General features: G+C 60.8%; 36 protein-coding genes. 23 read left to right on the top strand and 13 right to left on the bottom strand.

What is annotated here, in order from left to right; translation table 11 throughout:
• From flhD to L1071_RS15720, 18 genes are all read left to right on the top strand, one after another.
• Window positions 1–475 (top strand): flagellar transcriptional regulator FlhD (gene flhD, locus L1071_RS15810; protein WP_425531242.1); only part of this gene is annotated, 475 nt, incomplete at its 5' end.
• An 11-nt stretch (window positions 476–486) separates the two neighbouring features.
• Window positions 487–1,098, top strand: a complete 612-nt coding sequence (gene flhC, locus L1071_RS15805) for a flagellar transcriptional regulator FlhC (RefSeq protein WP_246976940.1) — start codon at window positions 487–489, stop codon at window positions 1,096–1,098.
• A gap of 156 nt (window positions 1,099–1,254) precedes the next feature.
• The gene (gene motA / locus L1071_RS15800; RefSeq protein WP_246976938.1) at window positions 1,255–2,136 is read left to right on the top strand and encodes a flagellar motor stator protein MotA; all 882 of its coding nucleotides are present in this window, start codon (window positions 1,255–1,257) and stop codon (window positions 2,134–2,136) included.
• A gap of 2 nt (window positions 2,137–2,138) precedes the next feature.
• A complete protein-coding gene (gene motB, locus L1071_RS15795) occupies window positions 2,139–3,134 on the top strand; it encodes a flagellar motor protein MotB (RefSeq protein WP_246976936.1) in 996 nt (331 codons plus the stop codon).
• Window positions 3,135–3,158: 24 nt separating this feature from the next.
• Window positions 3,159–5,327 (top strand): chemotaxis protein CheA, encoded by a 2,169-nt coding sequence (cheA, locus tag L1071_RS15790; protein ID WP_246976934.1) that lies wholly within the window; start codon window positions 3,159–3,161, stop codon window positions 5,325–5,327.
• A complete protein-coding gene (cheW, locus tag L1071_RS15785; RefSeq protein WP_133696443.1) occupies window positions 5,324–5,818 on the top strand; it encodes a chemotaxis protein CheW in 495 nt (164 codons plus the stop codon). The genes cheA and cheW overlap by 4 nt, the downstream gene beginning before the upstream one ends.
• Window positions 5,819–5,886: 68 nt before the next feature.
• A complete protein-coding gene (locus L1071_RS16240) occupies window positions 5,887–8,103 on the top strand; it encodes a methyl-accepting chemotaxis protein (protein ID WP_281504661.1) in 2,217 nt (738 codons plus the stop codon).
• Window positions 8,100–8,972, top strand: coding sequence for a CheR family methyltransferase (locus L1071_RS15770; protein WP_378109643.1), 873 nt, complete (start codon window positions 8,100–8,102; stop codon window positions 8,970–8,972). Before L1071_RS16240 ends, L1071_RS15770 begins: the two co-directional genes overlap by 4 nt.
• A 177-nt stretch (window positions 8,973–9,149) precedes the next feature.
• Window positions 9,150–10,214, top strand: coding sequence for a protein-glutamate methylesterase/protein-glutamine glutaminase (locus L1071_RS15765; protein ID WP_281504660.1), 1,065 nt, complete (start codon window positions 9,150–9,152; stop codon window positions 10,212–10,214).
• An 88-nt stretch (window positions 10,215–10,302) separates the two neighbouring features.
• Window positions 10,303–12,009 carry a methyl-accepting chemotaxis protein gene (locus L1071_RS15760; RefSeq protein ID WP_246976932.1) on the top strand — a complete coding sequence of 569 codons (1,707 nt, stop codon included), beginning with the start codon at window positions 10,303–10,305 and terminating at the stop codon, window positions 12,007–12,009.
• 136 nt (window positions 12,010–12,145) lie between these two features.
• Window positions 12,146–12,535: a chemotaxis response regulator CheY gene (gene cheY, locus L1071_RS15755; protein WP_246976929.1), complete on the top strand. Its 390-nt coding sequence runs from the start codon at window positions 12,146–12,148 to the stop codon at window positions 12,533–12,535.
• Between the two features lie 22 nt (window positions 12,536–12,557).
• On the top strand, window positions 12,558–13,247 hold the full coding sequence (cheZ, locus tag L1071_RS15750) for a protein phosphatase CheZ (protein ID WP_246976926.1): 690 nt from the start codon (window positions 12,558–12,560) through the stop codon (window positions 13,245–13,247).
• A 198-nt stretch (window positions 13,248–13,445) separates the two neighbouring features.
• The gene (gene flhB, locus L1071_RS15745) at window positions 13,446–14,615 is read left to right on the top strand and encodes a flagellar biosynthesis protein FlhB (protein WP_246976923.1); all 1,170 of its coding nucleotides are present in this window, start codon (window positions 13,446–13,448) and stop codon (window positions 14,613–14,615) included.
• Window positions 14,612–16,696 (top strand): flagellar biosynthesis protein FlhA, encoded by a 2,085-nt coding sequence (flhA, locus tag L1071_RS15740; protein ID WP_246976920.1) that lies wholly within the window; start codon window positions 14,612–14,614, stop codon window positions 16,694–16,696. Before flhB ends, flhA begins: the two co-directional genes overlap by 4 nt.
• Window positions 16,693–18,894 (top strand): flagellar biosynthesis GTPase FlhF, encoded by a 2,202-nt coding sequence (gene flhF / locus L1071_RS15735; protein ID WP_246976917.1) that lies wholly within the window; start codon window positions 16,693–16,695, stop codon window positions 18,892–18,894. Before flhA ends, flhF begins: the two co-directional genes overlap by 4 nt.
• Before the next feature lie 10 nt (window positions 18,895–18,904).
• Window positions 18,905–19,342, top strand: coding sequence for a hypothetical protein (locus tag L1071_RS15730; protein ID WP_246976914.1), 438 nt, complete (start codon window positions 18,905–18,907; stop codon window positions 19,340–19,342).
• 53 nt (window positions 19,343–19,395) lie between these two features.
• A complete protein-coding gene (locus L1071_RS15725) occupies window positions 19,396–19,770 on the top strand; it encodes a flagellar protein FlhE (RefSeq protein WP_246976911.1) in 375 nt (124 codons plus the stop codon).
• Between the two features lie 137 nt (window positions 19,771–19,907).
• On the top strand, window positions 19,908–20,606 hold the full coding sequence (locus tag L1071_RS15720) for an RNA polymerase sigma factor FliA (RefSeq protein WP_246976908.1): 699 nt from the start codon (window positions 19,908–19,910) through the stop codon (window positions 20,604–20,606).
• A gap of 3 nt (window positions 20,607–20,609) precedes the next feature.
• Here the strand turns inward: L1071_RS15720 and L1071_RS15715 are convergent, their stop codons facing one another.
• The 4 genes from L1071_RS15715 to L1071_RS15700 all read right to left on the bottom strand — a co-directional run bounded on the left by L1071_RS15715 (window position 20,610) and on the right by L1071_RS15700 (window position 25,353).
• The gene (locus L1071_RS15715) at window positions 20,610–21,602 is read right to left on the bottom strand and encodes a sensor domain-containing diguanylate cyclase (RefSeq protein WP_246976905.1); all 993 of its coding nucleotides are present in this window, start codon (window positions 21,600–21,602) and stop codon (window positions 20,610–20,612) included.
• Window positions 21,603–21,723: 121 nt separating this feature from the next.
• On the bottom strand, window positions 21,724–22,356 hold the full coding sequence (locus tag L1071_RS15710; RefSeq protein WP_246976902.1) for a PqiC family protein: 633 nt from the start codon (window positions 22,354–22,356) through the stop codon (window positions 21,724–21,726).
• Between the two features lie 14 nt (window positions 22,357–22,370).
• Complete coding sequence (gene pqiB / locus L1071_RS15705) at window positions 22,371–24,014, bottom strand: intermembrane transport protein PqiB (protein ID WP_246976899.1); 1,644 nt, start codon at window positions 24,012–24,014, stop codon at window positions 22,371–22,373.
• On the bottom strand, window positions 24,007–25,353 hold the full coding sequence (locus tag L1071_RS15700; protein WP_246976942.1) for a paraquat-inducible protein A: 1,347 nt from the start codon (window positions 25,351–25,353) through the stop codon (window positions 24,007–24,009). The genes pqiB and L1071_RS15700 overlap by 8 nt, the downstream gene beginning before the upstream one ends.
• 271 nt (window positions 25,354–25,624) lie before the next feature.
• Here L1071_RS15700 and L1071_RS15695 point away from each other — a divergent pair, with 271 nt between their 5' ends.
• Window positions 25,625–26,599 carry a calcium/sodium antiporter gene (locus tag L1071_RS15695; protein ID WP_246976896.1) on the top strand — a complete coding sequence of 325 codons (975 nt, stop codon included), beginning with the start codon at window positions 25,625–25,627 and terminating at the stop codon, window positions 26,597–26,599.
• Between the two features lie 11 nt (window positions 26,600–26,610).
• On the opposite strand, the gene L1071_RS15690 is transcribed toward L1071_RS15695, so the two are convergent.
• The 4 genes from L1071_RS15690 to L1071_RS15675 are packed head-to-tail and all read right to left on the bottom strand — an operon-like array spanning window position 26,611 to window position 29,933.
• The gene (locus L1071_RS15690; RefSeq protein WP_246976893.1) at window positions 26,611–27,552 is read right to left on the bottom strand and encodes an ArsA family ATPase; all 942 of its coding nucleotides are present in this window, start codon (window positions 27,550–27,552) and stop codon (window positions 26,611–26,613) included.
• Between the two features lie 44 nt (window positions 27,553–27,596).
• The gene (locus tag L1071_RS15685) at window positions 27,597–27,893 is read right to left on the bottom strand and encodes a cory-CC-star protein (RefSeq protein WP_246976890.1); all 297 of its coding nucleotides are present in this window, start codon (window positions 27,891–27,893) and stop codon (window positions 27,597–27,599) included.
• Window positions 27,880–29,634 (bottom strand): carbon starvation CstA family protein, encoded by a 1,755-nt coding sequence (locus L1071_RS15680; protein ID WP_246976887.1) that lies wholly within the window; start codon window positions 29,632–29,634, stop codon window positions 27,880–27,882. The genes L1071_RS15685 and L1071_RS15680 overlap by 14 nt, the downstream gene beginning before the upstream one ends.
• Window positions 29,631–29,933, bottom strand: a complete 303-nt coding sequence (locus L1071_RS15675; protein ID WP_246976882.1) for a hypothetical protein — start codon at window positions 29,931–29,933, stop codon at window positions 29,631–29,633. The genes L1071_RS15680 and L1071_RS15675 overlap by 4 nt, the downstream gene beginning before the upstream one ends.
• Before the next feature lie 41 nt (window positions 29,934–29,974).
• Between L1071_RS15675 and L1071_RS15670 the strand changes: the two genes are divergently transcribed.
• The 4 genes from L1071_RS15670 to cydC are packed head-to-tail and all read left to right on the top strand — an operon-like array spanning window position 29,975 to window position 35,823.
• A complete protein-coding gene (locus L1071_RS15670) occupies window positions 29,975–31,396 on the top strand; it encodes a cytochrome ubiquinol oxidase subunit I (protein WP_246976879.1) in 1,422 nt (473 codons plus the stop codon).
• A gap of 3 nt (window positions 31,397–31,399) precedes the next feature.
• Window positions 31,400–32,401 carry a cytochrome d ubiquinol oxidase subunit II gene (gene cydB, locus L1071_RS15665; RefSeq protein ID WP_246976877.1) on the top strand — a complete coding sequence of 334 codons (1,002 nt, stop codon included), beginning with the start codon at window positions 31,400–31,402 and terminating at the stop codon, window positions 32,399–32,401.
• A 3-nt stretch (window positions 32,402–32,404) separates the two neighbouring features.
• Window positions 32,405–34,117, top strand: a complete 1,713-nt coding sequence (cydD, locus tag L1071_RS15660) for a thiol reductant ABC exporter subunit CydD (protein ID WP_246976875.1) — start codon at window positions 32,405–32,407, stop codon at window positions 34,115–34,117.
• Window positions 34,118–34,131: 14 nt separating this feature from the next.
• Entirely contained in the window at window positions 34,132–35,823 is a 1,692-nt protein-coding gene (cydC, locus tag L1071_RS15655; protein WP_246976872.1) for a thiol reductant ABC exporter subunit CydC, read from the top strand.
• Between the two features lie 22 nt (window positions 35,824–35,845).
• Here cydC and glpK read toward each other — a convergent pair whose 3' ends face one another.
• From glpK to L1071_RS15630, 5 genes are all read right to left on the bottom strand, one after another.
• Window positions 35,846–37,354, bottom strand: coding sequence for a glycerol kinase GlpK (gene glpK, locus L1071_RS15650; protein ID WP_246976869.1), 1,509 nt, complete (start codon window positions 37,352–37,354; stop codon window positions 35,846–35,848).
• 51 nt (window positions 37,355–37,405) lie between these two features.
• A complete protein-coding gene (locus L1071_RS15645; protein ID WP_246976866.1) occupies window positions 37,406–38,134 on the bottom strand; it encodes an MIP/aquaporin family protein in 729 nt (242 codons plus the stop codon).
• A 187-nt stretch (window positions 38,135–38,321) separates the two neighbouring features.
• Window positions 38,322–39,836 (bottom strand): glycerol-3-phosphate dehydrogenase, encoded by a 1,515-nt coding sequence (glpD, locus tag L1071_RS15640; protein ID WP_246976863.1) that lies wholly within the window; start codon window positions 39,834–39,836, stop codon window positions 38,322–38,324.
• Window positions 39,837–40,107: 271 nt separating this feature from the next.
• The gene (locus L1071_RS15635; RefSeq protein ID WP_246976860.1) at window positions 40,108–41,850 is read right to left on the bottom strand and encodes a SulP family inorganic anion transporter; all 1,743 of its coding nucleotides are present in this window, start codon (window positions 41,848–41,850) and stop codon (window positions 40,108–40,110) included.
• 139 nt (window positions 41,851–41,989) lie between these two features.
• A complete protein-coding gene (locus L1071_RS15630; protein WP_246976857.1) occupies window positions 41,990–42,364 on the bottom strand; it encodes a flagellar protein FlaG in 375 nt (124 codons plus the stop codon).
• Window positions 42,365–42,457 lie beyond the last annotated feature (93 nt).

The following is a 42,457-nucleotide window of genomic DNA, read 5'->3' as shown; positions in this document are numbered from 1 at the left end:
GGAGATGTTGAATCTTTTCATAGAAACGTCTCAAAATGATGCGACGGTAAGAATCGAGTCAGCCGAAAAAGCAAAAAAACTGGCTCACCGAAGAGAGGTCGCAGAAGCCTCCTTCACCACAATAACGTCGTACGCAGGGATTTATATGGAAACCGATAGCCTTCTGGATGATATCCAAGATATCAACCTGTCCTACCTGCTGCTTACGCAGCGCATGATCAGCGAAGATCGCACCACTGCGCTCTTTCGTCTCAAGATGGGCGACGAAATGGCGGATCTCATCGCTTCCTTGTCGATCAAGCAACTGACACAACTCGCGCGAACGAATCAACTACTCTGCCGGCTCTGCTATGACGAGCCGGAGCAACTGCGCAAGCTGACTCACAATCAGCGAGAGCAGGGGTTGGGGCAGACGCATGCTGCCCTGTTGATGGCGAGCGCACGTAACGAGTGCTCGTCCGTCTCTTCGAACTGAGGAGTATCGTCGTGAGCGAGAAAAGTCTAGTGGGCGAAATGCTGCAGGTGCAGCTCGCCATCGAATTGATCGATCTGGGTGCACGCCTACAGGTACTCGAGACCGAGACGGATTTGAGTCGTGGGCGCTTGATCAAGCTTTATAAGGAAGTGCGCGGCATGTCGCCTCCCAAGGGCATGCTGCCGTTTTCGACCGACTGGTTCATTACCTGGATGCCGAACATCCACTCCTCGTTGTTTTACAACATTTATCAGAGTCTGCTCGAAGACTGCGGTTGCGAGCGAATGTCGGCCTTTGTCAAGGCTTTCAAGCTTTATCTAGAGCAAGTCAGCCTTGAAGAAGGGGAGCCGGTGCTGGGGTTGACGCGTGCCTGGACGCTGATTCGCTTCTTCGAAAGCGGCATGATGCAACTCTCCGCCTGCACCAGCTGTGGTGGCCAGTTCGTCGCCCACGCGTATAGTCCCGATCACGACTTCGTGTGCGGTATCTGTCAGCCGCCTTCGCGTGCCGGCAAGACACGCAAGAAACGTCAGCCTGAGGAACGGGGGGCGACGTCGCCTCGTCAGCCTGTGTCGGCTTCTGAGGCGGATAGCATGACGGCGCGACGTCTCGTCGCTAGATAGGCGTTTGCATCTCTAGGGTCGTCGCAGCGCAGGGGTAACGACCGATACCGGGAAGCGACACGACGCATTTCTGCGTTTTTTCATTCAAGGCGTGTCGCTTCCTGCCGATAGAGATATCAACGGGCCAGTCATGCATGCCGCTAGGAGCGTTCTGCTGTGTTGATTCTAATCGGCTATTTGGTTGTTATCGCATCGATCGGGGGCGGATATACCCTCGTCGGGGGGCACTTCGGTGCGCTATTCCAGCCATCCGAAATTCTCATGATCGTCGGTGCTGCCGTAGGCGCCTTCATCGCTGCCAACAATGGCAAGGCGATCATGGCTACCTTGCGTACGTTTTCGAAGCTCAAGCGTACCAATAAGTACAACAAGGCGATGTACATGGAGTTGATGGCCATGCAGTACCGCCTGCTGACCAAGGCGCGGCGGGACGGCATGCTGGCTATTGAGCGCGATATCGACGCCCCCGAGGATAGTGCGATCTTCTCCGACTATCCCAAGATCTCCAGTGACCCCTTGATCATGGCGTTCATCACCGACTACTTGCGTTTGATGGTCAGTGGCAACATGGATCCATTCGAGATCGATGCACTCATGGAGCACGAGATCGATACCTTTCAGCATGAAGCGGACATTCCCGCCCATTCCTTGCACAGTGTCGGTGATGGCCTGCCTGCGTTCGGTATCGTGGCGGCCGTCATGGGCGTCGTTCATGCCCTGGGGGCAGCCGATCAGGGGGCGGCGGCCATGGGGCAGATGATTGCCCAGGCGTTGGTGGGAACTTTCCTGGGGATTCTGCTCGCCTATGGGTTCGTGTTACCCGTCGCTCAGCGACTGCAACTCCAGATCACCGAAGCCATCAAGATGCTGCAATGCATCCGCGTGACATTGATGGCAAGCCTGAACGGCCTGGCACCGCAACTGGCGGTAGAATTCGGGCGTAAGGCCTTGTTCACCGCCGAGCGCCCCTCGTTCACTGAGCTTGAAGAACATGTTCGGTCCGAAGGAAACGGCACACGTGGCACTGGGACGAGCTAAGCATGAGCAGCGAACGCCGTCCCATCATCGTCAAACGCAAGAAAGTCGTCAGTAAGGGGCATCATGGGGGCAATTGGAAGATTGCCTATGCCGATTTCATGACTGCCTTGATGGCGCTTTTCCTGGTGCTCTGGATCTTGTCGATGGTGCCTGAAAACGAACTGGATAATATCGCCGAGTATTTTCGTACGCCCTTGGCGGTGGCGATGACCGGCGGCGACAAGTCGACGGCAAGTACCAGCGCGATCCCCGGTGGCGGAGCAGACCCCACCTTCTCAGAAGGTGAAGAGCGGCGCATTGACAAACGCCAGCACTCCCGTCCCAGCGACGAGATGCGACGTCTGAGAGTGCTTCGCGACCGTCTGGAACGCCAAGTTCGCGAAGATCCGAACCTACGTAAGATGAGCTCGCAGCTGCGTACCGACTTCATTCCCGAAGGTCTGCGCATTCAGCTCGTCGATACCGACAAGCGCCCCATGTTCGAGCTGGGCAGTGCTCGGCTCGCGCCGTATATGCGCGATCTCTTGCAGGCTTTGGCGCCGGAGCTCAATGCAGTTCCCAATGCGATTAGTCTCACCGGGCATACGGATGACCTGCGCTACGCCGGTGGGGAAGCCGGATATAGTAACTGGGAGCTTTCCGCCGACCGCGCCAACGCGTCGCGCCGCACCCTGGTCGCCGCGGGGCTCGATTCCGGCAAGCTGCTGCGCGTCGCGGGGATGGGATCACGCGTCAACCTGGAAGGAACGAAGCCCAGTGATGCGATCAATCGGCGTATCAGTATCGTCGTATTGTCGGAGCACGCCGCCGAGCAGATCCGCGATCAGGGTGAGGCCGGCGCGGCATCCCCCGAAACGATACTCAACAGTACGGATGACACGCCGCGAGAAGGATTATCGCCGACGCAGGGTGCCAACTCATTAATGCGTAACGCACTCCCCAAAGTGTATGAACGCACCACCGGTGGCGGTGAAGGGCAAGAACCGCCATCGCCCTAACGATCACGATCACGTGGAACGAGCATGGATATAACCGAATTCTACGAGACCTTTTTCGAAGAGGCCGAAGAGCTACTGGGCGACATGGAACGCCATCTGCTCGAGCTGGATCTCGACGAACCGGATCCGGAACAACTCAACGCCATTTTTCGTGCCGCGCATTCGATCAAAGGGGGCGCGGGCACCTTCGGGTTCAGCGTGCTGCAAGAAACCACGCATATGCTCGAGAACCTGCTGGATTATGCCAGGCAGGGCGAGCTCACCTTGCGCACGGATATCGTCGACCTCTTTCTGGAAACCAAGGATATGCTTCACGACCAGCTTGATGCCTACCGCAATGGCGCCGAACCGGATCCGGAGGCCTATGCTCGGATTTGCCAGACGCTGAAGCAGCTAGCGCTGGATGAGCTGGGGCATGGCGTGGGCAGCGAGCCCGAGGCCGATGTTGCGCCCCCCGCGCGGCCGGCGGATGAAACCGCAAGCGCGGCTGACGGGAATACGGTTGGCGAGGCAGCGTCGGAGGGGCAGGCTCAGGAAACTCAGGCCGCCGCCGATAGCGGTTGGCTGCGTGTCGTGCTTTTGAACGTCTCCGACAAGGACCGTGAACTCCTCGTCGAGGAGCTCGGGAATCTGGGCGCCGTGAAAGAGCAACACGGAGACGCCACACGTTACGAAGTGGTGCTGGAGAGCGCCTCCAGCCGCGACGATATCGAAGCTGTGATGTGTTTCATCGTCGAACCTGAGCAATTAGACATTGCTGCGATTGCCGCACCGACCGACGAGACGACGCAGGGAGATGTCGAAGCTTCGGCACCTGCTGTGTCTCAGGACGATGCGCCGGCATCCGAGGCATCCGAGGCATCGGCCGATGCCGAGCAGGCGGCGGCTCCTGCAGAAAAAGCACCGGCCCAGACAGCGCCCAGCGACAAGCCTGCTAACAAGGGCGGCGCCAAGAAAAAGGCGGGTGCGGAGTCGGCGACGATTCGCGTGCCGGTGGAGAAGGTCGATCAGATCATCAACCTGGTCGGTGAGCTGATCATTACCCAGTCCATGCTCGATCAAACCGCCAGCGAACTCGACGTGGCCGCTCATGGGCCGCTGGTCAATGGCATGAACCTGCTACAGCGCAACGCGCGTGATTTGCAGGAGTCGGTTATGTCGATTCGCATGGTGCCGATGGACTATGTGTTCAGCCGTTTTCCTCGCTTGGTGCGCGATCTTACCGGCAAGCTGGGCAAGGATATCGAGCTGGTCACCGAGGGCAAGTCCACCGAACTCGACAAGAGCTTGACGGAGCGGATCATCGATCCGTTGACGCATCTGGTTCGTAATAGTCTCGATCACGGTATCGAGATGCCTGATGTGCGCGAGGCTGCAGGCAAGCCGCGTACCGGACAGTTGACGCTCTCCGCTCAGCACCAGGGCGGCAACATCCTCATCGAGGTGAAGGACGATGGCGGCGGGCTGAGTCGCGACAAGATCCTCGCCAAGGCGGCGAGCAATGGTCTGGCGGTTTCCGATGCCATGAGTGACGATGAGGTTTGGCAGCTTATTTTCGCGGCGGGGTTTTCGACCGCCGATCAGGTCAGCGACGTTTCCGGGCGCGGCGTGGGCATGGATGTCGTCAAGCGCAACATCCAGGCGATGGGTGGCCACGTCGAGATCCAGTCCTGGCCTGGAAGGGGCACTACAACCCGCGTGGTATTGCCGCTGACCTTGGCCATCCTCGACGGCATGTCGATCAAGAGTGGGCCGGAAATCTTCATCCTGCCGCTCTCGGCGGTGCTCGAGTCACTGCAGCCCAGCAACGATGATATCTACTCGATGGCAGGCAACGACAAGTTGCTCAAGGTGCGTGACGAGTACCTACCGCTGATTGCCTTGCACGACATCCTGCAGATCGATGGCGCCGAGCAGGATCCGACCCGATGCATTGCAGTCATCCTGCAGGCCGAGGGGCGGCGCTATGCCTTGTTGGTCGACGATCTCGTCGGTCAGCAACAAGTGGTGGTCAAGAACCTCGAAACCAACTACCGCAAGGTGCCGGCCATATCCGCGGCAACGATCCTCGGGGATGGCAGCGTGGCCCTGATTCTCGACGTCGCCGATGTCAATCGCTTGCACCGTCAGCGTGCCAACTCTCCCAAGCACGCTGAACTTACCGCATCACGCCAGGAGGACGTAGTTTCATGAGTGATATGACCCAGGCCGCCGAGGCGGCCATCGATACGCAAAGCCAGGAATATCTGGTGTTCTCGCTGGGCAGCGAGGAATACGCCGTGGATATCCTGAAAGTGCAGGAAATCCGTGGCTATGAAAACGTGACGCGCATCGCCAATGCGCCGGATTTCATCAAGGGCGTGACCAATCTGCGCGGCGTGATCGTGCCGATCGTCGATCTGCGCATCAAGTTCCACCTCGACAAAGTCGAATACGAAGGGCAGACCGTGGTGATCGTGGTCAATGTCGCCGACCGAGTCGTGGGTATCGTCGTCGATGGCGTGTCCGACGTCATGACGCTCTCATCCGACCAGATCAAGCCCGCACCCGAATTCGGTGAAACGCTGTCTGCCGATTATCTCAGCGGCCTGGGCAGTCTTGAGGATCGCATGCTGGTCATCGTCGACATCGAGAAGCTACTGACCAGCGAGGAAATGGCGTTGGTCGAGCAACAAGCCCAATAAGCTGTCGCGAGTCGCCACCAGAGCGCGCCGAGACCAACCAATAAAAACGAACGCCAGGGAACCGTATCATGCGCAATAACCAGCCCGTTACTCAGCGTGAGCATGAGCTCGCGGATGAAGATTACCTGTTGTCCCGCACGGATTTGAAAGGTGTTGTCACCTACGCGAATCCGGCTTTCATCGCGATCAGCGGCTTTACCTACGAGGAACTCGTGGGGGCACCGCACAATCTCGTGCGTCACCCGGACATGCCGCCGGCGGCGTTCGAAAATCTTTGGGTTACGCTGAAGAAAGGGGAGATCTGGAGCGGGGTAATCAAGAACCGTTGCAAGAACGGTGACTTCTACTGGGTGCATGCCACGGTGACCCCGATCTTCGAAGGCGGCGAGATCGTGGGCTTTACCTCGGTGCGTGTGAAGCCTACTACCAAAGCGCGTGCCGATGCGGAACACACTTACGCGGCCATGTCGGCCGGCAAGCGTCGTGGGGTCAAGCTCGAGCGTGGCGAGATCCAGCATACTGGTGTTCTGGCGCGTCTCAAGCGTCTCAAGCTGAGTACCTTCAAGGGGCGCTTGGTGACCATGATCGTGGTGGCGGTGTTGATGCTCGCGGTCAGCAGTGCTCTATCCATGGTCAGCTTGCAGCGTGCCGGCGACAAGCTGCAGGCACTATCCGAGCAGGGCCTGGAAGATGTCGCGCGCTTGCAGCAAATCGATCAGTTGATGGCCAGTGGGCGGGATCTGGTCGACAAGCCCGTGAGTAACCCGATGTCGGGTGATATGGAGAAAGTCACGGCCGACGCCAATGCATTGATGACCAAGCTCTCCGAGACGTGGGGGGCGTATTACGACGGTCGGCCTGGCAATCACAGTGACACTGCGGAAAGTTTCGATGCCTCCGTTCAGCGTTATCTGGACGATGGCATGCAGGTAGTGTTGGACACACTGAATGCCGGCGACTTCTACGAAGCCTACGTAGCCTACAACGATGTATTGGACGGGGAGCGCGACGAGGTTAGCGACCAGCTCAACGGCTTGGTCGATGAGAAGCGCAACGAGGCCATGGCCATGGCCAGTGAAGCGGCCGAGACGCAACATGAAATGCTGATGTGGCAGGCGGGCGTCTTCATCTTCGGGCTGGTCGTGCTGGTAGTGATGGGGATCATCACGGTGCGCTCGACGCTGCGTCCGGTACGTGAGGCGCTGGATTTCTCGCTGCAGATTGCGGCCGGGAACCTCGGTGCCAGTCTCAAGGGTGGCAGGCAGGATGAAATCGGCCGTCTGACGCGCGCTCTGGATACTATGCGTCGCAGCCTTGGCAACATCGTCAAGGAGGTCAACGAAAACGTCGGTGTGGTGGCGCCCGGGGCGCGCAATATCGCCGAGGGCAACGAAGATCTCTCTTCACGTACCGAGCAGCAAGCCGCGTCGCTCGCCCAGACGGCTTCCAGCATGGAAGAAATGACCGCCACCGTGAAGCAGAATGCCGACAACGCGCGTCAGGCCAGCCAGCTATCGAACACCGCCAGTGAATCGGTGCGTCAGAGTGGCGAGGTCATGGGCGAAGTGGTCAATACCATGGGGCGTATCCGCGACAGTTCTCATCAAGTAGCCGATATCGTCGGGATGATCGACTCGATTGCCTTTCAGACCAATATCTTGGCCTTGAACGCCTCCGTCGAAGCCGCGCGTGCCGGTGAACAGGGACGTGGTTTTGCCGTCGTCGCCGGTGAGGTGCGTAATCTCGCCAGTCGCAGCGCGGACGCCTCGAAAGAAATTCGTGCATTGATCGACAATTCGACGCATGAGATCGAAGGCGGCACCGACCTGGTGCGCAAGGCCGAGGGCAGCATTGAGGAAGTCGTCAGCTCGGTCGCGCGTGTCAACGACATCATGAACGAGATCACTGCGGCGTCCGATGAGCAGAGCAGCGGTATCGAGCAGATCAATCAGGCCATCACTCAGATGGACGATGTCACTCAGCAGAATGCCCATCGCGTACAGCAGACGGCCTCGGTCGCTGCGGATCTCCAATCCAGCGTCACCGAGCTATCGCGCTCCGTGGCTGTCTTCCGCCTGGCCGGCAGTGGTGCCGAAACGGTGCGTCGCAACAAGAATTCGGCGAGTCTCGCCAAGCCACAGTCGTCCACACGTGGCGATGACGATAAGCAGGCAACATCACACTCAGCGCAGCGTCAAGAGACCTCTCTGGTGTCTCAGCGCCAGGAGTCGCCGAAGGCGGGCGCTCACCAGGCATCACATGAAGAGGAGTGGGAGTCCTTTTGAGCGAATTTCGTCAGTCTCCTGCGCCGCAGGAAGAACATCCTAGCTTGTTCGGGACCGCCGACCGGGATCTGGAATTTACAGAGGCGGATTTCGATAAAATACGCACGCTCATTTATCAGCGCGCCGGTCTTGTGCTGGCACCGCACAAGCGTGAAATGGCCTACAGCCGCTTGGCAAAGCGGCTGCGGCTGCATGGTATGCGCCGCTTCAGCGATTACTTGACGCGTCTGGATCAGCATCCTGACTCGCCGGAGTGGGAGGCATTCACCAACGCGCTGACGACGAACTTGACGTCGTTTTTTCGCGAGGCGCATCACTTTTCGCTACTTGCGGAGCATGTCAAGCAAGCGACATCTCCCGTGCGTATCTGGTGTGCGGCGGCGTCGACGGGGGAAGAACCCTATTCGTTGGCGATCACCCTGAGCGAGGCGCTGGGTAGTCGGGCCTCTCAGGCGCAGATTCTCGCTACCGACATCGACACCGACGCGTTGGACAAGGCACGCAAGGGGGTCTATGCGCTGGATCAGCTAGAGAAGGTCTCCGAAGCATGCCGTCGAAAGTTTTTCCTGCGGGGTAGTGGCGCGCGTGCCGGGATGGCGAAGGTTCGCCCTGAATTGACCTCGATGATCGACTTTCAACCCCTCAACCTGACCTCAGGCAGTTGGGTGGCAAAGGGGCCGTTCGATGCCATTTTTTGTCGTAACGTGATGATTTATTTCGACAAGGAAACGCAGGCACGGATCCTGGAGCGTTTTGCCCCTTTGATGAAACCGCATGGACTGCTCTTTACCGGCCATTCCGAGAACTTCTCCTACCTGACGCAGCGCTTCAAGTTGCGCGGGCAGACCGTGTACGAATTATCGCGCTGACCCTTCAGTGTTTACGCACCTGGCCGATAGAACATGCATGTCGGTTTGCCGTGCACGGTAGTTCGTCGGCGGTTTTCATGCGTGCAGCCCGCGATATACCTGGAACGAAGATTAAGCTCTGCCTGAAGAGTCGGCGAGCGCAGACAGTTTTCAGACAGAGCTTAAGGAGTGGTGGCGTTGTCCTCGAATAAGATCAAGGTGCTATGTGTCGATGATTCGGCGCTGATTCGTGACTTGATGAGCAAGATCATCGACAGTCAGCCGGATATGGAGGTCGTGGCCACGGCCCCCGATCCTCTGGTGGCCAGGGACCTGATCAAGCGTACCAATCCCGATGTGTTGACGCTGGACGTGGAAATGCCGCGCATGGATGGCCTCGACTTTCTTGAGCGCTTGATGCGTTTGCGTCCCATGCCGGTACTGATGGTGTCTTCGCTGACCCAGAAAGGCTCCGAGATCACCCTGCGCGCCCTGGAACTCGGCGCCGTCGATTTCGTCGCCAAGCCGGAAATGGGCATTCGCGAGGGCATGCTCGAATATACCGAAATGATCGCCGACATGATCCGAGCGGCGGCGCGCTCACGTCCGAAAGCCGTGTCCAAGCAGCCGCCGGCCAAGGACAAGGCACCGCTCAAGGCGCCGCTGCTGTCGAGTGAAAAAGTGATCATCATTGGGGCTTCCACAGGTGGCACCGAAGCCATTCGCCATGTGCTGGAGCCTCTGCCCGCCAATAGCCCGGCGATTCTGATCACCCAGCATATGCCGGGCGGCTTCACCAAATCCTTCGCCGAGCGTCTCGACAAGCTATGTCGCATCTCGGTCAAGGAGGCGGTGGATGGTGAGCGTGTCCTGCCGGGTCACGTTTACATCGCCCCAGGTGACTGGCATATGAAGCTCGCACGCTCGGGCGCCAACTATGTCATTCGCCTGGACGATGCGCTGCCGGTCAACCGGCATCGCCCGTCGGTGGACGTATTGTTTCATTCAGCCGCACAAAGCGCGGGCCGCAACGCCATCGGTGTGATCCTCACCGGCATGGGCAAGGACGGTGCGGCGGGGCTGCTCGAAATGCATCAGGCAGGCGCCTATACCATTGCCCAGGATGAGGCGAGTTGCGTGGTCTTCGGTATGCCGCGCGAAGCGGTCATCCTCGGCGCTGCCGCCGACACCATTGCGCTTTCCGAGATCCCTGCCGCCTTGATGAAACGCGCCGAAGCCTCCGGGCGCGCGCAGCGGGTATAAGACTCTCGAACGAATTATCGAACGAATTAAAAGAACAACGCTCGACTCATCATCTCAATCTACGCTAGGCAACTTCTCAGGAGACGATATGGGAAAAATACTCAACGACCTTTCGGTCAGGGCCAGTTTGACGATCGCATTGACCGTTATGGTCGTGATGATCGTGATCATTACTGGATTAGGGTTCTACTCCAATCAAAAAAGCGCCGAGGCGCTGGATACGGTCGGTACTATTGGTTTCCAGCAAACCAACACCGTCAATCGCGCCACGCTCAATCTAGTGCGTGCGCGGGCATTGCTGGCAAGTTATCGCAACGCGGTGGAGGCCGAAGATGCTCGACGTGTGCAAGAGCTGCAAACAGCAGTAGAAAGCGCGATGGATAATGCCGCTGACCGGATCCAGGCGTTCGAGCAAGTCACCAAGACTGATGCCGGTGAAGAATACGCCGCGCGTATCGACGAATCCTTTGCGGCTTTTCGCGATGAGGTCCAGCGTCAGATGAGTGCCGGCGAAGACGCCGTTCGCACAGAGGACGACCAGCGTATCAATCCGCTGATGGATAATCTGGATGATAGCGTGCGTGACTTTATCCAGTACGCCGAGGCGCGTGTCGATACTGCCATCGTCGCCGACGCTGAGAACAGCCGCTTGATGGAGATTCTCGAAATCGTGCTGCTGATCTTGGCGGTGGTCGTCGCCGTACTGGTACGCATGGTGCTGGTCAAGAATGTGGTTAAGCCGTTGGATGAAGCGGTCGAACATTGCGAGCACATCGCCAAAGGCGATCTCTCGCATCGTATTGCCGAACGCGGCAAGAACGAGATCGGGCGCTTGTTTGCCGCCATGCGCGACATGCAAACCGGTTTGGTCGGCACGGTCACGTCCGTACGTGACGCCAGCGGTTCGATTCATGGCGGCGCCCGCGAAATCGCGTCGGGCAATGCCGACTTGTCGTCGCGTACCGAGCAGCAGGCCGCCTCACTCGAGGAAACCGCCTCGAGCATGGAAGAGCTGACCTCTACCGTGAAACAGAATGCCGACAATGCGCGCCAGGCGAGCTCCCTGGCCAGCGATGCCTCGACCACGGCAGGACGTGGCGGCGATGTCATGCAGGAGGTTTCCACGACCATGCAGGGCATCACCGACAGCTCCAAGCAGATCTCCGACATCATCGGCATGATCGACTCGATCGCCTTCCAGACCAACATTCTGGCGCTGAACGCCTCGGTCGAGGCGGCGCGTGCCGGTGAACAGGGGCGTGGCTTCGCGGTGGTTGCCAGTGAGGTGCGTAATTTGGCCAGCCGCAGTGCCGAGGCCGCCAAGGAAATCAAGGGCCTGATTCATACCTCGACCACTCAGATCGAGCAGGGCTCCGAACTGGTGGGCAACGCCGAGACCACCATGCGCGATGTCGTCCAGGCGGTGAAGCGCGTCAGCGACATCATGGACGAGATCTCCGCGGCCTCGCAGGAACAGAGCGACGGTATCGAGCAGGTCAGTCAGGCCGTGACGCAGATGGATCAGGTGACTCAGCAGAACGCCTCCCTCGTCCAGGAAGCCTCGAGTGCGTCCGCATCGCTCGAAGAGCAGGCACAGCGCTTGGAAGACGTTGTCTCGGTCTTTCGTTTGCCGGGTGGCGCGTCACATCAGGCATTGTCTGGAACGCGTGCGTCCGCGCCCAAGCCGGCGGTGTCCGCCCCCACCTCGACGTCCAAGCCTTCAGCGCAGACACGTCAGGTGCCGTCGAAGCGAGCCTCGACGACACATGAAGAAAACGAGTGGGAAGAATTCTAGGCCTTGTCTGATCGAGTGCAGGTGCTTTTCAGACAATGTCTAAGCCATACCGCCAGGGTGGCGTGCCAAGCGCGCCACCTAGATGAACAAGCTTGCGAAGCGAATCACTAGCCAGATTGAATGAATCGGAGGATGTATGGCAGACAAGAATATGAGCATTCTGGTCGTGGATGACTTCCCGACCATGCGGCGCATCGTGCGCAGCCTGCTCAAGGAGTTGGGCTTTAATAATGTCGATGAGGCTGAAGATGGCCAGGAAGCGCTCAATAAGTTACGTACCGGTGGTTTCGAGTTCGTGGTCTCTGATTGGAACATGCCCAACCTCGATGGCCTGGCAATGCTCAAAGAGATCCGCCAGGACGATGCGCTGTCGGAACTGCCAGTGTTGATGGTGACGGCGGAAGCCAAGAAGGAAAATATCATCGCCGCCGCGCAGGCCGGGGCGAATGGCTATGTCGTGAAGCCGTTCACCGCTGCGACGCTGGAAGAGAAGTTGGACAAGATTTTCGAAAAATTGGGCAAGTAAGTTCGCACGAGGAGGGCAGGCTATGAGCGGTGAAACGCAGCCGGAGAACAGTGCGGATGGCACCCCCGCTGACGAACTGATCCACAAGATCGGCAAGATGACGCGCATGCTCCACGAAAGCATGCGTGAGCTGGGGCTGGACAAGGAGATCGAAAAGGCGGCCGAAGCGATTCCCGATGCGCGGGACCGTCTCAATTATGTCGCCACCATGACCGAGCAAGCGGCAGAACGTTCATTGAATGCCATCGATCAGGCGCAGCCGTTGCAAGAGCGCATGGAGTCGGGGGCCGAGAAACTCGATCAACGCTGGGAAGAATGGTTCGCTGCGCCTGTCGAGCTGGACGACGCCAAAGAGTTGGTCAAGGATACGCGTGACTACCTACGTGATGTGCCGACTCAGACCAAGGCAACTAATGCGCAGTTGCTCGAAATCATGATGGCTCAGGATTTCCAGGATCTGACCGGCCAAGTCATCAAGAAAATGATGGATGTCATTCGCGAGATCGAGCAACAGCTAGTGCAGGTGCTGATCGATACCGCGCCTGATAGCCATAATAAGGAAGAGCTGCAGCAACTTGCCGACGAGCGCTCGCGTAAAAGCCAGAAAGATGATGAAGAGCTTCTCAACGGGCCGCAGGTCAAGCCCGAAGGCACCGATGTCGTCAACAACCAGGACCAGGTCGACGACCTCCTCGATAGCCTGGGCTTCTGATCCCACCCTGCGCTGCCGGTGCCCGCCGGCAGCGTTTAAGCCTCGCGTCTCCTGAATAGCATGGCTAAGTAGCCGCTATTCCAGTGATCGGCTGTCCCGCGTTCCCGAGAAAATAGCCCACATTCGATGAATGCGGTTGTTCGGCGCCTGGGTATCTACCTTGGCGAAGGCTTCTAGCGCCACGACGTCAGAGGGCCCATGGCCGAGGGTAGCGACAGCGACGAGGAAAAGACCGAAGACCCGACGCCACGACGACTCGACAAGGCGAAGGAAGACGGTGAGGTTGCGCGCTCGCGCGAGCTGACCACCTTCATGCTGTTGGCGGCGGGGGTGATGTCGCTATGGTCGATGGGCGGCCACCTCTACGACAGCTTGGGGGTGGTCATGGAGCAGTCCTTCATGTTTTCACGCGGCGAAGCATTCGATACCGCCGTGCTGATGTCGCATGTCTGGATGCTGGGTAAAAACACACTGATGTCCTTGTTGCCGTTGTTCCTCATCGTCTCGGTCGTCGCGTTGGCAGCGCCGGTCATGTTGGGTGGCTGGCTAATATCTGGGAAAGCGCTGCAACCCCAAGTGTCCAAGCTCAATCCACTGAAAGGATTGAAGCGCATGTTTTCATCGCAAGCGGTAGCGGAATTGGGCAAGGCCGTCGCCAAGTCGGTATTGGTGGGGGGCGTCGCCGTGATCTTCCTGTGGTGGCATCGTGGCGACCTTCTAGGCTTGATGAACCTGCCGTTGAGCGAAGCGCTGGCGCGGGGTATGGATCTTGCCGCGCTGTGTCTGGCCTTCTGCGTGGCGACGCTCATCGTCGTGGTATTGATCGATGTGCCTTTCCAGTTGTGGAGTTTTACCAAGAAGCTCCGCATGAGTCAGGACGAGATCAAGAAAGAGCATAAGGAAACCGAGGGCGATCCTCAGGTCAAAGCCCGCATGCGCGCCCAGCAGCAATCCATGGCACGGCGACGGATGATGGCCAAGGTGCCGGATGCGGATGTCATCGTCACCAACCCGACGCATTATGCCGTGGCGCTGATGTACGAGGGGAGTCAAATGGAGGCGCCACGCGTCGTGGCCAAGGGGGCGGATCTGGTCGCCACGCGCATTCGTGAGTTGGGCGAAGCGCATGGCGTGCCCTTGCTGGAGGCGCCGCCGTTGGCGCGTGCTCTGCATCAGAATGTGGACATCGATCAAGAAGTCCCCGCGAATCTGTATACCGCCGTGGCGGAGGTCCTTGCTTGGGCCTACCGCTTGAAACGTGTGCGCGAGGAAGGGGGTGACTGGCCGCAAACGCCGCATGACCTGCCCGTGCCCGACGAGTTAGATCCGTCTCGGCACAACGTTGCCGACGCCAAGGACACACCATGAATGCGTTGAGTCAGTTATGGGGCCGTCGTGGGTGGTTGAACGACACCCGCTTGAAGGTGCTCGCCGGTCCCGTACTGATCATCATGATCCTGAGCATGATGATCCTGCCGTTGCCGGCGTTCATACTGGACCTTCTGTTTACCTTCAATATTACCCTGGCCGTGATGGTACTGCTGGTGAGCATGTTCACGCAGAAGCCGCTCGATTTTGCGGCCTTCCCAGCGGTCTTGTTGTTTTCGACCCTACTGCGGTTGTCGTTGAATGTCGCCTCCACGCGCGTGGTCTTGATGGAGGGCCACGAAGGCGGCGATGCGGCTGGCAAGGTGATCGAGGCCTTCGGCGCCTTTCTGATCGGCGGTAACTTTGCCGTCGGTTTGGTCGTGTTCATGATTCTGGTGGTGATCAACTTCATGGTCATCACCAAGGGCGCGGGCCGTATCGCCGAGGTTGGCGCGCGCTTTACGCTGGATGCCATGCCCGGCAAGCAAATGGCCATCGATGCCGACCTCAATGCCGGCTTGATCGGTGAGGATGAGGCGCGGGCGCGGCGTCAGGAAACCTCTCAGGAAGCCGATTTCTACGGCTCCATGGACGGGGCCAGCAAGTTCGTGCGCGGTGATGCCATCGCCGGCATCATCATCATGCTGATCAATTTGATCGGTGGTCTGGCGATCGGCATGGCGCAACACAGCCTGAGCTTTTCCGAAGCCGGCCATACCTATACCTTGCTGACCATCGGCGATGGCCTGGTGGCGCAGATTCCGGCGCTGGTGATCTCAACCGCAGCAGGTGTCACTGTCTCGCGGGTCAACACCGACCAGGATGTCGGTCAGCAACTGATCAGCCAGCTCTTCAACAATCCGCAGGTCCTGATGCTGGCCGCAGGCGTCATGGGGCTGCTGGGCCTCGTACCGGGGATGCCCAACCTGGTCTTCTTGCTGTTCACCGCGTTGCTCGGGGGCTTGGCGTGGTGGATGTGGCGTCGCGACCAGCAACCAGCTACCCCAGAAGCGTCTCCCCAGACACCGCCTCCTCAACCCGAAGTGCCGGAGGCGAGCTGGGACGATGTGCAACTGGTCGATACGCTGGGCCTCGAAGTCGGCCACCGCTTGATCCCGCTCGTCGACCATCGCCAGAAGGGCGAGTTGTTGGGGCGCATCAAGAGCGTTCGCAAGAAATTTGCCCAGGATGTCGGCTTTTTGCCGCCGGTGGTACACATCCGTGACAATCTCGAACTTGGGCCATCGACCTACGTGATCACGCTCAAGGGCGTCGAAGTAGGGCGTGCTGATGCGCATCCGGGCCAATGGCTAGCTATTGATCCTGGGCAAGTATCGGGCCAGGTGGAAGGCACGGCGACTCAGGATCCGGCGTTCGGTCTGCCCGCCGTGTGGATCGACACCGCGCAGCGCGAACGCGCCCAGGTCTACGGCTATACCGTGGTTGATGCGAGTACCGTGGTGGCCACGCACCTTAACCACCTGCTGCATCGCCACGCCAATGACATGCTGGGGCGTCAGGAAGTACAGCAATTGCTCGACAAGATCGCCGCCGAGAACAAGTCGCTGGTCGAGGACGTGGTTCCCAAGCTGCTGACCCTGACCGCGATGCAGCGCATCCTGCAGAATCTGCTTGCCGAGGAGGTCTCGATTCGCGACATGCGCACCATCCTCGATACGCTGGCCGAGCATGCGCCACAGCAGGCCGATCCCCACGAGCTGACCGCGATGGTGCGTGTGGCGCTGGGACGCTCGATCACCCAGCAGTGGTTCCCGGGCGACCAGGAGATGCATGTCATCGGCTTGGAAGCCAATCTGGAACAAGTCCTGACCCAGGCGCTAAGCAATGGCGGTGGCCTGGAGCCGGGACTCGCCGACACTCTCATGGAGCAGGCGATGGCTGCCGTGGAACGTCAGGAAGCGCGTGGCGAGCCGACGGTGCTGGTCGTCCAGCATGGTCTCCGCGCCTTGCTGGCTCGCTTCCTGCGTCGCCGCATCACCCATCTGGTGGTGATGTCCAATGCCGAAATCCCTGATGACCGCACCTTGCGTGTCACCGCTACCGTCGGAGCCCGTTCATGAGTGTGATGCGTTTTCTCGGTGCCACCAGTCGCGAGGCGATGCGTCAGGTGCGAGACGCACTGGGGGACGACGCCCTGATTCTTTCCAACCGGCGCATGGATGACGGCGTCGAAGTCGTTGCCGTGGCCGAAGAGGCCCAGTCGTCACTGGTCGAACAGGCCGAGGACGTGGCCGTGCCCGCGCAGGCTGATGCGCCGTCCGATGCTGCACCGTCCGCGCCGGGGCAGGATCGCCTATACGCCGAGATGCAGGCCATGCGCGAACTGCTGATGTCGCATATCGCCGAGACACCACGCCCACGCAGTGCACGCCCCGGCGTGCGCGGTGTCTTGCGCCAGCGTCTGATTACTGCCGGCTTCAGTGCCCGCCTGGTGCGCGAAATGCTCGAGACGCTGCCCGACGAACTTGTCGATGTCGATGCCGATGACCCGCGTTTGCTGGCCTGGAGTCGACGTCAACTGGAGACGCGTCTCGAGGTGCTCGACGACGAGGCGACGATGCTCGAAGGGGGCGGTGTGTTCGCCCTGGTGGGGCCGACCGGCGTGGGCAAGACCACGACCACCGCCAAGTTTGCGGCGCGCTACGTGATGCGCTTCGGCGGGGACGACGTAGCGTTGGTGACCACCGACGATTACCGTATCGGCGCGCATGAACAGTTGCGTATCTATGCCCGGTTGCTGGGTGTCGATGTGCATGCCGTGCACCATGAAGATGATCTCGAAGGCTTGCTGACGCGTCTTGAAGGCAAACGCATGGTGATCGTCGATACCGTGGGCATGAGCCAGCGCGATCAGCGCGTGACGGGGCAGATCGCGCGCCTTGGCGGTGCCAGCCGTCCGGTGCGGCGTCTCTTGCTGCTCAATGCGGCAAGCCACGGCGATACGCTCGAAGAGGTCGTCGAGACCTATCAGCGTGCCTCGCGGGATGCCGGTGCGCCGCTTTACGGTTGCCTGTTGACCAAGGTCGATGAAGCGCCGCGCTTGGGCGCCGCGCTGGATGTCGTGATGCGCCATCGGCTATGCCTCTATTACGTCTCCCATGGTCAGCGCGTGCCCGAGGACATTCGCTTGGCCGAAGCGCCGGCGTTATTGGACGATGCGCTGGCCGTGGGGCAAGGCTCGCCGTTCACCTTTGATGACGGCGTGCTCACTGACATGTTGCGGCCGACTACCTCCGGACAAGGCCTGCAAGCGTTATCGCGGGATCTCCTGGCACAGCGCGATCAACTGGCGCGGGTGATGGAAACGCTGCAGCGCGGCGTGCCGGGCGTCGTCTGGCTCGACGCCGCGTGGCGTCGTCGCGAGTCGCCGCGTGCCATCCAGCAAGCCTGGCTCGAAGAGCACCTGGCACCGCCGCCGATGATCAAGGCATGGAACGACGCCGAGGCGACCGGCCTGTTCTGGCCAGGAGGAAAGCCACGAGGAATGGACTGGGCGGTACCGATGCTGCCGCAGGATGCCAACGGCGATGTGTTACCGCTGGCTTGGCCCCTGCACCGCTGGCCGCCCTCCGATACGCAACGCCTGACCCTGGCGCGTCGCCATCTGGGCAGTCATTGGCATGTGTTCGCGCGGGTGCCCGACGCCGATGTCAGGCAGCAGCTGCGCGAGGCGGACAGCCCCTGGTTGGCACGTACGCGGGTGCAGCAGCGTGTCTGGTACGCCGGTGAACGTCTGGCGATAGGCGAGTTGGTCGATCTGGCCGAGCCTTGTGGCCAGCATACCTGCCGCCTGCGCGGCCGCGCGCGACGCGTGACGCTGTCGCGCTTACCCGTGACTTTGGCCGAGGCCGATACGGCCACTCTGCAGTTATGGATCGCGACGAGCCACGACCCCGAGAGCGGGCGTCAGCGTGGAGTCTATCACTGGCTGGGGCATGGCGGCGATGCGCTGGAGATCGACATGCGCGCCTTCGTGTATCGCCAGCTCGAACAGGACGATCTATCGCGTTTGATGCGCGCGGCGTGGCAACAGTTGGGGGCGTCGGCACCTCTGGACTGCGAACTGCGCGTCTACCTGGCAGCGCAATTGGCGTCCTTGGCACTACGCATGGACTTGAGCGAGGACGGCTGGGCGGTGGATGCGCGCCCGGTGGTGAAGCGTCTCGCCGGTGAACGCAAGCGACGCAGCCCCGATACCCTGCTGCAAGGGTTGATGCACTTGCTGACGGCGCATGCAGCGCTGTCACAGGCATCGTGAGGTGACGACGATGAACGATCAAGCAGCAGGATTACGCGCCTATGCGAGTCAACGTCGCGACAAGGCGGCTCTGGTAACGATCGGCCATCCGTCGCCCCAGGCGGTGACGGCGACTTGTGAACGGCTGGCGTCCCTCAGTGGCCTTGCCTGGGAGACCCTGCCTCTCGCCGTCGGTGAGGTGACCTCCGCACAGCGCTCCTCGCCGCATTGGGGTATCTGGGTGGCCTCCGGCGCGGAAGGTTTGCAGCGTGCCTATCGCGAACTCAAGCAATGGTCGCAACGCGAACGTCTGCCACGCTTGCTGGTGATTCGCGATCCGGCCAGTGCGGGCGATATGCCGCTTGGCAACCTGGTGGATACGGCACACCGCTTTCTGGCGGTCGAGCTATACGTTGACGCTGCCGAGTGGCTGGCGCAGACGCTACCCTCAAGCGAACGCCGCTCGTGAAATCCTTGGGCTGTGCCATAGCATTTCTGGCCGTGTTTGGCGCCGCACTGAGCATGTCGTCATTCGCGAAAGCCGTCGAAGCCGGCAGCTGGGCGGTGACACTGCCGCGAGGGCCGCTGCTGACGACGCCGGGGCGTGATGAGCGCACGGCGCCCCTGCGTCCGCCCAAGTCCTACACGGTCGGTGATGGCCGTATCACGCGGGTGTCTTGGCGTTACACCACGAAGGGGCCGGATGAGGTGCGGGCGTGGCTATGTCATCCGCATCGCTGTGTCGAAATGGCGACGCGTCGCGGAGGGACGCAGGCCTTGGAAGATCTTTCCGCCGAGGGACCTTTTGTACTGCGCTTTCGGCGAGCTGACTCCCGGAATGCGCCGCGTGGGGACGTGCGCATCGAGGACTTACAACTGATCGTGAATTACCGCTGAAAGGGGGCGGTGGCGACGAATTCGGGAAAAGACCCATCAAGCGGGGGTTATTCCGGCCTTGGCTGGCGGGCCGGAAGCTCGATAATGTCAGCGGGCGTCGCGTCGCGCGTCGACCCCGAACATCCGAGGCGATAGTGATGTATACGGCACAGGGCAAAATCGACCAACGCGCATTGCTGGAGCAATACATGCCGCTCGTGCGGCGTCATGCGCTGGCGTTGCAAGTACGCTTACCGGCCAGTGTCGAGCTCGATGATTTGATTCAAGCCGGTATGGTGGGGTTGCTCGACGCGCTGGAACGTTTCGATACCGCCCAAGGGGCGAGTTTTTCCACCTTCGCTAACCAGCGCGTACGCGGCGCGATGATCGATGAACTGCGCAGTCGTGACTGGATGCCGCGCAGCGTGCGGCGCAGTGTGCGGGCGCTGGATCAGGCGGTACATAAGCTCGAACAGTCGTTGGGGCGTGCCCCGGACGAGCGCGAGATCGCCAGCGCGCTGGATATGAGCGTCGACGAATATCATCAGCTGCTGCTGGATGCCAATAATGGCTATCTGCTGGGCTTTGACGAGGTCGTGTCCGAACTCGGCGAACCGCCGGCAGGGGAAACTGCCCCGGCGACGCCGCTCGAGTCACTATTGAAAGGCGATGCGCGTACGCATTTGGTCGAGGCGATCGAACAACTTCCCGAACGCGAAAAGCTATTGCTGGGGCTTTATTACCAGGAAGAACTCAACCTCAAGGAAATCGGTGCCGTGCTCGGCGTCAGCGAGTCGCGAGTATGCCAATTGCATAGCCAGGCCGTGGCCCGTCTCAGGGGGCGGCTTGCGGCCTGAGGCTCATTCTTCCTCGTCTGCTGCGCTCATGGGCAACGGCTGTAGCATGACCGTTCGGTTGCGACCGTATTCCTTGGCTTCATAAAGCGCCTCGTCGGCGCGCTCGAACATGGCATCCGCGCTCAGCGCGGGCTGATAGTAGGTGGCGCCGATGCTGATCGTCAGCGTCAATCGGCTACCATCGCCGAGCCCGATAGGCGTCGCTGCTACTGCATGTCGCACGCGCTCGGCAATTTCAACGACCTGTGTATCGGGAACCGCCATCAGGATGCAGAACTCCTCGCCACCGTATCGCGCCACGGCATCGTCGTCGCGGAGTTGTTCGGCGAGACGGGCCGCGACGACCTTCAGCGCCTCATCGCCCAATTGGTGCCCATAGGTATCGTTGATGTCCTTGAAATGGTCGATATCCGCGATCATCAACGCGAACGGCTTGTCACTCTGGGCCTCGACCATGAATTCCTCGATGGCCTGCTCGAAGCCAAGCCGATTGAGCAGTCCGGTCAGTGCATCCTGGCTGATCAATTCCTCTGCCTTGGCGAGCTGGCGCTTCACCGTATGCAGATGATCGAGATAGGGCCGCCGGTCGCGTAATACCACGATCAACGATATGGCGTCGGTATCACGCATTGGCACCAGGGTGATTTCGACCGGCGTATCGTTATGCAGCGTCATGTTGTGTCGCAGCGTGTCGCCGTCCTTGTCAAGCTCCTGGAGAATGCGTCGCTGCAAGGCGCGTCGATCGCTGGAAAGAAACCATTGCGGCAATCGTGAGCCTTCGATGGCAGCGCCCTGTACGTCGATCAGGTGACGCGCGGCGCTATTCCATTCGTCGATCCGCAGGCTCTCGAAATCGCACACCAAAACACCGTCAGGCCAGATGTCGATCAGATTGCGCAAGCATTGCAAGGCCCTGTGCGTGTTGATCGGGACGCCAGCGGTGCCAAGCATACCGGCTTTCTCGGCGTCGACGTCCGGTATCCGTGAGAAGGTCATGGGAAAGGTGTCTCATGGTGGCAATGGCGAATGCGATAATGGGGGCCGAGCGGGACGATCACAAGGATCATCCCGCTATAACCGCTGGCATGCTTATAACGCCGCGTGCCACAAGACCGTGTCAGTTCGCCTCCGCTGTGCCCCCCACCTCTACCAGAGTATCGGCCAAGCGATCGCCGAGGGTGCCCCATGCCGCGCCCAGTGCTCTCACCAGCGCGGGATAGCCATCGTCTTCCAGCGGGCGCTCGATCTCGAAGGACTCGCGCGACAGTGTGCGGTCGTTGTCGTCGCGGATACGCCATTGACCGCCGACCACGGCCATACCGTCGTCGCGACCCTGGAAGCGGTCGACGTCGAGCTGGACATGCAGCGCTGGTGTGAGTGCCTCCCCGGATTGCCCACGACGCAGCACGTCGGCGTTGGGCAAGGCCTGGCCGAGATGCTGGCGCATGCGTTCCTGCAATTGGCGATCCAGGGGTTCGGCCCATAAATAGTTGCTTGCCTGGTGGATGCGAATGTCGTCGAGCTGCATGACGATGCCGTCATCCTTCAGGTAGCTGGCCATGCGTGGCGACGCGAGCGAGACGCTACCTTTGAGGTCACCGGCGACTTCGACGTTTTGCGTCTCATCGGGGAGCGTATAGCGCGACTGGTCAATGCCTTGTCCGGCGCAGCCGACCAGCAGCGACATGAAGAGCCCCAGCCCGGCGGCGGCGAGAAGCCGCACCGGGCGCGTCGGGCGTCGCGTATGCATTAAGGTTATCTCGGTCATTGGCGTGGGGCCCTGGGTTGCGGATCTGGGGCGTCTTCGCTATCGAAGATCAGAGCGTTGGGCTTCTCGCTTAGCGTGCGCGCCACGGGTTGCAGGTCGCGCATCAACGACTCGAGCCGCGAAAGCGTATCGTTGAGTTCACGATAACCCTGCGAGTCGGGGGAGAAACCCTCCAGTGTGTCGCGGGTCTGGCGCAGCGTCTTGTTGAGATTGCCGGGTAGCTCGCGCGTGGCCGGGTCGTCGAGCAGCGCGTCCACCGAAGCGGCGATCTCGTTGACTTGCTGCATCGTGTTCTGGGTGGTCGCCAGCGTCTCGTTCAGGGAGTCGAGGACGGGCTCGATCTGCACGTCGTTGAGTTTGTCGAGCAGGTTCGAGACCTTCTCTTCGATCTGCGCCAGGCTGCCGGTGGTCGTCGGGAAAACCTTCTTGCCCTCGAAAGTGAGTGGCTCGTAAGGTTCGGGATCGTCGTGGAAGTTCAAGTCCACGAAAAGCGCCCCGGTGAGCAGGTTGCCTCGTTTGAGCGTCGCCCGTAGCCCGTGCTCGAACATGCCCTGGAGGCGCGTGCGCCATTCATCGGCATCGAAATCTTTTATGGTGTCGTCGAAACGCTGTGGCTCGATACGAATCAGTACGGGAATCGCAAAACGATCCAAGTCGTTGGGCTGTGGCGCGGCGAAACGCCACGGCACGGTTTCCACGGTGCCGACGCGCACGCCACGATATTCCACTGGGTCGCCGTGGCTAAGCCCGCGTACGGTATCCTCGACCAGTAGCACATAGTCGAGATAACGATCGAAGGTCCCTTCACGGGCACTTTCCTCATTGCCAAACAATTGATAGGTCGCCTCCGATTCGGCAGGCTGCCCCATCTCCACGTCCTCGGGGACCCCGAAGGTCACGCCACCCCCGATGAGCGATTCCATCGACTCGATATTGACCTGGAACCCCTGCGAGTTGAGGCGCAAGTCGACTCCTGATGAGACCCAGAAGCGAGTGGTGTCGGTGACCAACACATCATACGGCGACTGGATGTAGAGTCGGTGGCGCATTTCCTTCTTGTCGGGATCGAATTCGGTGTTCTCCACGCGGCCTACCGTGAAGCCTTGATAGGTGATCGGGTCGCCTGCGCTCAGGGAGCTACCCACCTGGCTGACCAGGTTGATGCGGATTCCCGGGGCATCGGGGGGCGCGACCGGCGGTTGGTCGAGCACATCGAAGTCGCGCTGGGACTCATCGCCGTGGCCTGGCAGCAATTGAATGTAGGCCCCTGACAGCACGGTCCCCAGACCGCTGATGCCCTCGCGGTCGATGCGTGGTTTGACGACCCAGAAGCGGGCTTCGTCATTGAGCATGCGTTCGGTATCGGGCTGCATGCGTGCGGTGATCACGGTATGCGACATGTCGTCGGAAAGCGTCACATCCTCGACGCGGCCGACCTCGACATTGCGTGTCTTGATCAACGTCTTGCCGGCTTCGATGCCTTCGGCGTTTTCCATTTGTAGCGTGATCGTGGGGCCGAGGCCGGAAAGGTTGTCGTAAAGCATCCATAGGCCGATGAGGATCGCCACCAGAGGGACGATCCAGATCGGCGAGAGGCGTCGGCGATGTTGGCGTGTCGCGCGCTGTGGAGCTTCAGGCATCGTCGGATTCCTTGCGTGGTGAAACGGTAGCGATACGTCGTGGCAGGCGGTCGCGCCACGCGCGTCGAGGCCGCTGGGGAAGATCGTCCCAGATCATGCGCGGGTCGAAACTATGAGCCGCCAACATGGTGATGATCACGACGCTGGCGAAGGAGAGAGCGGCAGGCCCGGGTTCTACCGAGACCAACTCGCCCGCGCGGATCAGCGCAACGAGGATGGCGACCACGAACACATCGACCATCGACCAGCGGCCGATGAACTCGGTGATGCGATAGAGGCGTACGCGGGTGACGTTGCTTAGCGGCTCGCCGCGATGGCGCACTGCGTAGCATAACCAGCCGAGTGCGAGAATCTTGCCGATGGGCACCACCACGCTGGCGGTGAAGATGATCACGGCGATGGGAATGTCGCCATGCTGCAGAAACAGCATGACGCCACCGATGATGGTCGAAGGTGAGGTGTTGCCCAGCGATGTCGTGCTCATGATCGGATAAAGGTTCGCCGGGACGTACATCACCACCGCAGCGAGCAGCAAGGCCAGCGTGCGCTGACGGCTACCGGGTGTCCGCGCGTGGAGCGTTTCTCCACAGCGTCGACAACGTCCGCGCCCTCGTTCATCGAGACGATTGACCAGCCCGCAGGTCCCGCATCCGCTCAAGCCTTGCGGCGTCGCAGACTCGCCCGAGCGGGCGCCTTCCGGTGCCAAGGGCTCGCTGGCCAGCGCGAACCACATCCAGTCGGTGTCGATGGACTGGGTCGTGAGCAACAACAACAAGGCGTAGGCACAAAACGTCCAGAATGAGAGCCCCAGGCTGACATCGGCCATCCCCGCCACTTTGATGAGACTAACCAGCGCGGCGATGACGAAGACATCGGCCATCATCCACGGTGTCAAATGTTTCAGGGTGCGGGCGATACCACGTGAATAGGGCAGAACGCGGCGCTTGAGAAGTCCCAGCGAGAGCCAGATGACGCCGCACAGATAGACCGTGGGCAGGATGATGACGGTCAGCAGTACGCAAATCGCCACCAGCGGTTCGTGGAAGCCAACCAGCGTCGAGGCGGTCTCGGTCAGCTCGATACGGTTGGTGACGCCACGTGCCTCGAAACTGATGAAAGGAAAGGCCACCGACAGCATAAGCATGACCAAGGCGGCGACGGCCAGTGCCAGACTACGTTCGGCAGGCTTGTCGTGGCGCGTGGCCAGCGTATGCTCGCAACGCGGGCAATCGGCTTTTTCCCGGGGGCGCAAGGGTGGCAGCGCCACCAGCAAATCGCATTCGTGACAGGCGCGCAGACGTCGCCGTGAGTGGCGCGTCGTTGCCACACCCGAGGCCATGTCGCGCGGTGGGTGCTGGGGTGCATGTGACGAATCGGTATCGACCAAACTCAGTCTCGCTCAAAGGTTTAGGGTGCCGGGTGACGTGTGCACTATAGCAAGTCGGCGCGCCACCTTTTTGTCTGAGGCGTTAGGATAACCAACAGAATACATTCACTTACGTATGTTTGTCAGTAGCGTGCCCGGCCAATTGCGTTAGAATAGCGCGGCATCGCGATAACATGCATGTTACGACGACGTTCAAGGGCAACGACATTCAAGGAGAAGTACCGTGCTGATGGCCATCATTGCCGTAGCGCTGGGGTTGGCGGTCCTGGTATGGAGCGCCGATCGATTCGTCGATGGTGCAGCGGCGACCTCACGCCACCTGGGGTTACCGCCGTTGTTGATCGGTATGGTGATCATCGGTTTCGGCACTTCGGCGCCGGAGCTGATGGTCTCGGGGCTTTCCGCATGGCAAGGCAATCCCGGCCTCGCGCTGGGTAACGCTTATGGTTCTAATATTGCCAATATTGGCCTGATCGTGGGCCTGGTGGCATTGTTCAGCCCATTGACCATGCACTCTCAAGTGTTGCGTCAGGAGCTTCCTCTGTTGGTGTTGGTGACCCTGGCCTCGCTGTGGTGCCTGCAGGATGGCGACGTTTCGCGCTGGGATGCCGTGTTACTGCTCGCGATGCTGGTAGCGTTTCTAACCTATAGCGTCATGCGGGGACGTCAGCAGGGCAGTGACACGCTGGCCGACAATACCACTGCTAACCTCGATACTCAGTCGATGTCGCTCAAGCGCGCGGTGACCTGGACCCTGGTAGGGTTGGTCATGTTGATCGCCAGCTCGCGCTTGCTGGTCTGGGGAGCGGTGGATATCGCCTCGGCGTTTGGAGTCAGCGATCTCATCATCGGGCTCACGGTCGTGGCCATCGGCACGTCGCTGCCTGAGCTTGCTTCGTCGATCAGTGCGGTACGCAAGAATGAACACGACCTGGTGATCGGCAACGTCGTGGGCTCGAATCTGTTCAATACCCTGGCGGTAGTGGGGTTGGCGGGCGTCATCACGCCTATCGACGTGGATGGCGCCGTCTTGGTACGCGACTGGCCGGTCATGCTGGCCCTGACTCTGGCGCTAACCGTGTTCGGCATCGGCTGGAAGAGACAGGGGCGCATCAACCGCGTAGAAGGCGCGCTGCTGCTAACCGCCTTTATCGTGTATACCGCGTGGTTGGTGATGTCGGTCGTCGGCGGACGCTAGGCGAATCCGAGTCAAGCATGCTCGTGCCAGGGCGAGAGCTCGCCTAGAGCCTCGCTGAGCGGACGCAGGTCCTCACTCGAGGCGGGCGCGTGGGGTTGATAGTCGATGCGTATGCGCGTGCGATCCGCAAACGCCGTCTCGAGCTGCTCGATCCACGGGCGCTGCTCCTCGCGCCAGTTGGTGAGCCACTGACTATCGACCTCGGCGGGCAGGCATTTGTTGATGACCACCGCGCCGACATGCAAGCCATTGGCCTCGAGCAGGTCACGCGTGCGGGCCGTTTCCAGCACCGGCAGGCGTTCCGGGTTGGCGACCAGGATCACCGCCGAGTGTGCAGAGCAGGTCAAGTGCTCGCGAGCGGCGGCGAGACGCCCACGGCGGCGCATCAACGCCTCCTGAATGGGGTCGTCGACCACCTCGCCGTCCCCCAGCCAGGCCTTGTAATCGTTACGCACCTTATGGCGACGTTGCATCAAGCCGTCCACCCAGGCGCCCATGATTTCCGGTAACGCCAGCAAGCGTACGGTATGGCCGCCCGGCGCGGTATCGAAGATCAGCCGATCATAGTCCTCGCCGGTATCCAGCAGCAGCCCGACCAGGGCATCGAACAAGGCGGCTTCCTCGGTGCCCGGTGCATGGCGGGCCAGATCGAGCTGGCGGAATACCGCCGCGCTGCGTTCGCCGCTTACCATGGGCTTGATGTTGTCCTTGACCTGCTCCAGGTAGCGCTGCGTTTCATGGTCGGGATCGAGTTCGACGACATCCAGGCCGGGGCGCATGCGCGTCGGTGTCGGGCCGGGCTGGCGCCCGAATAGATCGGCCAGGTTGTGGGCCGGGTCGGTAGACACCAGCAGGGTGTTCCAGCCGGCATCCGCACAGCTCAGCGCGTAAGCGGTCGCACAGCTGGTCTTGCCGACGCCGCCCTTGCCACCGAAAAACAGGCTCTTGGCCATATCGACTTTTTCTCCTCGATTGTGCCACGCGTCATCGACGCTGCTCAGCAGCAGCGAAAACCGTCTAGGGGCGAGCGGGGCATGCCCTGGCGCTGATGCCACTCATGAAAGCGGTCCAGCATGTAGGGATAAAGTTCCAGGGTCATGTCGCCGACGGGGTTGGGGATTCCCATCATGTCGCAGAAGCACAGCAGCATGAAGAGATCTTCTTCATCCTGAAGCTCGCGGGCGATCTCACGACGGTGCTGAAGGCTCAGCACCGCGTCGTAGCCCTCGATGATTTGTTTGAGCCGCGACCGCCAACCGACGGGCGCGGCGTTGTCGTCGTCAGCGCGACTCATCGGAACTCAACGACTCCTGGGAGGCTGTCGGGCCCTGGCGGAAGCTTCGCGAGGCCTCGAGCAGGATCCATAGCGCGAAGACCAAGATCAAGCTACCGAAGGTGAACAGCAGCAAGTTGCGGTCAGCATCGCCAAAGCCTGACCAGGTGAAGATTACCTGCTGCCCCATGGCCCACAGCGTCATCACCAGCAGGAACAGCATGGGCACCAATGTGAAGACCACCGGGCGACCTTGGCGCTTGAGCCATACCGATACCAGCATCAGGGTGATGCCTGCCAGCAGCTGGTTGCTGGTGCCGAACAGCGGCCACAGCAAGTAACCGCCGGAGCCGAAGCCCTTGGGTCCTTCCGGCAGGATCACCAGCGCGGCGCTGGCGATGACGGCAATGCTGGTCGCGACGTGTTTGCGTGCGATCACTGGCATGCCGTATTCGGTGCCCAGTTCGGCGATGATGTAGCGCATCAGACGTATAGCGGTATCCAGCGTGGTGGCGGCGAAGCTGACTACGATTACCGCGACCAGGGTCGAGCCCATGTGCTCGGGAATGCCGAGGTTGGCGATCAACTGCCCGGCACCTTTCACAAAGGAACCGAGCCCGTTGGAACCGGCGGCCGTAAAGCTTGAATAGGTAGCGGTGAAATCTGCGCTGGAGGCGAATAGCGTGCCCACGGCGATGATCGCGATCAGTGCCAGCATGCCTTCACCCAAGGCGCCGCCGTAGCCGATCATGCGCGCGTCGGTTTCCTTGTCGATCTGCTTGGAGGTGGTGCCCGAGGCGACCAGGCCATGGAAGCCGGAAATCGCCCCGCAGGCGATGGTGATGAACAGCAGCGGGTACCAGCTGACCTCGGCTTCAGCGTTGACGCTGGGTGCGGTCATCTCCGGTGCCCCGAAGAACAACCCCAGATACAGCAGGGCGAGCCCCACCACGAGCTGATGCGAGTTGATATAGTCACGCGGCTGCAAGAGCTTCCAGACCGGCAGCGTCGAGGCGATGTAGACGTAGGCCATCAGCACCACGATCCACACCAGGAAGGCCATCGAGGTAGCGTTGAAGCCTCCTGCCACCGCTGTGTCGGTGCCGCCGAACCAACTGACCAGATCGAACTGAAGTATCGGGACTTCGCTGGCCAACAACGCGGTGGCATACATGACGACAAGGGCGATCACTGAAGGTAGGAGCATCGACCCTGAATGACGATAGACGCGATAGCCGATCCATACTGCCAGCGGAATCTGGATGAGCACCGACAGCACGCTGGCGGGGAAGGTGATGAAGAGGTTGGCGATGACCCAGGCGAAGACTGCATTGAGCATCAATACCAGGATCAGAATGATAAACAGAAAGAGCAGCTTGGCGCGTTGACCGATCAACTTGTTGGCCAGTGTGCCGACGGAGTGCCCCTTATGACGATTGGAAAGCACCACGGCGCCGAAGTCATGCACGCCGGCGGCGAACACGGTACCCAGCACGACCCACAGGATAGCCGGCAGCCAGCCCCAGTAGATAGCGATGGCAGGCCCCACGATAGGGGCTGCGCCAGCCACCGAGGTAAAGTGGTGTCCCCATAGAATCCACTTGTTGGTGGGCACGTAGTCGACGCCGTCTTGATAGGTGTGAGCGGGCGTTTGGAAATCGGGGTCGAGTCGGTAAATGCGTTCAGCGATGAACTTCGAATAGAAGCGATAGCCTATCACGAAACACACGGCGCCGAAGATGGCGATCCAAATAGCGTTCATGGGTGATCCTTGTCGATAACGAGCATGATGCGATGGCGTTGCATGCCCGGCAGTGCACGGTTTGAGAGTAATGACCCTACCAAAGAATGATGGCGTTTTCCGTTAGACGAACGATGCAGAACGAAGGCGGCTGCGACATTGGCGCGCATGCGGCAATTTGCCTTGCGGCAACGCGACACATACGAAACCCCGCCGTAGCGCTTTTTAAGGCTATATAAAGCCTCTACGATGAATGGGTATCGGAGGCGAAATAAGAACATCCAGACGGCGGGGCTTTTCGGCAGTGTGGTCACCGTCATTCCGATGACCTTTTGATTATGTGGGCTTCAAGGAGTCAGCCATGGCGCTAGATCCGATTCTCCTGTCACGATTGCAGTTCGCATTCGTGGTTTCCTTTCATGCCATCTTCCCGGTCTTCACGATTGGGCTGGCGTCCTATATCGCCGTGCTACAGGGCCTGTACGTGTCCACGGGCAACCGCGTCTGGGACCGCCTCGGCTTGTTCTGGACCAAGGTCTTCGCGGTGGTCTTCGGCATGGGCGTGGTGTCCGGGATCGTGATGGCGTTCCAGTTCGGGACCAACTGGAGCAACTTCGCGCAGATGGCGGCGAACTTCATCGGCCCGATGCTGAGTTACGAGGTAATCACGGCCTTCTTCCTCGAAGCCGGCTTCCTGGGGGTCTTGCTGTTCGGCCGGCATCGTGTCTCGCCGGCGGTGCACTTCTTCGCCGCGCTGATGGTCGCCGTGGGTACGTTCATCTCGGCATTCTGGATCCTGGCCACTAACAGTTGGATGCAGACGCCCGATGGCTATGAGATTCGCGAGGGGGTAATCCATGTGACCTCTTGGGTCGATGCGATCTTCAACGCGTCCTTCCCGTACCGCTTCACGCACATGGCCTTGGCCGCGTTCTTGACCGGCGGCTTTGTGGTGACCGGGGTCAGTGCCTGGTTCCTGCTGCGGGGTCGTGAGGTCGATGCTCACAAGCGCGCGCTGTCGATGACGCTATGGTTGTTGCTGTTTCTGGCGCCGCTGCAAGCCTTCGTCGGCGATGAACACGGCCTGAATACGCTGGAACACCAGCCGATGAAAATCGCCGCCATGGAAGGCAACTGGGAAACCCAGTCGAACGTGCCGCTATTGCTGTTCGCATTGCCGGACCGAGACCTGCAGGCCAACCGCGTGGAGATCGGCATCCCCAATGGCGCCAGCCTCATCCTTCGCCACGACCCAGACGGCGTTGTACCGGGGCTCGATCAAATCGACCGCGCGCAGCAGCCGCCGGTGTGGATCACCTTCTATAGCTTCCGCGTGATGGTGGCATTAGGACTCTTGATGATCGCCTTCGCCGTTGCCGGACTGGTGCTACGCAAGGGCGGACGCGTGTATCGCAGTCGCTGGTTCTTGCGCGGGCTGCAAGGCATGAGTCTGGCGCCGTTCGTGGCGGTGGTCGCGGGCTGGTTCGTGACCGAAACCGGGCGCTCGCCGTGGCTGATCTATGGCGTGCTGGATTACGCCGATGCCATCACGCCGTCGTTGAGTGGTGGCATGGTGCTGTTCACGTTGCTGGGCTACATCGCCGTCTATGCCGTGATCTTCATCGCCGGTGTCTATTACCTGTGCAAGGTAATCAATCAGGGCCTCGATGAACACGACGACACGGAGGAGCCGGATAGCCACGACCGCCCGGCGCGGCCCATGTCCGCCGCCCACGTGCCCTTCGATGATGCGCGCGACGACCGCGCCCCGAACAGGAGCTAAGCCATGGAAATGTTCGATCTCTCGTTGATATGGGCCGTCATCATCGCCTTCGGCGTGATCATGTACGTGCTCATGGATGGTTTCGACCTGGGGCTGGGTATACTGTTTCCCTTCGCCCCGGACGAAGACGCGCGTGACGTGATGATGAATTCCGTCGCTCCGGTATGGGACGGCAACGAGACGTGGCTGGTACTGGGAGGTGCCGGGCTGATCGGAGCCTTCCCGCTGGTCTATTCGATCCTCTTGCCGGCGATGTACATCGGGGTCTTTCTGATGCTAGCGGGCTTGATCTTTCGTGGCGTGGCCTTCGAGTTCCGCTTCAAGTCACGGCGTACGCGCAATTGGTGGAATGCGGCCTTTGCCGGCGGCTCCTTCGTGGCGGCCTTCGCCCAGGGCGCCGTAGTGGGGGCCTATATCGAAGGTTTCGAGACCGCCGATCGCGTGTTCACCGGTGGGGCGCTCGACTGGCTGACGCCGTTTTCAGTGATTACCGGTCTCGGGCTGGTGGCCGGCTATGCATTGCTCGGTGCGACCTGGCTGGTGCTCAAGTCCGAAGGCCATGTGCGTGACTGGGCGCGCAGCCTGGTACCCAAGTTGCTCGCTGGCGTGGTGTTGGTCTTCGTCATCGTCAGCTTGTGGACGCCGTGGATCGATCCGGGCGTCTGGGAGCGCTGGTTCAACCATATGCAGGTGATCTGGCTACTGCCGGCACTGGCCTTGGCTTGCGTGGTCGGCATCTATGCCGCCAACCGCAAAGGGCGTGAGCTGATGGCGTTTTTGCTCACACTGGGGATGTTCATCTTCACCTACATGGGGTTGCTGGTGAGCCGCTGGCCGTATGTCATTCCGCCGGACTACACCCTGTGGGATGCGGCATCCGCCCCCGAATCGCAGTTCTTCCTGTTGATCGGCGTACTGTTCGTGGTGCCCATCATCCTGACCTACACCGCCTGGTCGTACTGGGTGTTCCGCGGCAAGGTGCGTGTCGGCGAGGGGTATCACTGAGCCGTGTCTCGATCTCAAGCACAAACCCCGGCGCGTGCGTCGCGCCAATGGCTGGCCGCGCAATCCCGCGAGGTGCGCGGCTACCTGAGCCTTGCCATCGCTGCCGGTGTCGTCGGCGGGCTGGCGACACTGGCGCAACTGGGCCTGATGGCGTGGCTGATCAGCGCCGTCGTGGTCCACGAGTCGGCCTTGGTGACGCTATGGCCTTATGCGGCGGCGTTGGCTGGGGCGGTGATCGTGCGCAGCCTGGCGCAGTGGCTGCAGGAGACCTGCGGTCTGGAAGCCGGGCTGCGCGTCAAGGCACGCGTGCGCGCCCAGGTGCTCGATCATCTCGCGGCGCTGGGGCCGGTGTCTCTGGCCGAGCGACATAGCGCCGGCAGTACCGCGCAACTGGTCGATCAGGTCGAGGCGCTGGAAGGCTATATCGCACGGTACGTACCTCAGGCCACGCTGGCGGTGGTAGTGCCGCTGATCTTTCTCGGTGTGGCATTCTCGCTGGACTGGTTGGCGGCGTTGTTTTTCTTGATCGCGGCGCCGCTGATTCCGCTTTTCATGGCGTTGATCGGCATGGGCGCCCAGCGCTTAAACGAGCAGCAGTTCCAGGCCATGACGCGTCTCGCAGGGCATTTTCTCGACCGCGTGCGCGGGCTGACCACCTTGCAGCTATTCGGCCGTACCCGCCAGGCCACCGAGGAAGTCACGGCGGTGGCCGACGACTATCGGCGGCGCAACATGAAAACGCTGCGCGTGGCGTTTCTCTCCTCGGCGGTGCTGGAATTCTTCGCCTCGGTGTCGATTGCGGTGATCGCCATCTACATTGGCTTCGGGCTGCTGGGCTACATCCAGTTTGGTCCGGCCGATCAACTGACGCTGTTCAGCGGGTTGTTCCTGCTGTTCATGGCGCCGGATTTTTTCCAGCCGCTGCGCTTGCTGGCGCAGCATTATCACGACCGTGCCAGTGCCCTGGGCGCCGCCGAGGGCTTGCGTGCCTTGCTTGCGCAGACGCCACCCCAGGGCCCACGCATGGCGCCTCTAGACAGTGACGACGACACGGCGCCACTACGGGCGCGCTTGGCTGGCGTCAGCGTGGCGCATGCCGGGCGCGGTCGCGTGTTGGGGCCGCTCGATCTCGATATCGCCGATGGCGAGGTAGTGGCGCTGGTGGGACCCTCGGGCGCCGGCAAGTCGACGCTGCTGCAAGTGCTCGCCGGCTTCGTCGATGCCGAGTCGGGCGAGGTTTTATTGCATGCCGAGTCACGCTTGGCCTGGCTCGATCAGCGTCCGTTCCTGATGCAGGGCACGTTGGCCGAGAATTTGCGTCTGGTCGCGCCCGAGGCCAGTGACGAGCGGTTGCGCGAGGCGCTGACCGCAGCACAGCTCGGTGACTTGCTGAATGCCTTGCCGGAGGGGCTCGAAACTTTCCTCGGCGAGCGCGGCCTGGGGCTTTCCGGCGGGCAGGCCAGCCGCCTGGCGCTGGCACGGGTATTTCTCAGCGATGCGCCGCTGGTGTTGCTCGACGAACCCACGGCAAGTCTCGATCCCGATAGCGAGCGCCGCGTGATCGAGGGGCTCAAGCAATTGGCCGCCCAAGGCCGCACCTTGGTGATCGCCACGCACCATCCCGCCGTCATGGCCATGGCCGACCGCGTGTTGCGTCTTGAGGCGGGGCAGTTGCATTCACATGATGTACCGACGTCGCCGGAGGCCTTGTCATGAAGGAGCCCACTATCATGAAAGGGTCCACTAGAAAGGCGCTGGGCCCATGGTTGCGCCTGATGGTCGAGCGGCGTACACGCTTGTTGATCGGAGCGTTGCTGATGCTGGCGACGCTACTATTTGCAATCGGGCTGCTGACGCTATCGGGCTGGTTCATTACCGCTACCGCGTTGACCGGCATGACACTCGCGGCGGGTGGCGCGGCGACGCTGGACGTCTTCACCCCGGGCAGCGGGATTCGCTTCTTCGCCGTGGGGCGCACCGCCGCGCGTTACGCCGAGCGGCTCTATAACCACGACACCGTGCTGCGCCTGTTGGCGGATATTCGCGGACGGACCTTTGCTGGCCTGTCTCGACTGTCGGGGCGTGAACTGGCGCGCTATCGCGCCGGCGAATGGCTCAACCGGCTGACCGCCGACATCGACGCGCTCGACAATCTCTACCTGCGCTTACTGGCGCCGCCGTTGGTGGGACTGTTGGCGATTCTCGTCGTCGCCGGCATTCTGGCGCTGGCCATGCCGGCACTGGGCGGCGTGCTGCTGGCGATCATGCTGCCATTGTGGGTGATTGTCACGCTGGGCATGGCCGTGGCAGGGCGTGGCCCCAGCGCGCGACGCGTCGAGACGCTGGAACGCTTGCGCGTGCGCGCCCTGGAGCATTTACAAGGCCTGGCCGAGCTGCGCACCTTCGGCGTACTCGGCGCTCACCGAGAAAGGGTGGAGCATGAGCAGCGGATGTTGCTCGACGATCAGCGGCGTCTAGCCCGCCGCGCCGCACTGGGTAATGCGCTGGTCACTTTGAGCGTGCAAGGCGCCGCCGTGGCGATACTCTGCCTGGCGCTGCTGGCGTTCGCTGCGGGCGATATATCGGCGCCCGTCGCGAGCATGTTGCCACTGGCGGTGCTGGCGCTGAATGAAGGCCTTGCCATGCTGCCGGGCGCCTTCGTGCAACTCGGGGCCACGCGTACGGCGGCCGCGCGGCTCAATGCCGAGGCGGCGGCGCCTGCGAGTGACGACGACGAGACCACTCTGGCGAGCGACGAGGCGCCGTCGCTTACCTTCGAAGCGGTGACGCTGCGTTACCCGGGCATGGGCACTACGCCTGCGCTCGAAGACGTCAATCTGCATGTGGCTGCCGGCGAGCGTTTCGCCGTGCTGGGCCCTTCGGGCAGCGGCAAGTCGAGCCTTGCCCAACTGGTCGTCCGCGCGTTCGATCCCGATGCGGGCAGCGTGCAACTGGACGGGCAAGATCTACGCCGCCTGGCGCCGCAAGCGTTGCGCGGACGGCTTGCTTACCTGACCCAGCACACCGAGCTCTTTCATGCCTCGCTGGCGGACAATCTGCGTCTGGGATTGCGGGTGGATCACGACTTGGACGAAGCGGCCGTTGAACGTGCCTTGTGGCAGGCGCTATGGATCGTCGATCTGGATGGCTGGGCGCGCCAACTGCCACACGGGCTCGAGACCTGGGTCGGCGAAGCCGGGCGGCAGCTTTCTGGCGGGCAGGCGAGACGCGTGGCGCTGGCCCGGGTGATCCTCCGCGATGCGCCGCTGGTGTTGCTCGACGAACCGCTGGCGGGACTGGACGCTACCACGGCGGCGACGGTGGCCGAGCGTCTCGACATCTGGCTCGACGGGCGCACGGCGCTGATGTTTGCTCATAACCGCAACGCCCTACCGCGCTGCGATAGGGCGTTAGTGCTATAACTAAAAATGCGGCAAGTACGGCTTACGAAGCGACATGAAAGCCCATGGTCGCTTGGACGGCACGCTTCCAGCCCTCATAAAGTTCGTCGCGCTTTTCTACGCCCATCTGAGGGGTGAAGCGGCGATCCATGACCCATTGCTTGGCAATCTGCTCGCGTGATTCCCAGAAGCCCAGTGCCAGGCCGGCTAGATAGGCGGCACCCAGCGCGGTGGTTTCGTTGATCGCGCAACGCAGAACATCCGTACCCAGAATGTCGGCCTGAAACTGGGCGAGAAAATCGTTGGCGATGGCGCCGCCGTCGGCACGCAGTTCGGTGAGCTCGAGACCCGCATCGGCCTGCATGGCGTGGAGGACGTCCGCGCTCTGGTAGGCCATGGACTCCACCGCTGCACGGATGAAATGTTCCTTGCTCGTGCCGCGCGACAGACCGAACATCGCGCCGCGCACGTTGGAGTCCCAGTAAGGCGCGCCTAGACCGGTGAACGCCGGTACGAGGTAGACGCCGTCGTTGTCGCCGGCGCGTTCGGCATAGGCTTCTGAATCGGAAGACTTGCCAAGCATGCGCAGGCCGTCGCGCAGCCACTGAATCACCGAGCCGGCGACGAAAACGCTGCCCTCCAGAGCGTATTCGAGCTGGCCGTCTATTTCCCAGGCGACGGTCGTGAGCAGGCCGTTTTCAGAGGGTGTGGCTTCCGGGCCGGTGTTCATCAGCGTGAAGCAGCCCGTGCCATAGGTGTTCTTGGCCATGCCAGGCTTGAAGCAGGCCTGTCCGAACAGGGCGGCTTGCTGGTCACCGGCCATACCTGCGATGGGAAGTTCATTACCGAAGAAATATTTCGGCAGCACCGTGCCATAGACTTCACTGCAGGATTTGACCTCGGGCAGCATCGATTCGGGCACGCCGAACAACTCAAGGAGTTCCGGGTCCCATTGACGGTTGCGGATGTTGAACATCATCGTCCGCGAAGCATTAGTCACGTCGGTGACATGCACCTCGCCGCCGGTGAGGTTCCACACCAGCCAGGAATCGATGGTGCCAAACAGCAGCTCGCCGTTGTCGGCTTTTTCCTTGACGCCGTCGACATTGTCGAAGATCCACTTGAGCTTGGTGCCCGAGAAGTACGCATCGATCACCAGGCCGGTCTTGTCGCGGATCATATCCGCATGCCCGGCTTCACGCAGCTCATCGCAGATCTCGGCCGAATGGCGTGATTGCCAGACGATGGCGTTATAGACCGGCTGCCCGGTGTTCTTGTCCCACACGACAGTGGTTTCGCGTTGGTTGGTGATGCCGATGCCGGCAATTTCCGAGACATCGACCTGCGTGTTGTTGATCACCTCGGTGAGCGTGGTCAGCACGCTGGTCATGATGTCGCGCGGGTTGTGCTCCACCCAGCCCGGCTGCGGGAAGATCTGCTCGAACTCGCGCTGGGCGATGCCGGCGATCTGACCGTCATGATCGAATAGCATCGAGCGGGAACTGGTCGTACCTTGGTCGATCGCGAGTATGTATTTCTTTGCATTGCTCATGGAAGGTCACTCCTCGTGTTCGTTGCGAAAAAATCGATCAATCTGAACGGGTTAGTAGACGTAGGCAACAAGCGCCGCCAACGTGCTACCGATGACAGGGCCCGCTATCGGTACCCACGCATAGCGCCAGTCGTTAGAGCCCTTGTTCTTGATGGGCAGTACGGCGTGGGCAATGCGCGGGCCCAGGTCGCGCGCCGGATTGATGGCATAGCCGGTCGTCCCGCCCAGCGAAGCCCCGATCGAGACCACCAATAGCGCGACCGCCAAGGGTCCGAGGCCAGACGGCGTGTTACCGAACATGAGGATCACGAAGATCAGCACGAATGTGCCGATGATCTCGCTGACCAGGTTCCAGCCATAAGATCGGATGGTCGGTGCCGTGGAGAAAGTGGCGAGTTTGAGCGCGCCATCTTCGGTGTCATCGTACTGTTTCTTGTACGCCAGATAGCAAACGATCGCCCCTAGAAAACCGCCGATGAACTCGGCCACAAAGTAGGTGAGGGTGGTGACGAAATTGATCGGAATACCCTCGGCATACTCTTTGGCGGGGCCGATCAGCAGGGCCAATGTCACGGCTGGATTGATATGCGCACCGGTATCGAAGGCAACGTACACACCGCAGAACACGGCAAGCCCCCAGCCGAAGAAGATCACGATGCCATCGCTGCCGTTACCGTTCGTCTTGTTCAGCAGGACGTTGGCCACCACGCCGCAGCCCAGCAGCGTCAGAAACGCCGTTCCGGCGATCTCGTGAACCAGTATCGTTTCTACGATTCCCATGAGTACCCCTCGCTGTGATGAGTATCACGGTCGGATAAGGTGGGATTTGCATGCCCTACAATGTTGTTGGAGATGCGGGCTATAAGCTGGCGAGTCATGATTTTCCTCCTTGTTGTTGTGCCACTCGTGCGGATGGCGATTGAATGGGTGTCTTTATTCCTATGCGCTACGTGGTGTGCTCCTATGCCTATGGATTGGCTTCAGTTGGCTCAGTGGAGGAATGGGCCAGATAATCGGCTAGCCGGGAGCGTTCATCGTCATCGAGACGCAGCCCCAGCTTGGATCGCCGCCAGAGAATGTCCTCGGCCGTGTGTGCCCATTCGTGATCGCGCAGATAATCGACTTCGGCGGCATACAGATCGGCACCAAAGTGCTCACCCAGATCGTCCAAGCTTTTGGCGTCTCCCACGATGTCGCGCACGCGGGTGCCGTAGTTGAAGACCATACGATTGGCCATGCCCAGTGGAATGAAGGGATGACTGGCCTGTAGCGACTCGAACAGATGCTGGGGTTTCGCTTCTTCGCCACCGGGCAGTGGATGACCTTTACCGGTCCAGGCTTTTGCTTGGTTGCCGAGTTCGGGAGCCAGTTGATCGACAGCGTCTTCAGCCAGCCGCCGATAGGTCGTCAACTTGCCGCCGAAGACGTTGAGCAGTACAGCGCCAGCGGAGGTATCGAGCTGGATGCGGTAATCGCGAGTGATCTCGCTGGCGTTGTCCTCGTGATCATCGAGCAGGGGGCGTACGCCGGAGTAGCTCCAGACGATATCGCCAGGGGCGATAGACTGTTCGAAGTAGCGATTGGCCGACTCGCAGAGATACTCGATTTCGTCTTTCGCGATGGTGGCCTCGCCGGGGGCGCCATCGTGCTCGACGTCGGTCGTCCCGATGAGCGTGAAGTCGCGCTCGTAGGGAATGGCGAATACGATGCGTCCATCGGGCTGCTGGAAGATGTAAGAGTAGGCATGGTCGAACAGCTTGTTGACCACGATATGGCTGCCCTTGATCAGGCGCAGCGAATACGGGTGATCCAGCGAAGTGGCCTCGTCGAGAAAGCGCACGGCCCAGGGCCCGGCCGCATTGACCAGTCCGCGGGCGGCGACCTCGATCGACTCGCCCTCGGCGGTGCGCAGGGTGACGGTCCATCCATCGGAGCCGCGTACGGCAGTTTCGGCACGCGTGCGGGTCATGATGCGGGCGCCACGATTGGCTGCATCCATGCAGTTGAGCACCACCAGCCGGGCATCCTGAACCCAGGCGTCCGAGTAGACGAAGCCCTTGGTGAACTCGGGTTTCAGCGGTGTTCCTGCCGGATGATCGGCGAACTTGATGCCGTGCGAGCCCGCGAGCGTCTGTTTTCCACCCAGGTGGTCGTACATGAAAAGCCCTGTGCGGATCATCCAGGCCGGGCGTAAATGCTTCTGGTGAGGCAGGATGAAGCGCATCGGCCAGATGATGTGCGGTGCCGCCTTGAGGAGTATTTCTCGCTCGGAGAGGGCTTTGGCCACGAGCTTGAATTCGTACTGCTCGAGATAACGCAGGCCACCGTGGATCAGCTTGGTCGAAGCGGATGACGTATGGCTAGCGAGATCATCCGCCTCGACGAGTAGCACCGAAAGACCTCGGCCTGCAGCATCACGCGCGATGCCCGCACCGTTGATACCGCCGCCGATGACAATCAGATCGTAGGTTTCGTTGCGCATGTTCGGTTCCGCTCACTAGTGTTCGAGTTAGATCATTGTGGCGCGGAATCGAACATTTTTAATTAGGCAAAAAGTAGTAGACGCTATTTTTGTCTATGGCTGAGATCGAGTATATGGACCCGAGGCCGACCTGATAGGGCCTCGGTGAGCGCATGGTGGGGTTCGTCAGTGAAAAAGCGAATCGATGTGAAAATTTCGAAATTCGGATCAGAATATTAGCGATCCCCGTCGGCAAGCATGTCGTCGATAAGGTGAAGGCGCTGGTGGAAGGCTAAGAAGACGAGGCGTCCTGAGTCGGTTTCACGACGGTTTTCTCATCGTGTAGCGCTTCCCAAGCGTAATAAGTGCTGAGGAAGACGTCGCCGGTGAGGTGGTCGAGGAAGTCGCTTTGCTTGAGTTTGTCCATAACCGGGCCTTTCACTTCGGCGAGGTGCAGCTTGACCTGCGAGTCGTCGAGGCGGGAATTGATGGCTTCCAGGCTTTCCAGCGCCGAGGCGTCGATGAGGTTGACCGCTGAGCTGATCAGCACGACATGCTTGAGCGCCGGGCGTTCGGCGACCATGGCGTAGACGGTGTCCTCGAGATAACGCGCGTTGGCGAAGTAAAGGCTTTCGTCGACGCGCAACAGTGCCACGCTGGGGTCGTGCTCGGTGGTGTAGCGCTCGACATTGCGGAAGTGCTCGGTGCCCGGAACGCGGCCCACCAGGGCGCTATGCGGTCGGCTGGTGGTGTAGAGGAACAGCGCCAACGAAAGTCCCACGCCGACCATTACGCCGACTTCAACGCCGCTGACGAAGGTCAGCACGATGGTCGCCAGCATGGCGGCGAAATCGCGCTTCGAGTAGTGCCAGGTACGCTTGAGGCCGCGCGCGTCGAGCAACGTGAAGGTCGAGACGATGATGCTGGCGGCGAGCGTGGCGATGGGTAGAAAGTGGATCAGCGGCGTGAGGTAGAGCGTCACCAGCGCCACGCCCAGGGCGGCGAAGCTGCCGGCGGCCGGCGTGCGTGCGCCGGCATCGAAGTTGATTACCGTGCGCGACAGGCTGCCCGTCACCGGCATGCTGCTGCTCACGGCGGCGGCGAGGTTGCTGCCGCCCAGCGCGAAGAGTTCCTGATCGGGCGAGATACGCTGGCGACGCTTGGCGGCCAGCATCTGCGCCAGCGATACCGACTCGATGAAGCCCACCAGACTGATCAGAAACGCCGGCATGAGTAGCGTGCTGATCAAGGTCGGGTCGAGCGAGGGCAGCGCCAATGGTGGGAGATGGCGCGGAATCTCGCCGACCACGGCCACGCCGTGCGCCTCCAGGTTGAATGCCCATACCAGCAGGGTCGAGATCATGACGGCAATGATCGGCCCGGCCTTGGTGATGAAGCCACTCAAGGTGGTAGTCATGCCCAGACGGCGCAGCGTGGGGCCGGCGCGGCGCATTCCCATCAGAAACGCCAGCGAGCCAAGACCGATCAAGGCGGTGAGTACGTTGAAATCCTGCCAGTGCGTGATTAGCCCAGCGAGCTGTTCGATCAGCGTGAAGCCGGACATCGTGATGCCCAGCAAGTTGCCCAGTTGGCTAGTGGCGATCAACACGCCCGAGGCGCTGAGCAGGCCGGAAACGACCGGATGACTCAGAAAGTTGGCGAAGAAGCCCAGCCGGAAGACGCCCATCAGCATCAGCATGCCGCCGGACAAGAACGCCAGCGTTGCCGCGGCCTCGCTGTAGGCGACGGTCCCCGTGGCGACGATGTTTGATAACGCCGCGGCCGTCATCAAGGCGACGATCGCCATGGGTCCTACAGCGAGTGTGCGGCTGGTACCGAAGACGGTATACGCGATCAACGGCAGCATGCTGGCGTAGAGGCCTGTCACCGCCGGCAATCCGGCGAGTAGGGCGTAGGCCAACGCCTGCGGGATGACCATCAAGGTGACGATGACGGCGGCGAAGAGATCCTGGGATAGCGTGTGGCGGTCGTAGCTCGGCAGCCACTCGACGATGGGAAAGTAACGCTTGAGCATCCGGATCTCGTTGGTGTGCTAGGAGGTCAGGCTTCTGAGCGAAATGATATAACGCTAGAAGTGTTTCTAATAGCCACTAATGGTGCGGCGTGCAGGCCGTGTGTGCAAGTACGAGGGATGACGCAAGGCGTCTTCTAAATCACACTTCCCATTCGATCAGCCGGCCCTGGCGTTGCTCCAGGGTCTCGGCGATGCGTAGCACCTCTTCGCTGGGAATCTGACGGATCAACTCCTGGCTGTCGCGGTCGACGATACGGGTCACGATCCGTCCCTCGTATTCCGACAACTCAAACTGGATGTTGTAGGAGCGCATGACCTCGTTGACGCGGTCGATGGGCTCGGCAAGCTCGCTCATGGTCAAGGCCGAGGGCGCCGAGATTCCCTGCGCGTCATTATCGGACTGGATATGGGCCAGGGCCATATCCAGTCGCTGGCGACCGCTCAGCGGGTTGGGTGTGATGTTGGCGGTGGCAGGACCGCTATTGACGGGAAATTCAGGAATGTTCGACGACATACGTGTCCCCTGTGTCGTTATCGCTTTTATTATCGAACGGTGCCGTAGCACCTAAATCGTTAGATTGCGGCTAGGTCGTTAGATTGCGGGACA

Origin of the sequence: Chromohalobacter sarecensis, assembly GCF_023061135.1 — a bacterium.
Taxonomy (GTDB): Bacteria; Pseudomonadota; Gammaproteobacteria; order Pseudomonadales; family Halomonadaceae; genus Chromohalobacter; species Chromohalobacter sarecensis.
Note: the sequence above shows the minus strand (reverse complement) of the source record. Positions and strands in the feature narration are given on the sequence as shown.

Excerpts from the sequence above, each read along its gene's own strand:
- cheY (WP_246976929.1), top strand. The coding sequence starts at position 12,146 with ATGGCAGACAAGAATATGAGCATTCTGGTCGTGGATGACTTCCCGACC.
- L1071_RS15710 (WP_246976902.1), bottom strand. The coding sequence starts at position 22,356 with ATGCATACGCGACGCCCGACGCGCCCGGTGCGGCTTCTCGCCGCCGCC.
- L1071_RS15630 (WP_246976857.1), bottom strand. The coding sequence starts at position 42,364 with ATGTCGTCGAACATTCCTGAATTTCCCGTCAATAGCGGTCCTGCCACC.
- L1071_RS15725 (WP_246976911.1), top strand. The coding sequence starts at position 19,396 with ATGTCGTCATTCGCGAAAGCCGTCGAAGCCGGCAGCTGGGCGGTGACA.
- cydB (WP_246976877.1), top strand. The coding sequence starts at position 31,400 with ATGGAAATGTTCGATCTCTCGTTGATATGGGCCGTCATCATCGCCTTC.
- L1071_RS15635 (WP_246976860.1), bottom strand. The coding sequence starts at position 41,850 with ATGCTCAAGCGTTACTTTCCCATCGTCGAGTGGCTGCCGAGCTACGAC.
- flhF (WP_246976917.1), top strand. The coding sequence starts at position 16,693 with ATGAGTGTGATGCGTTTTCTCGGTGCCACCAGTCGCGAGGCGATGCGT.
- pqiB (WP_246976899.1), bottom strand. The coding sequence starts at position 24,014 with ATGCCTGAAGCTCCACAGCGCGCGACACGCCAACATCGCCGACGCCTC.
- cheZ (WP_246976926.1), top strand. The coding sequence starts at position 12,558 with ATGAGCGGTGAAACGCAGCCGGAGAACAGTGCGGATGGCACCCCCGCT.
- cheW (WP_133696443.1), top strand. The coding sequence starts at position 5,324 with ATGAGTGATATGACCCAGGCCGCCGAGGCGGCCATCGATACGCAAAGC.
- L1071_RS15720 (WP_246976908.1), top strand. The coding sequence starts at position 19,908 with ATGTATACGGCACAGGGCAAAATCGACCAACGCGCATTGCTGGAGCAA.
- glpD (WP_246976863.1), bottom strand. The coding sequence starts at position 39,836 with ATGCGCAACGAAACCTACGATCTGATTGTCATCGGCGGCGGTATCAAC.
- L1071_RS15685 (WP_246976890.1), bottom strand. The coding sequence starts at position 27,893 with ATGAGTCGCGCTGACGACGACAACGCCGCGCCCGTCGGTTGGCGGTCG.
- L1071_RS15670 (WP_246976879.1), top strand. The coding sequence starts at position 29,975 with ATGGCGCTAGATCCGATTCTCCTGTCACGATTGCAGTTCGCATTCGTG.
- L1071_RS15730 (WP_246976914.1), top strand. The coding sequence starts at position 18,905 with ATGAACGATCAAGCAGCAGGATTACGCGCCTATGCGAGTCAACGTCGC.
- motB (WP_246976936.1), top strand. The coding sequence starts at position 2,139 with ATGAGCAGCGAACGCCGTCCCATCATCGTCAAACGCAAGAAAGTCGTC.
- L1071_RS15645 (WP_246976866.1), bottom strand. The coding sequence starts at position 38,134 with ATGGGAATCGTAGAAACGATACTGGTTCACGAGATCGCCGGAACGGCG.
- cheA (WP_246976934.1), top strand. The coding sequence starts at position 3,159 with ATGGATATAACCGAATTCTACGAGACCTTTTTCGAAGAGGCCGAAGAG.
- glpK (WP_246976869.1), bottom strand. The coding sequence starts at position 37,354 with ATGAGCAATGCAAAGAAATACATACTCGCGATCGACCAAGGTACGACC.
- L1071_RS15760 (WP_246976932.1), top strand. The coding sequence starts at position 10,303 with ATGGGAAAAATACTCAACGACCTTTCGGTCAGGGCCAGTTTGACGATC.
- cydC (WP_246976872.1), top strand. The coding sequence starts at position 34,132 with ATGAAAGGGTCCACTAGAAAGGCGCTGGGCCCATGGTTGCGCCTGATG.
- L1071_RS15680 (WP_246976887.1), bottom strand. The coding sequence starts at position 29,634 with ATGAACGCTATTTGGATCGCCATCTTCGGCGCCGTGTGTTTCGTGATA.
- L1071_RS15700 (WP_246976942.1), bottom strand. The coding sequence starts at position 25,353 with ATGGCCTCGGGTGTGGCAACGACGCGCCACTCACGGCGACGTCTGCGC.
- L1071_RS15690 (WP_246976893.1), bottom strand. The coding sequence starts at position 27,552 with ATGGCCAAGAGCCTGTTTTTCGGTGGCAAGGGCGGCGTCGGCAAGACC.
- L1071_RS15715 (WP_246976905.1), bottom strand. The coding sequence starts at position 21,602 with ATGACCTTCTCACGGATACCGGACGTCGACGCCGAGAAAGCCGGTATG.
- L1071_RS15675 (WP_246976882.1), bottom strand. The coding sequence starts at position 29,933 with ATGACGGTGACCACACTGCCGAAAAGCCCCGCCGTCTGGATGTTCTTA.
- flhB (WP_246976923.1), top strand. The coding sequence starts at position 13,446 with ATGGCCGAGGGTAGCGACAGCGACGAGGAAAAGACCGAAGACCCGACG.
- flhA (WP_246976920.1), top strand. The coding sequence starts at position 14,612 with ATGAATGCGTTGAGTCAGTTATGGGGCCGTCGTGGGTGGTTGAACGAC.
- L1071_RS16240 (WP_281504661.1), top strand. The coding sequence starts at position 5,887 with ATGCGCAATAACCAGCCCGTTACTCAGCGTGAGCATGAGCTCGCGGAT.